This is a genomic window from Natrinema pallidum DSM 3751 (assembly GCF_000337615.1).
Lineage (GTDB): Archaea > Halobacteriota > Halobacteria > Halobacteriales > Natrialbaceae > Natrinema > Natrinema pallidum.
This window is the reverse complement of the sequence record NZ_AOII01000022.1, coordinates 1-47,757: the sequence shown is the minus strand read 5'-3', so window position 1 is coordinate 47,757 and position 47,757 is coordinate 1. Positions and strand designations below refer to the sequence as shown.

The window sequence follows — 47,757 nt, the reverse complement described above, 5'->3', positions numbered from 1 at the left end:
CCACAGAGGAGGCCGACCCCGAGTATCGAGAAGACGAAGTGATAGGACACGTCGAGGGTCGGCGGCGTTACCGCGAGCGCGGCCACGCCGTAGGCGACGCCGACCCCCGCCCGCCGATCGACGGCCGCGAGAAGCGAGCGGTCGGTAAGTCGGCAGCCAACCGCGAGCGCGAGCCAGATCGTCGCGAGTTCGATCCCGAACGCGCCGAGCAGGTTGAGCGTCGGGTCCGAGTGGAGGACGAGACGCGACTCGAGAACGGGGGCTCCGAACGGGAACAGCCAGTCGGGCGGCGATCCGGTGAGGAGGTCACCCCACGGGTGCGACCAGAGTCCCCAGAGGGCGGCGAGGGCGACCGTCGCCGGCGAGAGCGTCGATGCTCGAGCGACGCCGCGGGCGACGAGGAGGCCACTCGCTGCGAAGAGGCACATGACGAGCGCCGCGATCGGCCCGTCCTGGAGGGCGGCGATGACGACGAGTCCCACGAGAACGGCGATCGCAGCGGCCCGGGCGATGCGAGCGCGAGCGGAACTGCTGCGGGCGGCGAACAGCCCGAACGCCGGTGCAGCGATCGCACCGACCACCAGCGAGTGGGTCACGGACCGGTGGACACCGCGGCTCGCGTCCCAGAAGGCCGTCGATGCCCCGAGGGCACCGTCGGACACCTGCCACTCGAGGAGGCCGACGAGCGCGTAGGCGACATCGATGTCCGGAATCGTCGCGAACGCGCCGGCGACGGCACCGAGGAAGAGGGCCCGCCGAGGCTCCCAACCCCGCCAGTCGGCGACGCACGCAGCGACGGCAAACGCGAGGAGTCCGTGACCGATAAACACGATAGTTCCGTTATGTGTCGCGAAGCCTTAAGCGGCTCGCAGCAACGATAACTGGTAGCAGGAGGCACGAAACGGCTCGTTGGGAAGCACTGTTACTGACGGGCGATACCGAGCGCATGGTGGTCCAGTCGGCCGGTCGCGGCTTGTAATTCGCCGGTGCCGGTAGGCCTTTGCGAGTGGCCGGCGAGCACACGCCCATGTCTCAGGACGCGGCGAACGAGGCGACTCGCGCGCCAGCCGTCGGCGAACTCACACCACCGGATCGGACCCTGATGGGGCCCGGCCCGAGCGACGTGCACCCGCGCGTCCTCCGGGCGATGAGCACGCCGCTGGTCGGCCACCTCGACCCCTCCTTCGTCGAGATCATGGACGAGGTCCAGGAACTGCTTCGGTACGCGTTCCGGACGGACAATCAGTGGACCATTCCGGTGTCGGGGACCGGGTCCGCGGCGATGGAGGCCGCGATCGGTAACGTCGTCGAGCCCGGGGACACGATGCTCGTCCCGATGAACGGCTACTTCGGCGGCCGAATGGCTTCGATGGCCCGGCGGGCGGGCGGCGAGGTCGTTGCGGTCGACGCGCCGTGGGGCGAACCGCTCGCCCCCGAGGACGTCGCGGACGCGCTGGCCGAACACGATCCCGATGTCTTCGGGTTCGTCCACGCCGAGACGAGTACGGGCGTCCTCCAGCCCGATGTCCCGAAGCTCACCGCTGCGGCCCACGACCACGACGCCCTGGTCGTCGCCGACACCGTCACCTCGTTGGGCGGGGTCGAGTTGCGAATCGACGAGTGGGACATCGACGTGGCGTACTCGGGTCCGCAGAAGTGTCTCTCCTGTCCGCCGGGCGCGAGCCCGCTAACCCTCTCGGATGAGGCCATGGAGAAAGTCCTCTCGCGCGACGAGGACCCTCGCTCGTGGTACCTCGACCTCTCGCTGCTCGAGGGTTACTGGGGCGAGGACCGCGCGTATCACCACACCGCACCGATCACGAACGTCTACGCGATCCGGGAGGCCCTGCGGCTCGTCGCCGAAGAGGGCATCGAAGGGCGCTGGGCACGCCACGAACGGCTGGCCGGCGCGCTGAAAGCCGGCGTCGAGGCGATGGGGCTCGAGATGAACGCCCCCGACGAGTACTGGCTGCCGAGTCTCAACGCCGTCCGCGTTCCCGACGGGATCGACGACGGCGCGGTCTGCGACGCCCTGCTCGAGCAGTACGACCTCGAGATCGCCGGCGGGCTGGGCGATCTCGCCGGGGAGATATTCCGGATCGGCTGTATGGGTCACTCCGCGCGCCCGGAGAACGTGATCTACGTCGTGACGGCACTGGGCGACGTTTTGGAGTCGATGGGTGCGGACGTCGATCCGGGTGCAGGTGTGACTGCGACGCGTCACGCGCTCGAAAAAGAAGGGACGTACCGCGACGACTGATTTCGAACCGTCGGTTTTACGCCGTTACTCGCGGTCCTGGTGGCGCTCGTTCGACCTGATAGTCGTCCCCGTCGACGACGATAATCGCCCACTCGTAATTCGGATTCGTCCGCTCGAGTCGCGCCTCGAGATCGTCGGCGTCCTCGGGTTCGGCGACGAAACAGTGAAACTGCCCCGACGCGGGCGACGGGAGCTGTCCCGTCTCGAGGACGGCGTTTACGTGAACCACTTTCCATGCTCGTTCGGCGCGGAACTCGGGACCGTTGCCTTCGACGGTGTAGCCCAGTTCAGCGAAGATCGACCTGGCCTGCTCGACGAGTCGCATGTTAACAGGACCCATTCACTACCGTCTATGTCGCCATCCACCATAAATGTTAGTACGTGACAAGACGGAGCGGGCGGGGCTGGTCGAATCGAGTCCCGCCTCGAAAGGAAGATTCGCCAGTGTTGGCGCGGAGCCGACGTGCGGTCAGTAATCAGTCTTTACCGGCTGTTCTCCGGATTTTCACGGCCGCAGAAGCGGTCTCACGTGGACTCGAGCGTGTGGCAAACCGATCACTCGTGGGCGGCGTCCCACTCGGTGGGTTTGCGGAAGTTCCCACACCGGTTGCACTTGATCCGGCCCATCGAATCCATCGCGTTGTCGAGGCTCTCGCAGTTCGTACAGAACCAGCCATACCGATGGGTCGTGTCTGGCGATTCGTAGGCGACGAGGAACGCCCCTTTCGATCCCCTATCGCCGTCCGTCTCCGAAACGTAGACGGTGTCGCCGTCGTCGGTCGACCTGCTTTGCATGCCCGCTCGTACGCTTGCACCCGGTAAATGGCTGTCTTTCCGGGTCGAATTCGCCGCCGAGAGCGGGTCACCGGATCCGGAGTGCAATTCATGACACAACCTGCCACATGGGACACATACTCATTCCTGATAGTCCGTACTGAAAGGTTTACCCGCTCGGAAGGCGTCCGGATGTCTAATGTCGCTGGTCGTGGTTCCCGTTCGGTATCCGTTGTCGAAACACTCGCGGCGAACGCTCGAGCAGGCGATCGAGATCGCTCGCGAGCGCGACGCAGCGCTGACGATACTCCACGTTGACCTGTACCAGAACGGGAAGAAAACAACGCGAATGGATCTGAAAAGTGCCGTCGAGCGGACCTTCGGACGGCTCGAGAACGCACGGTACGTCGTCCGAACCGGCTTCCTCGTCGAGGAGAGCATTCTCGACGAGGTCGGGGCGGAGGGTGCCGATGCCGTCGTCATCGGGACTAAACAGGCAAGTCGGCTGCGACGGCTCTTCCAACGCCTGACGGATAACCCGGATATCGACCGCTATCTCCGGGCCCACCTCGACTGCGAGGTCATCACGGTCGACAGCGCACACGCGTGACCGCGGTCGAAAGCTGGCCGCTCACTCGTCGCTGCCGGCGTTTCGCACGACGAACACCGGAATCGAGGCGTTGTCGACGACCCGCTCCGAGACGCTCCCCAACGACGCTACTTTTTCCCGTGGGCTCTTGCCGCGCGTCCCGATCACGATCAGGTCGATCCCTACCTCGTCGGCGTACTCGAGGATCGTCTTCGCGGGCGTCCCGTGGCGGACTTCGCTGACGGTCTCGAGGTCCGCCGCCGCTGCCCGTTCCTCGACGTCAGCGACCGCGTCCCGTCCCTCGTCCTCGAGCGAGCGCTCGAGGTCGGCACCGGTCTCGTCGTCGGCCGCGGCGGTGACGCGGCTATCGACGACGTACAGCGAGTGGACCGTCGCATCGTTGTCCGCGGCGAGTGGCAGTCCGTGGGCGAGCGTCTCGGGAACGGTATCGCTTCCGTCCGTCGGAATGAGAACATCGTCGTACATCTGTCGACTGACTGCGCATTGAACCGGAGACAGCATAAATCACCCCCACAATACCGAGCGAGCGGAAGCGCCGGCCGCCGTCACTGATCCGTCGGGTCCGCGGGACGCTCGCCCGCCGGCCCCGGCGATCGGGACGCGTTCGCGTGCGGTCGCTCGAAACCGGAGTCGTCGACGGACACGCGGGCGACGCCGCTGCTTCCGTCGAAGACGTGGTGACGACGCGGGTAGGCGAACTCCGCATCGATATCGGCGAAACGCTCGTTGATCGCGTCCTGAACCGCCGATCGGACGACGATCTGCTTGTAGGGGTGGTTCATCCAGAAGAACAGTTCGAGGGCGATCCCGTGATCCCCGTACTCGGCGATGTAACAGGAGGGGGCGGCGGCGTAGCGGGCGCTGCCGATCCGGATGTCGGGGCCGCCCGAGATAACCGCATCGACGCTCCTGGCTGCTCGTTCCGCGGCCTGCCGTGCCGCCTCGAGATCGCTGTCGTAGGTGATCTCGAGCCTGATGGAGATTCGTGTTCGTTCGTCTTCCGCGGAGAAGTTGACGACGTCGCGCGCGTGGATTTCGGAGTTGGGGATGACGATGAAGGTGTTCTGGAGCGTGAAGATCTTGGTGTAGCGGATCGTGATGTCCTCGACGAATCCGCGGTGGCCGGCGTCGGTGACCTCGATCATGTCGCCGATCTCGTAGGGACGATCCGCGAGGATGTAGAGGCCGTTGATCAGACTCCCGACCAGCGGCGCGAGCACGATCGCGATCACGGCCGAGATGACGGTCACCGAGAGGAGGATCTGCGTGTCGCCGACGCCGAGGATGCCGGCCGCGATGCCGATCGCCCAGAGCAACACGGCGAGTCTGACGCCCCGGAGCACGGTCCGTGTGACGCTCGGTCGTTCGATCCTGCGAGCGACCGTGCGACCGGCGACCCGAACGGCGAGTTTCGAGAGGTACCAGCCGACGACGAGGACGAGGAGGGCCAGCGCGATTTCGACCGCGAGTTCGGGCGTCCCGCTCGGCAGCACAGCCTGAGCCGCCTCGACTACCGAACTCGCATCTCTCCGGAGGACCTCGCGCATACCAAGACGCTCAGGCCCGTTGTGGTTAAGCGTTCTGACCGTCAGCTTTGGTGGACCGAAATCGACAACCCGATTTCGAAAACGCGTGCTACTCGAAGTATAATAAATCATTTAGCGGTCGGGGTCGTAGCGTCCGATATGGCACCAGACGAACTTCGCTCGACCGTCGAGCGCGTCGGGGACCGCTTTAACCTCGGCGAGTACGAGATCGACGCCTACCTCACCGTCCTCGAGCAGGGCCAACTCACGGCGAGCGAGATCGCGGACCGAACGGAGATTCCCCAGCCCCGCGTCTACGACACCGTCCGCAGCCTCAGCGACCGCGGGCTGGTCGAGCTGCGGGAGTCCCGTCCGATGAAGGTCGTCGCGATCGATCCCGGAGAGGCCTTCGACGATGTCCAGACGTCCTTCGAACAGATGATCTCGGAACTCGAGGCCCGCTACACCGCGCCGGCCCGCGATACGGAGGCCGTCTCCCTCGTGAAATCGCGATCGACGATCCTGCGCTATCTCGAGGAGGTCATCGACGCCGCGGAGTACGAACTCTCCCTGTCGCTGACGCCGGACCTGTTGACGCGGTTCGAGGCGGAGTTGCGGACGGCGATCGAGGCCGGCGTGAGCGTCGACCTGATCGTGACGCCCGCGAGCGAAGCGCCCGATCCCGCGGAGTTCGAATACGGCGCGGTCGCATCGACCGCCCGCGCTCGCCGGGGAATCACGACGCCGGTCGTCGCCGTCGCCGATGGCAACTACTCGGTCTATGCCACCCAGGACGCCCTGCGCGACGACCAGGATCGATACGGCGTCATCTTCAACCGCTCCGCGCTCGGCTTCCTCATCTCCGGGTTCTTCGGGACGGTCCTCTGGACGACCGCCGAGCGAGTGCTCGGCGAGGACGGAACCGACCGAACGTACCCCCGGAAGTACGCCTCGATCCGCCGGTGTGTAAAGGACCTTATCGAGGAGGGCGGGGAGTTCTACGCAACCGTCGAGGGACGGGACGTCGAGGTCGGCGGCCAGCGGATCGTCCGCGGTCGCGTCCGCGACATTTCCTTCGAGGTCAGCGAAGAGGTCGCCAGTCTCACGATCGAAACCGACGACGGCGACGTCTCCGTCGGTGGCCGCGTCGCCGCTCTCGAGGACGTCGAGGCCCACGAGATCCACATCGGTCGGGACGAACCGCCGACGCTCGATGACCGCTGATCCCGCCACTGGGACCGACCGCGCCGGGAGCCGACGTTCGCCGCGCCGAACCGGGCGATGAATTTGCCGCGTTCCGTACGGCGAACAGCCATGTAGGCCGTCGGCCGGCATCTGCCGACCGCTGTCGGCCAATCGGTGATTAGCGTTCTCGAGGTGGGTCCGGTCGGTAGCGGGCCGACGTCCGTGCCGCTGGCGCTCGACAGATCGAAACCGTAATCGAAACGAGATCCGAACACTCAGACCGTATTACAATATTTATAGCTAACAATTAAGGTGGAGAACGTAGTCCGTTGCCGCGCATGGGACGCGATACCACTGGACAGTATAACCGCGCCCGTCTGAGGCGGCGGTCGTTCCTGGCGGCTGCATCGGCATCGACGGCGGGAGCGGTCGCCGTCACCGGCTGTCTCGGCCGGGGTCGCAGCCCCAATACCGTGGTGATGACTGCCGACTCGGGTGTTGCGGGGATCATACACAGCGACGGCGACGAGCCCTCGGTTCAGCAGGCACTCTGGGACGCCGGTCTCGACGAAGACATCCGTGTCGAGATCCAGACCGTCGTCAGCGACTCCGCCTCGCGGATGCAGACGGCTCAGTCGGCGCTCGAGGCGGGTCGCGCTCCGCCCGATATCCACATGATGGACAGCGGCTGGACGGTTCCCTTCATCCTCCGGAACCAGACGGTCAACCTGACCGACGAGTTCCCGAACGACGTCCTCGAGCGAGTCAACAGTCAGTACCTCGATGCAATCCTCAGAACGGCGCGTGACCCGCTGGGTGGAGACCTTCACGCACTGCCGTTCTTTCCGGATCTCGGGTTCACGCTGTACCGCGAGGACCTGATCGAAGATGCCGGCTACGACACCAGTAACTGGCCGTCGGAGCCGCCCCACTGGGAGGAGTTCTCGGCAGCGGTCCGCGACGCGCGGGATCAGGCCGGCCTCAATTACGGGTTCACGACGCAGGCGGCCGCCTACGAGGGGCTGTCCTGCTGTACGTTCAACGAAGTCATGACGTCCTGGGGCGGGGCGTACTTCGGCGGGGTGAACAACCTCTTCACCGCGGGCGACCGGCCGATCACCGTCGACGAGGAACGGTGTATCGACGCGATCCGGATGATGCGCTCGTTCATCGAGGGCGAGACGGAAAACACCATGGACGGCTACGCCCAGATCTGTCCGTCGGCCATCGTTCAGTGGACCGAACAGCAGTCGCTCAACCCGTTCGCCAACGGCGAGGCCGTCTCGAACCGCAACTGGTCGTACGCGATCGCGGAGACGGGCGGGGAAGACGCCTTCGGCGAGAACCTCGGGGTCACGACGCGACCGTACGCGGTCTCTCGGCAGGAAGCCGAGTACGACGGCACCGGCGGGACCGTCGCCGCACTGGGTGGCTGGAACCTCGCCGTGAGCCCGTTTTCCGAGCGGCAGGGGCAAGCGCTGCAGGTCCTCGAAGCGTTCGCCACCGAGGAGGTCATGCTCACGGTCTTCGAACTCGGGGGCTACTTACCGCCGAACCTCGACCTGGTCGCGGAGGCGAGTCCGGACGAGGTCGGTCCCGTCGCTCGCTACGGCGACGTGGTCCAGCGGGCCAGCGAGAACGCGGTCCCGCGGCCAGCGACCGACCTCTGGCCGGAACAGTCCGCGCTGATCTATCAATCGATCAACGCGGCGTATCGTGGCGAACAATCCCCCGAGGTCGCGATGAGCGACCTCGCTGCCGAACTCGAGCAGAGCGAAGCCGAGGTGGAAACGAATGGCAACTGACACGGATACGGACGGGGTGATCGGCAGCGAGTCCGGACGGGAACGAGACCGTGAACGGACCGGTAACGCCGTCGTCAACTGGATGGAGGGGCTGAGCGAGGCGGCATACGCGTACCTGCTGTTGCTGCCTGCGTTCGCGTTACTGACGCTGATCGCGTTCTATCCGATGCTCCGAACGTTCGTCATGTCGCTTCGTGCCAACCAGACGCGGGGACTCGACCCCCTCAGCGGCTTCGTCGGCATCGAGAACTACGTCGACATCCTCACCGGGAACGCGCGACTGGCCCGGCAGTTCCTCGACGTCGGACTGACCTCGTCGTTTCCGTTTATCGAACTCGGCACCCCGTTCTTCCAGCAGGCGCTGTTCGTCACGCTCGCCTTCGCGGTCATCAGCGTCATCTTCGAGACGGTGATCGGGTTTGGTCAGGCTTACGTGCTCGACCAGGAGTTCACGGGGCGTCGCTGGGTCCGCGTGGCGATCATCCTCCCGTGGGCGGTGCCGATCGTCATTCAGGGAATGATTTTCTTCCTGCTGTTCCAGCCGACGGTCGGGTTCGGCTCCGATCTCATGCAGAGCATCGGCATCTTCAGCGGGACGCCACTGGCCAACAGCCGGGACGCGTTCATCATCATCCTCGTGGCGGACATCTGGAAGTCGTCGGCGTTCATGGCCCTGCTAATCCTCGCGGGACTCCAGAGCGTCGATCGGAGCCTCTACGACGTCGCCCGCGTGGCCGGGGCCTCGCCGTGGCAGCGATTCAAGCTGATCACGCTGCCGCTCGTGATGCCGGCACTGCTGGTCGCGATGCTGTTCCGAACCATGGACGCGATGCGCGTCTTCGGGCTGATCGAGTCGACTGCCGGCTGTACGACCGTGCCCTCGCTGAGTTGTCTCGTCGTCGAAGCGATGTTCGGCGGGACTCGCATCTACGCGACGGCCGCCGCCGTGGCCTTCGCCACGGCACTCGCGATTGGCCTGATCATCGGCGGCTACGTACTCCTCTTCCGTGACACCGACGGAGGGATGTACTGATGACCGATCCAACGGCACCCACCGATCCGAACGACACCGGAGGCATCGACGACGCCGGCGGCGGACCGCCGCGAGACCCGACTCTCCGCCGACCCGACGGCGGCACGACGGCTCTCGAGGACGACCGCGACGCCGAACTCGACCGCGGCCCGTTCCAGCGGTGGGTGGCGAACTCCATCTCCCACCCCGAGCGGGTGTACCGGGCGATGTTCTACGTCGCAGCGATCTTCTTCCTCGTGACGACGCTGTTCCCGTTCTACTGGCTGCTCATGGTGGCACTGACGCCGGAAGGACAACTTCAGGACATCGTCTTTACGCCCAACGGCTTCAATCCGAGCGCGTTCGTCGAGGTCTTCGAGGTCATCCCCTTCCACGTCTACATGTTCAACAGCTTCGTGATCGCGCTCGCCTCGACGGTCGTCGTCCTCGTCATCGCCAGCCTCGCCGGCTACGCCTTCGGCCGCCTCGAGTTCCCCGGCCGGACCCCGCTCATGCTGCTCGTGCTGGTTATTTCCTTCTTCCCGCCGGCCGCGTTCTTCATCCCGCTGAACGACCTCTTCAACACCTCGTTCGTGTTCCTCGAGCCGATCACCGGCGATGGGACGCTCTACAACACGCCGTTTGCCCTCGTAACCCCGCTGTCGGCGATCTTCATGCCGCTCGCGATCTTTATTCTCACGACGTTCTACGGACAGATCCCGGACGGCCTGGAGGACGCGGCTCGCGTCGAAGGGACGACTCGGCTCGGTGCATTGTTTCGGGTCATCATCCCGCTGTCGGCACCGGGCGTCGCGACGGCCGGCGTGTTGACCTTCATCGCCGTCTACAACGAGTTCTTCTTCTCGTTCCTGATGACGGACGGCCAGCCGGAAAACTGGGCACCCATTCTCGACGGAATTCTCGCGTATCAGGGGCAGTACGAAGTTCTGTACAATCTCATGGCGGCCGCGAGCATCCTCGGGGTCATCCCCGTCGCGATTCTCGTGGTGATCGCACAGGAAAAAATCGTTAGCGGGCTGACTGCGGGCGCACTCAAAGAGTAAGACAATGTCACGAGTCCGACTCGAGAACATCATGAAACGGTACGGAGACGAAACGGCAGTCGACGACATCAGCCTCGAAGTCCAGGACGGCGAGTTCGTTACCTTCGTTGGCCCCTCGGGCTGTGGGAAGTCGACGACGATGGAGACGGTCGCGGGGTTGACCCAGCCGACCGCTGGGCGAGTCTACATCGGCGACGACGACGTTACCGATCTCGCCCCGAAGGATCGGGGCGTCGCGATGGTCTTCCAAAACATCGCGCTGTTCCCGCACATGGATGTCTACGAGAACATCTCGTTCGGGCTGCGGCTCCGAAAGTACGACGACGAGGAGGTCCGGCAGCGCGTCGAAGAGGCCGCCGACATCGTCCAACTCGAGGGTATGCTCGATCGGATGCCAAAGGAGATGTCCGGCGGCCAGCAACAGCGGGTCGGGATCGCTCGCGCGATCGTTCGCAATCCCGACGTGTTCCTGATGGACGAGCCGCTGGCCAACCTCGACGCGAAGTTGCGGGTCCACATGCGGACCGAACTCCAGCGGCTCCAGCGGGAGCTGGATGCGACGGTGATCTACGTCACCCACGACCAGGCCGAGGCGATGACGATGTCAAACCGGATCGCCGTGCTGAACGACGGCCGGCTCCAGCAGATCGCCCCGCCGCTGGTCTGTTACAACGAACCAACGAACCTGTTCGTCGCCGGCTTCATCGGTTCGCCGTCGATGAACTTCGTCGAGGGGACGCTCGTCGAGGGCGGCCTCGAGATGACCAACTTCACCGTCGCCCTCGATCCGTCGCGGCTGCCGGACGCGGCGGTCGGCGACGCCGTCACGCTCGGGATCAGACCCGAGGACGTCCATCTGTCGTCGTACGCGGAGTCGCTCGCATCGTCGACGGACCGGATCGACGCCCGAACCGACGTCTTGGAACCGATGGGCGACGAGGTCTTCGTCTACCTGCTTCTCTCCGAGGCCGCCACGGGCTCGATGGAGCAAGACCCCGCGGCGTCACCGAACCAGTTGCTGATGAGCGTCACGCCCGACACGGAGATCGAGGCGGGCCAGGACGTCGATGTCGTCCTGGATCGGTCGAAGATCCATCTCTTCGATACCGCGACCGGTGACGCGCTGGTTCACGGCATCACCGACCTCCCCGACCGAGAGCCCGGGACGACGCCGACCGAAGCCGACAGCTGACCCCCGTCGGTACGCTCGAGCGGGCGGTCCCTGTCGCCGATCGCTCGGCGTTTGGCGACGGACGGAAGTTCCTCGAGCCGAAGGATTCTATATAGCGGATATAGGTGTATCGGTCCGAACGGAGACGAACGCTGGCAGTGCCAGAACATCAGGGATATGATAGAAGATCGATCGGAAATCGAAACCGGGATCGTCGGCCTCGGCAACATCGGCCAGTATCACGCCGAACGACTCGTCGACCTCGGCGTAACGCTCGCTGGGGGCATGGATGTCGCCGCCGAGGCGCGAACGCGCTTTGCACGGCGGTACAACGTGGACGTCTACGACAACCACCACGAACTGTACGATACCGTCGACGCGGTCATCATCACGACGCCGAACAAGTACCACGAGGAGTACGCCATCGACGCCTTCGAGCGGGACCTCCACGTCCTGTTGGAAAAGCCCCTCGGCCACTCGACGGAAAGCGCCGAGCGAATCGCCACTGCGGCAGCAGCGTCGGACGGCTACGCGATGGTGGGGTTCAATAACCGCTTTGCCAACACGGTCCGAATCGTGAAAAACCGGATCGATCGGGGCGAACTCGGCGACGTGTCCCACGTCGAAGCGAACTACGTCCGGCGGCGCGGCATCCCGGGCCGGGGCTCGTGGTTCACCCGGCGACAGATCGCCGGTGGCGGCGCGCTGATCGATCTCGGCGTCCACGCCGTCGACCTCGCCCTCTTCCTGCTCGGCTATCCCGAAGTCGAGGAAGTAAGCGGCATCGCCCGCAGCGAGTTCGGCTCCCGCGAGGAGTACGCCTACCTCGACATGTGGGCCGACGACGCGGGTCCCGAAGGGTTCGATGTCGACGACTCCGCCAGCGCCTTCATCCGCTGTGCGGGGAATCGAACGATCTCGCTCGAGGTCGCGTGGGCAACCAACCGGCCGGCGACCCACGAATTCGTCGCCCGCGGGACCGAATCCGCGGCCCGCTTCGATCTCCTCGACGGCGATCTCACGTTCCATTCGGCGAGTAAGGTCGGACCGGACCATCTCGAGGACACGACCATCGAGACGCGCCAGAACGATACCCACTCCGACGAACAACGGGAGTTCTTCGATCGGATCGTCGGCGGGGACATGCGCGGGAACAGTATCGAAGAGGCCCTCACGGTCCAGCGGGTCATCAACGGCATCTACCGCTCGAGCGACGCCGGCCACACGGTGCCCATCGAGGAGTGAAACGCGGGCGACCGGTCGACACCACCGAGTGACTGCCAGCCCTCGTTTTATCTGTCCAGTCGTGCTGGCACGTCTCATGGAGATCGGCGTGCATACCCCACCGCTGGCGGACGAACCGCTCGAGAGCGCGCTGTCCTATCTCGACGGACTCGGCGTCGGGGCGATCGAACCGGGTGTTGGCGGGCATCCGGGACAGGACCACCTCGAGCGGGCCGCATACCTCGACGACGAGAACGAACAGGCGGAACTCCACGATCTCCTCGAAGAGTACGACATGCGGATCAGCGCGCTCGCGACCCACAACAACCCGCTCCATCCCGACGACCAGCGGGCCGAGGAGGCTGACACCGAACTCCGCGAGGCGATCCGACTGGCGGCCCAACTCGAGGTCGGGACCGTCACCTGCTTCTCGGGACTCCCGGCCGGCGGGCCGAGCGACGAGGTGCCAAACTGGATCACAGCCCCGTGGCCGCCCGAACACGCTGACGCGCTCGAGTACCAGTGGGAGCGGGCCGTCGATTACTGGGGAGAGCTCGCGGCTCTAGCCGCCGATCACGAGGTCGATATCGCGATCGAGATGCATCCGAACATGCTGGTCTACGAGCCACACGGGCTGGCGCGACTGCGCGATGAGACCGGCGAGCGAATCGGCGCGAACGTCGACCCCTCGCATCTCTACTGGCAGGGAATCACGATCACCGATGCGATCCGCTATCTGGGTGCGCGCGACGCGATCCATCACGTCCACGCCAAGGATACCAAAATCTACGACGCACAGGCCCGCGAAAAGGGAGTTTTGGACACGACCGCCTACGACGACGAACCCAACCGCTCGTGGCTCTTCCGGTCCGTCGGCTACGGCCACGGCGAGGCCCACTGGAAGGACATCGTCTCGACGCTCCGACTGGTCGACTACGACGGCACCCTGAGCATCGAACACGAGGATTCCCTGACCAGTTCGCGGGAAGGCCTCGAAAAGGCGATCGACCTCCTCGAGCGGGCGATCTTCGAGACCCAGCCCGAAGACGCCTACTGGGCGTAGGTCGACCTCGGCGGCTATTCGCCGACCGACTCCGTCGACGGTTCGTCCCGGGAGGACAGACTAGCGCATAGCATAGTCCGGCGGATAAGGATGATGGCGGATCTAATCGACCGACAGCCCCGGAGTAGCCGATCCGCCGATGGCGTTCCGACCCATCCCCGAACGACGAGGCGGCGCGGTCCTACTCCGACGCCTCGCCGCGCGCCCGTTCGAAGAGTTCGATGGCTCGGTCCCGCCGGTCGGCGTGGTCGACGATCGGTCCCGGATAGTCGGGAGCGATCCGCTCGCGCTCGGCCGGCTCGAGGTCGTGCCAGCCGTGGATTTCCGCGGCGGTCGCGGCCGCGAGTTCGGGGACGTACTCGCGGATGTACTCGGCGTCGGGATCGTACTCGCGGCCCTGTTTCATCGGGTTGAACACCCGGAAGTACGGCTGCGCGTCGGTCCCGGTCGATCCCGCCCACTGCCACCCGCCGACATCGTTTGCGGTGTCGTGGTCCGCCAGTTTCTCCCGGAACCAGGCGTAGCCCGCGCGCCAGTCGGTCAGGAGATCCTTCGTCAGGAAGGAGGCGACGAGCATCCGCACGCGGTTGTGCATCCACCCGTCCGCACGGAGTTGGCGCATCCCCGCGTCGACGATCGGATACCCCGTCGTGCCGGCTTTCCAGGCCTCGAGTGCGTCGGGATCGTCGCGCCAGTCGATCTCGTTCTCGTAGCCGCTGAAGTTCTCGGTGACCGTGTTCGGGTTGAAGGCGAGGACGTGGGCGTAGAACTCCCGCCAGGCGAGTTGGCGCTGGAACTCGCGGACGCTCTCGCGATCGGCGTCGCGCTCGGCTCGGTCGGCGGCGCGCTCGGTGGCGGCGTACAGCTCCCGCGGCCCGATCGTTCCCCACTTGAGGTGTGGCGAGAGTCGAGAAGTCCCGCTTTCGGCGGGATAGTCGCGCATCGCGGCGTACTCGTAGATCGGCCCCGAACAGAAGTCGGCCACTCGCTCCCGGGCCGCCGCCGTCGTCACCGTCGGGGGCGTCGCCTCGGGTTCGTCGACGCCGAGATCCGCGAGCGTCGGAATCGAATCGCCCGAGACGGCCGCGAGATCGCCCGCCTCGGGTTCGTCGGCCGGCGCTCGCTTGTCGCGGTCGCGCCACTTCTTCCAGAAGTACGAAAAGACCGAGTAGTGTTCGCCCTGATTCGGCGTAATCGATCCCGGTTCGTGGTGGATCGCATCGTGGACCGACTCGGCCGTGATCCCCTCGTCCGCGAGTGCCGTCCGGACGGCCTGGTCGCGTTCCCGGGCGAGCCCGCTATAGTCCTCGTTCCAGACGACCGTCGCGGCGTCGTGTGTCGTCGCGACCCGGGGCACGACCGTGCTCGCCTCGCCCCGCACCACGAGCAGGTCACTCCCGTGTGCCCTGTACCACGAGCGAAGGCTCTCGAGGGCCTCGAGCAGACATGCGACCCGGACCGGCGAGGCGTGTTCGAGGACGGACGGATCGAGCACGAACAGCGGGACGACCGGCTCGTCGGCCGAGGCAGCGCGTGCGAGCCCGCGATTATCACCCGGACGGAGGTCCCGACGGTGCCAGTGAACGATCATACCCGAACCTGACGGGCGGAGAACGGAAAATGTGGGGGTATCGGCGCACCACGAGCGACGGCCCGCTCGGGGTGTGACCGCACCGCCACGTCGTCGATGACTCGGCCCATGCGGAAGGTGCTAGCGCTCGATGAGAGTCAGGATTGACAGAGAGTAATGAGTTCGTGAGAGTATTTTCTTCGATTATACGCGGTTCATAACAATGCCTTCGTCCGCGGAGACACAGGACGTGGAACCCGTTCCGGTCCCGGTCGATCCGTCCGGCGACGCTGTCCGGTCGCGGTCGCGCCGGGGAACGGCCACGTCAGACAGCTATGAAACTCGCACTCATCGGCTTCGGCCAGGCAGGCGGGAAGGTCGTCGACGAGTTCCTCGCGTTCGACGACGCGATCGACGGCGGCTTCGTCGAATCGGCGATCGCGATCAACTCGGCGACGACGGACCTCAAAGGCCTCGACCGCGTCTCCGTGGAGAACCGAGTCCTCATCGGACAGGCACGCGTGAAAGGCCACGGCGTCGGCGCTGACAACGAACTCGGCGCGGAAATCGCCGAGGCGAACATCGACGAACTACAGGGCGCGATCGATCGGATTCCGGTCCACGAGATCGACGCGTTCCTCGTCGTTGCAGGCATGGGCGGCGGGACCGGGAGCGGCGGCGCGCCGGTCCTCGCGAAGCATCTCCAGCGGGTCTACACACAACCCGTCTACGGGCTGGGTATCCTCCCCGGCACGGACGAGGGTGGTATCTACACGCTCAACGCGGCCCGCTCGTTCCGGACGTTCGTCGACCAGGTCGACAACCTGCTGGTCTTCGACAACGACGCCTGGCGCAGCGCCGGCGAGTCCGTCGAAGGCGGCTACGACCGCATCAACCGCGAAATCGTCGAGCGGTTCGGCCTCCTCTTCGCCGCCGGCGAGGTCCGAGAGGGCGATCACGTCGCCGAGAGCGTCGTCGACTCGAGCGAGATCATCAACACGCTCTCGAACAGCGGCGTCTCCACGGTCGGCTACGCCAGCGAGACGGTCGAGATCGACGACGGCCTCCTGTCCTCGCTGACCGCCGACGACGAGTTCGACGAAGGATCGGCGACGAACCGACTGACCAGTCTCGTCCGCAAGGCAACTCTCGGCCGCCTCACGCTCCCCTGTGACGTCGCCAGCGCCGACCGTGGCCTGGTCGTCGCGAGCGGCCCGCCGAGCTACCTCAATCGCAAGGGCGTCGAACGCGGCCGCCAGTGGCTCGAGGACGAGACCGGCAGCATGGAGATCCGCGGCGCGGATTACCCGATCACGGTTCGGGACGAGGTCGGGACGATCGTCCTGCTGTCGGGTGTGACCGACGTGCCGCGGATCGATCAACTACAGGAGGTCGCGATCGAGGCACAGGAGACGACCGCGGACGTACGGGCGACCGCCGACGAGGACTTCGCGTCGCTGATGGACACCGGCGACGAACTCGACGCGCTGTTTTAACACCCACGGGTCCGATCATATCGTTCCCGTTCGGGACAACCACGTCGGTCGAACCACGGGAGCAGTCGTGCAGACGGTGTTAGGAGCAGGTTACCACGCGACGGAGTGAACGGCGTTCAGTATATCGATACAATAACGAACGGTGATATTCCCGACGGACCATTCATGAGGGGACAGGAGAACGAGCCCGCGATGCGATCGATGCTGCGAAGCGCACTCGAGGCGGCGTTGCTCCCGGGAGACGACGGAACTGTCATCGAGGAGTGTCGTCGGTGTGGGACGACGCTCGAGTCGACGCTTACGAACTGTCCGTCCTGTGGGTGTCGCGATATCGCCGAGTATCGGATTCAGTGAGCGGCGGCCAGTGACGGAAGTCGAGACCGGCGTCGGCGGCGTCGGTCACGGCGGGAGTCGGTAGCTGGAATCGAATCGAGGGTCGACGAGCCTCGTTATGGGATCGGAAGCGCGGTCGTTTCGATGGCGTCCCGTCGGCCGTCGAGTACCGCGAACTGCTCGTCGCGGCGCGCCTCGAGCCAGAAGAGGAGGCGCTCGGCCCACTCGAGTTTGCGTGCTTTCGGCGGGTCGACCGTGGGATCGTCGAAGTCCCAGCCGACGAAGACGAGGCGAGCGGCACCGATGTGATCGGCGAGAAAGGCGGCCCGGTCGCCGTCGGTAAAGCCGCCGAAGTTCCGGACCGAGCCGCGCGGTGCGGCCTGTGTGGTCGGCAGGACGTAGTCGTGGTTGCAGTCCGGAACGACCGTCCGGATCGCGTCGAGATTATCGCCGTGACCGTGAACCGCGACCGGGACGCCCCGCGCGGTGAGTCGCTTGACTGTCGCCGGGTTCTTGTCGAGATCCGTCACCATGCAGTCGGTGGCAATATCGTGGCTCGCGAGCGTCTCGACGGCCGTCGACGCGGCGACGATGACATCGGCCTCGCGCGCCCGCTCGAGGGCTCGGTCGGTCTCGAGGGACGGCCCTGCCCCCGCCACGGCGACGGTCGTTTCGGGGCCGATCGGTAGTTCGGCAGGGTCGAACGACGTCTCGAGAAGGGACGCGAGGCGATCGCGCCCTCGCTCGTCGCCGGCGCGATCGTAGCCGAAATCGCGGCGGATCGCCTCGTAGACCGGTTCCCAATCGTCGAACTCCATGTGCCCGTCTTCGACGCCCTACCCGTTTGTGTGTTCGGTCTCGGGAGACGGATCGCGGGGGAGGATAGCAGCAGGAATCGCCGCACTCAGAAGTGACGGAGAGACTCGATGATGCTGTGTCTGGCCCCAGTTCGCACTGGGCAACGTAGTAGCGCAATAATTCCGTGTTATGGGCCGGGGGTCGCCTCCAAAGTACCCCTACCCGGGAGGCTACCTCGGCGTCCACTCTCTCCTTTTGAAGCATACGGCATAAGCTTTCTCTTAACGCAGCAGCCTTGACAGCTTCTCTCCGAGGGCCGCGATGTCGTCGCTTTTTCCGGCGAGACGACCTGAAACATCGGAAACTGCCGTCGCCGATCCCATGAGAAGGAGGTCGCCGTCGGACGACGGCTGGACGACCGCACCGTGTTCCGCTGCGATCGACATCAGCCGCTCGCTCGCGTCGTCGTCGAGACCCTCGATCTCGAGCAGTTGGGTCCCCCAGTCGTCCGCGAACGCGGGATCGATCCCGCGCTCTCTGAGATGGGTCCGAACCGTGCGGGTCGAGTCCACGTCCAGTTGCGAGATGGAGACCCCGTCGATACTGGCACTTGTACGCTCGGTAAAGGCCTTCCCGATCAGCGCCGCGTCCCGCGTTTCGGCCACGTCGTGGGTCCGGATCACGTGTGCCCCACGTTCGACGGCCATCGAAGTCGCCGCCAGGCTCACCGGTAATCGCTCGTCGGTCTCGCGGTCCGCGAGCTCGCCGAGGAAGTTCTTCCGATTGATCGAGACCAGCATCGGCCGGTCGAGCGCACGGAACTCGCGGAGTCGGCGGAAGGCATCGCGGTCGTCGGCGAGCGTCTGGGCCTCGCTCCACCCGCCGAACGCGGGGTCGACGATCGTCTTGTCGGTCAGTCCGTTCTGTTTCAGCGCCTCGTATATCTGCTCGACGTAGTCGGCGTTCGCCGCCCAGTCCGGGGACTTCCGTGCCGCCCAGTCGGTCTCCTCGACAGCACCCGGCCGCTCGAGGTCGGGCGGACTCGCCATCTTGGCGACGGCGACGTCGTACTCCTCACAGACGGTCGGCATCTCGGGGTCGGCGAAGCCGCAGATGTCGTTGACCATGTCGAACCCCTTCGAGAGAGCCTCGTCGGCCACCTCGGCGTACCGCGTCTCGATCGAGAAGATCGCGTCCCCGGAAACGCTCTCGATCGTCTCGAGCGCGACGTACAGCCGCTCGAGTTCCTCCTCGGCCGAGAGCACGTCGAAGCGTTTGTTCGCCGACTCGAGGCCGATGTCGACGATGTCGGCCCCCTCGTCGATCAGTTCCTCGTCGACGTAACGGGCCGCCTCGCCGGAATCATCGAAGACGCTCGGATCGTACGGCGATTCCTCGCTGACGTTCAACACGCCCATGATTCGAGGCGGATACTCGTCACCGATCCCGAGGCCGGCGGCGTCGACGCTGTCCATACTCGGTCTGTGGAAGCGAGGCAAAAAGGCATCGTGGTTCCGGCGAACCGTATCGCCTCCCCGCATGGCTTCCTCTGACGGGGGAGGGGTGCCGAATCGGTCCCGAGGACGACCGCGTCGGGCAGTGGGCTGCCGGAACGCCGGACCTGATCCAGCGGACCCCATCGATCGCCACAGTCCAATACCGTCGCCTCCGGAGACGACATCGCTGTCGATATAGAACCCCCGTGGAACGGTGTCTCAGTCGGACGCTCGGCCGAGTCGTCACTCGCCGTCCTCGAGGACGGCGAGTCGCGAATCCCGCAGGAGGACCTTCTTGACGATCGAGGGGTTCTCGAGCAGGCGGTGTTTCGCGTGTGCGCCGCGGCCGCGACCCCGGCCCTCGCGTTCGGACTGGATCACGTTAAGGAAGTTCTGTTCCTGGAGGATTTCCTGGACGCGGCGTTCCGAGAGCACGTCGAAGTCGAGTCGACGTGCGACCTCCTTGTACTGGTTGTAGATGATCTTCGTCGGGAACTCCTTCTCCGAACTGTTCTCGGTCAGCAACGTCAACGAGTAGAGGATCGCCTTCGCCTGCTGGGGCGAGCCCTCGATCAGTTCGTTGAACCGGTCGGCCTCGGTCTTCTCCTTGGCGTCGCGGACGTGATCGGCGGTGACCCGCGTGTCGTTTTGCTTCTTCGCGATCCGACCCGCGTTCCGGAGGATGTCGATCGCCTTTCGCGCGTCGCCGTGTTCCTGGGCGGCCAGCGCGGCGGTCAACGGAATCACGTCGTCGGAGAGCACCCCGTCGTGGAAGGCGTCGCGCCGTTTCTCGAGGATCTCGACGAGTTGGTTGGCATCGTACGGCGAGAAAACGAGTTCGTCCCGCGAGAGGCTCGATTTGACGCGTTCGGAGAGGTGATCGGGGAAGTCGATCTTGTTCGAGATGCCGATGATCCCGATACTCGAGTCCGAAATGCGGCGGTTTTCGCCGGCCCGGGAGAGTTTGCGCAGTACTTCGTCGTCCTCGAGCATGTCGATCTCGTCCAGGATGACGATGGTCACGTCGGTACAATGATCGATGGCCTGCCAGAGGCGCTTGTAGTAGTCGCCGGTACCAAGCCCGCGGTCGGGGATGGTGACCCCGCTCGCGTCGGGTTCGTTGACGATCTGGGCGATCGTTTTGACGATGGAAGCTTCCGTGTTCTGTTCGCCACAGTCGATGAATGCGTACTTGACCGTGATATCGTCGTGCTCGGCCTCGGTGATCACGCGCTGGGTGACCGACCGCGAGATGAGCGATTTACCGGTTCCGGTCTTGCCGAAGATAAACAGGTGGTTGGGTTCGCTCCCGAAGATAGCCGGGTTCAGGGCGTCCGCAACCCGTTGCATCTGCTCGTCACGACCGACGATCCGATCCGGACCGGGCAGGTGCGTGATCTCGAGCAGGCGCTCGTCGGCGAAGACCGGATCGTCGTACCGAAAGAGCGGGTCTCGATCGTCGTTGGCGGACATTGCGATATCCAGCCCCTTCCAACTGGATTGAAATAAAGGTATGGAGATCGATCGCGGATGTAAATAACCTGCGTGAGTGGTACGAATCGGGAGATAACAGCGGTATATCGGAACTGCTGTCCCAGGGCCACCCTCGCGCTTCTAACGAAGCGCGACGGGACCGTAGGCGGACACCCCCATCGCGGATGTAAGGCTCGCACGAACGAGTCGGTGTGAGCGTCAGTCGATCCGATTCGGGGAATCCGATCGGGTTCTTTTCACGAGGACAGAAAGACAGTAAACCCACCGGAAACGGCCCGGAAAGACCGTAAACGAACAGTTAGCTAGTTCCAGTCGGGGGACACACCCCCCTCGCGTTTGTAACGGCAACAGCGGAGGGGTGAAACAACTGATCCCGAAATATCCGGGTTTTGACCCCGAATTCGAGCCAAATTTACATCCGCGGAGAAGGTGTGTTCCGAAACAGGGACCCCACACGGAATTCCCGTTACAAACGCGAGGGGGGTGTGTCCCTCTCCCACTGTGTATGATGTCAGGCTCTCCTTCGAAAACGCACACGTATGCGGCGTCAAACGCGTCCCTCTTGCTTTCCCGTAACAACTAGTTACTAGACTAGTTTAACTAGAATCGAGAAAGAGGAGAAGAAAGGGGAACGCGGACTGCGAGGACGTAAACTGCGAGGGGCATGGACACTCGAGCGTGCATGAACTGATCAAACAAGACACACGTAAGAGACCCGCACGAAACGACGAACGCGTTTCTTTTTGCGTTCCCGTTCGGTACTCCAGGTATGCACACGCTCATCGCGACGACGGGACCGTCGGACACGCTTACGTCCCATCGTCTCCGAACTGGTACGGTCACCCATCGTCTCGAGTCCATCGCACTGACGACCCAATGAGTGACGACGCACCCACCCGGACGGACGTGGATCGGACGCCGCCGGCCGTCGCCGTGGTCGACGCACAGTCGCCGGGGAACGTCGGAACGATCGCTCGTGCGATGAAGAACTTCGGCTTCGACGACCTCCTGCTGGTCGATCCGCCCGAACTGGACCCCGACGGCGAGGCTTATGGCTTCGCGGGGCACGCTCGCGAGGACGTCCTTCCCGACGCCGACGAGATCACGTTCGACCACCTCGCCGAGAACTACCACACCATCGGCTGTACGGCAGTGACGAACGAGGACGACCGTAGCCACACGCGGTTTCCCTACTCGACGCCGGCGGCGTTGGCAGAGCGATTGCCGACCGTCGAGGGACCGACCGCGCTCGTCTTCGGCCGCGAGCGCGTCGGCCTGACGAACGAGGAACTCGCCCGGATCGACGAGATCTGTTCGATCCCAGCGAGCGCCGAGTACCCCGTGCTCAATCTCGGGCAGGCCGCCACGGTAACCCTCTACGAACTCCGCTCGCTTACGCTCGAGGACACGCAGTTGCCCGATCTCGAGCGCGTCCGCGCGCCAGAGCAGACGATCGATCGACTCTACGACCAGTGGGCGGCGCTGCTCGAGGAGATCAACCACCCGGCGGAGAAACGCGACAAGACGATGCGGATGCTCCGCCGGGTGTACGGACGGGCCGACCTGACCGAACGCGAGGCAACCACGCTAGTGGGCCTCCTCCGGCGGGCGACCGACCGGCCGGCCGAGAACTGACTCTCGGGCGGCAGGTGTCGACTCGTCTGGCGGAGGAAGGTGTCAGTCCATCAGCCGGAAGGTGTCAAATCGATCAACACAGCCGCTCTCGATGGCCATTACAGTAATACGTTCCCGGTAACCACGACTACTGGATGACCGACTTACGTCGACGGAACGCGTTGCAGTTGCTCGGCGGTGGCATGGCGTTTCTGGCCGGTTGCTCGGAGACATCCGACGGAAACGGTACCGAGAGCGACGACACCGACGACACTGACTCGAACGATTCGAACGGCGCGACCGATGCCATCGAGGGCGACCTCCCGTCGTACGCCTCGGTGCTCCCGACGACCGAGCGCTCGGCGTACTTCTACGGTGCGATCGACGTCGAGACGATGAGCACCCTGCTCGAGGACGAGGGTGCCGAAGCCGGCGCGGAACCGACGGACCCGCTCGTCGGCAACCCGGTCGTCGTCGCACTCCTCTGTTCGTTCGGCCTGCAACAACTGGGGTCCTCTGCCGGACGCGATGCGTACACCGACCACAACGAGACGGCCGACGGCGAGGAGCAGTTCGTCTACGCCGACGGCGTCTACGCCCTCGTCGGTTCGTACGATCGCGACGGCCTCGCGACGGCGCTCGAGGCGGCGGGCTACACCGCCGAACGCGAGGCGGACGCCTACACCGTCTATACCGACGCCGAGAGCGACGAGGTCGTCGGAATCTCGGCGGGCGTGTACGCGTACTCGTATCCCAATGGCAGCGAGTCCGCGTTCGATCCGATCGCCGCGGTCGAGCGGACGGTCGCGACGGCAGCCGGTGACCGACCGCCGAAACACGAGGTCGACGACGGCTTCGAACGACTGCTTCGAGCCGGCGAGAACGGCGGGATCACGAGCTGTCTGTACACCGACGCCGACGAGTTCGACGCGGCGTCCCTCTCGAGCGATCGGGCAACCGACGAGGACAGCCTGCAGTTCGCATTCAACGCCTTCGAGGGGGCAAACGGCGTCTCCCAGCACCTCGCGGTGGCCGACACCGATGCGGCCGCGACCGCGACCGCCGTCGTCACCTATCGCAGCGAAGACCACGTCGACGAGGGCCGCCTCGAGTCGGCGCTGGGAACGGAAGCGGAGACCGTCGAGTTCGCCACCATCGGTTCGCGGGTCGAAATCGACGCCGAGTACGGTGGGGAGTTCGCCCGCGAGTAGCCGCTCCGTCGGCCGCCGACTCGAGCCCGACGGGAAAGACAGTTCCTCGAGCCCGGTCCCAGTCTCCCGGATCGCTACTGCGGTTCGACGACCGACGGCTCCCCTTCCCGTGTCGATCGAGTCGGCTGCGACTCGCGGCGGCCGGATTCGGAGACGGTCCCGATCCAGCCACAGTCGCTACACGCGAACAGCCCTTGGCCGTCGATCAGCGACCCGCCACAGTCGGGGCACGTATCCCCCGTCGCCGACGCGAGACGTTCGTCCGGATCGGCGACCGACCCGAGCGGCGTCGGGAGCCCGCCGGTTCGAAGCGTCGCGATCGCCTCGTCGGTGGTATAGGTGTCCGTGGTCGCCTCGTCGGAGTGTGGGAAAACGCCGAGCAGTTCGTCGCCGGCGTAGAGTTCCAGACATAACAGCGGCGTCACGAGTCGCTCCCGGGTCTCGCCGGTTACCTGTGACGTCGTCGTGCGCTTTCGGAACGGCGGCCGGATCGTCACGTCTCGCTCGTCGGCCCACGCCGAGAACCGGTCGTAGCTCTCGAGGACTTCTTGGTGGGGGCTCTCCTCGGACAGTGCGATCTCCTTGGGCCAGCACCGAAGCAATAGGTCGTCGATCGCGCCTTCCGACTCGCAGGCCTGTATCGTCTCGATCTGCTCGTCCACCGGCTCGAGCAGCAACGGCGCTCGGACGTGACACACCACGGTCAGTGCCGGACGGTCTGGGTCTCTCGTCGGAGTCATCAGTCAGGTGGTCGGGCAACGTGTGTGCTAATAAATGTTTTCGACGGGGCGGATATGGCCCGCTTGCCGGATCGGCCGGCGCGGGCGGGAATTGCCGTGATCGGACGCGACGGGCCCGATCACGGCGTCGTGGTGGTGGCACCGTCGACGGCCGAGCGAAGCAGGGACCGCAGCGCCTCGCGTTTGATCATGACGAAGCCGGCGAGGATCGTCACCAGACCGATGAGCGTGAGCGAATCGACGATGTATCCCAGCGTGACCCAACTCACGCCCATCGCGACCACCGGCTCGGCGTAGCTGACGAGGATAACCTGCGTCGCTCCGCTTCGCTCGAGCAGGTGGAAGTAGAGGAAGAACGCGAACACGCCGGAGACGACCGTCAGGTAGACAAACGAGAGCACCATCCCCGACGTCAGTTCGATCGCCGCAATCGACTCCCCGCGCAGGAACGCCCAGCCGAGCAACACGCCGGCCCCGATGAGCATCGCCCACGCCTGGAGCGTCTCGATCGGAAGCGCCGAGTCGATCGGGCGGACGAGGACGCCCCCGAGTGCGAACGCGACGGCCGCACCGAACACGAGCGTCGCGCCGACCGTGACATCGCTGCCGAGTGCGGCTGACGACGGCTGGACGACGGCGATTACGCCCACCAGTCCAAGCACGAAGCCCGCAACTCCGGCGGGTGCCAGCCGCTCTTCTGGAAGCACCACTCCGGCGAACGCTGCCGTTAGGATCGGTGCCGTGCTGACGATGGTCGCCGCTACCGCGCCCGACACGTACAGTTCGCCGAGATACAACAGGCCGTGATAGAACGCGATGACGAACGTGCCGGCGACGGCAACGGCCGCCCATTCGCCCCGACCCGCCGGCCGAATCCGATCGTTCGTCACGGCCGCGTATCCGAAGACGATCGCGCCCGCGATCGCGTACCGAAAGCCGGCGAACAGAAGCGGCGGGACGTACTCGAGTCCGATCTCGATCGCGACGAACGAACTCCCCCAACACAGTGCGAGTATCGAAAAGAGCACCGCTTCGCGGTACCCATCTGGAACCGAATCGATTGATCTCATATTCCATTCGGAAATCGCGGACGTATTTAGATCCTTCTACAAGCACGCCGCGTTTTGAGAACCAAAGACCACACATATGAACGTATTTCGAATCACCCATCACTGAACAGGCCATTCTTGTAGAGAACTCCAATCACCTCGGTCGGAAAACACATGTCGGTTGGGGCCGAACGCTGCCCATGGACGAACGCGACGTGCGCCTCCTCAAGGCGATCGCCGAACTCGAGACCGGGAGCCCCGAACGGCTCCACGAAGCGACCGACATCCCGATCTCGACGATCCACTATCGGCTCAACAACCTCCGGGACGAGGGCGTCATCGAGAACGACCGCTACGATATCGATCTCGAGGAACTCGGCCTGGGCGTCACCGTGTTGATCGAGGTTCACGCGGACTATCAGGGCTCCTACGAGACGTTCGCGGATCGGCTCCTGACCGTCGAGGGGGTTACGAACGTCTACTTCACGATGGGCGAGACGGACTTCATCGTCGTCGCGCGCCTGAGCGATAGCGGCATGGTCGAACGCCTGATCGCCGAGTTCGAACAACTCGAGGGCGTCGAACGGACCGACTCGACGTTCGTCATTTCGGCGATCGAAGAACGGGACGCGCTTCAGAGCTACAGCCTCGAGACGCTGCTCGAGGAACTCGTCGGCGAGTGAGACCGGTGGGAAAACGGGACGCCGGTAGCGGGCTACGTTCGCTTCTGAATCTCCTCGCGGAGGAGTTCGCTGACGAGGTCGCCGTCGGCCTTCCCGCGGAGCGCACCCATACACTCGCCCATGAGTCCCGAGAAGGCCTGCATGCCCTCTTCTTCGACCTGGTCGCCGTTTCGGTCGACGACCTCGACGATCGCCTCGCGAACCTCAGCCTCGTCGGCCCCGCCGAGTCCGGCGTCGTCGGCCGCCGCCGCGGCCGTTCGGTCCGGGTCCTCGGCCAGCGCCTCGAGCAGATCCGGCACGCCCTCGTTGGGCAGGTCGCCGTCCTCGACCATGCTGAGGACACTCTCGAGGTGGCTCCGAGTCAACGTCTCGACGGGTACGTCGTCACGCCGGAGTTCCGTCAGCGTCGACTCGAGCGTCGTCGCGGCCAGCGTCGGATCGATCCCGTCGGCTACGACAGTCTCAAACAGGGGCATGTGCTCGCCGTAGGCGACCTGCTCGGCCAGCCCCTCGCCGAGGTCGTACTCGTCCTGGTAGCGGTCGACCTTCTCGGTCAGGAGTTCGGGTTCGGGGACGTCACTCGGATCGGGTTCGACCGGCGGCACGTCCGTTTCGGGATACATCCGCGCCGCGCCCGGCAGGGGACGGAGATAGCGGGTCGTCCCGTCGTCGTTCGCGCCCCGCGTTTCTTCGGGCACGCCCTCGAGCGCGGTCTCGGCGCGTTCGGCGGCGGCCTCGATGGCGGCCTCGGCCACGTCCGTCTCCGCGGCGACGATCGCGACGGCGTCCTCGGGACCGGCACCGACCGCCTCGCGCAGGGCCGTGACCTCGTCCTCCGTGACCCCGTACGCAGGCAGTTCGTCGGTGTGGAAGATCCCGCCCGCGCCGTGGCGCTTCGCGTGATCCGAGAGTTCGGTCCCGAGCCGGCGGTCGGGGGCGATCTCACGACCCACGATCCCGTCGAAGCCATACAGCGGGACCGCCGTGACGGACCCGCCGGAGCTCAGTGCCCCCGCGATGACGCCGCTGTCGGTGTCCTCGAAGACCGCGGTCACGTCCTGTCCGTCACCGACCGACGCGTCGCGATCCGCGAGTTCGTCCCGGATCTCGACCAGTTCGGCCTGTCGGGCGACCTCGTTGCGGACGATGTCATCGATGTCGTCGAGGCTCTGGACGCCCTTGATCTCGACGCGAGCGCCCTCCTCGATGGAGACGTTGACGTCCTGGCGGATCGTCCCCAGTCCGCGTTTGACCTTGCCCGTCGAGCGCAGCAGCATGCCGATCCGCTCGGCCGCCTCGAGCGCCTGCTCGGGGCTCGAAATGTCCGGCCTCGTCCCGATCTCGACCAGCGGAATGCCGAGTCGATCGAGGCTGTAGCGCACCCCGTCGCCGGTTTCCTCGACGCGCTGGGCGCTCTCCTCCTCGAGCAGCATGTCCTCGATCCCGACGGTACCCTCGCTGGTCTCGATCTCGCCGTCGGTGGCGATCAGCGACGAGCGCTGAAAGCCCGTCGTGTTCGAGCCGTCGACGACGATCTTGCGCATGACGTGGGCCTGATCGACCGGGCTCATATCCATCAGCTGGGCGACCTCGAGGGTCGTCTCGAGGGCCTCCGCGTCGAGTTCGTGGGGTGGTTCGTCGTCCTCTTCGACGAGACAGGTCGTGTCGTAGGCGAGGTACTCGAACTCGCGCTCGACCTTGCTCTCCTCGACGGCGGCGTCGTCGAGTTCGCCCAGTTCGCTCCGGGTAGGATGGAGATAGCGCGTGAAACTGCGCGTCGACTCCGCGGGCTCGCGGCGGTCGGTCGGACACTGGCAGAACAGCTTCGTCGCCGTGTCGAGTTGCTGGTGGATCTCCAGCCCGGCGACGAGTCCGAGGGCCTCGTAATCGTACTCGGTCATTGGCAGGCACTCGGTGGCGGAGGGGTAAAAAACCGTTCAGTTCCGCCGTGCGCGATGAACGCCCGCGTTCGTGGGTCCGCCGCTGTACACGGACCCTGACAGTCGACGGGCAGGTGCTGGTCATCACCGAGTGCTGGGCCTGGGTGGGGAGTCCTACGCGCTCTCGAGGCAGTACGCGGACCTCGAGTCGATCGTCCGGGACGCCGTCGAGACGTCCGTCTCGGAGGTCAAGAACGGGACGTTCCTGCGGCAGAGAACGTCTCCGATCCGCTCACGGAGTGAGTCTCGTCGTACTCGTTTTTCCGCTCGAGAACCCCCGGCTACTGCGAATCGATCCTCCACGCCCGCCGGTTCGCTCACAGGCGTCGTTCTTGGCTCATTCCCGAGGTAGGTACTCCAAGTCCGTACCCCGGGCTTCGAGCAGCCGGCTCCGATCGTTCGGCTCCCGACGTTCGATCGGCCACGGACCGCCGCCCGAACGCCATGCAGCGAGGGACCCGTTTCCGGAACGCCCGCAGTCCCTCAGTAGCCGCTCTCGTCGTTGCCGTTGCTCTCGGTCCCGGTCGCTGCGCCGGTCTCCGCGTCGTCCCCGCCCGTCGACAGATCGAAGCCATCGTTGAACTCGACATCGCCGCGCATCGACTCCGGATGGAACTCGCAGTAGTATTCGGCCGCGTCCTCGTTCGCTTCGAACGTCATCGATACCGTCTCACCCGCCTCTTCCGACGAGTCGGACGCTTCGAGCTCCTGGCCATCCTCGGTCTCGACGATTAGTTCGTGCTCCGCCCCGTCGGCGTTGATCCAGACGAGTTCGTACACCTCTCCGTCCTCGAGGTCCAGCGTCGGGTTCTCTTCACCCTCGATCTCCACGGGTGCGATACCGTACCAGTATTCGATTCGCCCAGCGAGGATAATCGGCTGCCGGTCGGTCTCCTCGTCCTCGCTACCGTTTTCCTGGGCTGTCACAGCGCCCGTTAGAGCGGTCCCCGCAGCCGCCGCACCGATGAGTTCGAGTGCGGTTCGCCGCGTCTGTTCGAAGCTGGTCATACACGGGCTCGATCCCGTCGCGGATAAAAAGACGGACGCCCGTTTCTCGAAACAGCGTGTAATTTGACGGTGGAACCGGGTATTGATTCTCCCACCAACCAACGAAACGGACACCGATCAGTGCTTCCAGTGGGGGTCGCTTCCAGCCGATATACGGGTGCTGCTCTCGACCGGATTACCGGCTTCGGAACTCGTTCCGATCACGTACTGGTCGCTTGCTCACGGCTTACTCTCACCGTCGACAGTCGTTACCCGTCGGTCGAATCGGCCGACGCCGCCGGGTTGGACTGTGACTTCTCGAAAACCATCGTGACCGCATCGAGCACACGACGCTGCGGGACCTCGAGTGCTCGCTCCCGATAGCTCTCGTATCGGTTTCGGGCAGCACCGCTACCGGCGTTCCGCTCCTCGAACGGCCCCGTTTCGATTCGGACGAGCGATTCGGACTCGTCGAGTACGGGGAGAAGCGTTCGGGTACCGGTTCCCACCACGAAATCCGCGAGTACCGTTACGTCGGCATCACGAACCAGCCGCCCAGCGCTGTCTACCTCTTCGGAGGAGAGCCGCGTGAACGGCTCGGTCTCGAGGGGGTCGATGCCGATCGACCGCGCCGCTTCGGCTGCTGCGTCCCCGCTCGAGACCGGTCCGAGCGTCACTTCGATTCCCGCGGCTTCCAGTCGAGCGACGACGCCGCCAGCGGCGGTTCCACTCCCCAACACGTGGACGCGCTCCGGGAGTGAGTCCTCGTCGCAGTCGGCCCTGAAGGCGGTCACCGTTTCGGTTCCCGTCACCGGATTCGGCGTGACGACCGCGGTGGCGTCGAACGACGCTGCGAGCACATCGCTCGTCACCACCGCGGACGGCGCGCCGTCCCGGGCGACCCCTCCGTCGGCGAGCACCACGAGCCGATCGCAGTACCGTGCGGCCAGATCCAGGTCGTGAATCGCCGCGACCACGGTCCGACCCTCGTCGACCAGGTTGCGGACCAACTCGAGCGTCTCGACCTGGTGAGTGATGTCGAGACTCGCCGTCGGCTCGTCGAGCAGCATGACCGGCGTCTCCTGTGCGATCGCTCGCGCGAGTACGACCCGCTGGCGCTGCCCGCCGCTGATCTCGTCGATCGGCCGGTCGGCCAGGTCGGCCGTGCGCGTCCGCTCGAGGGCGCGTTCGACCGCCTCGTGATCCGCAGGCGTCGGCGACGAGAACCGCGACCGATGCGGATGACGGCCCATCTCGACGACGTCGCGAACCGGGAAGGAAAACGAGAGCGTCGTGTCCTGGGGGACGACGGAGACGAGGCGGCTCGAGGCCCGCGAGGAGAGGTCGTGAACGTCGACGCCGTCGATCGTGACCGACCCGATATCGGGCGTGAGCGCGCCGCTGATGAGCCGCAGCAGCGTCGTTTTCCCGGCCCCGTTCGGGCCGACGAAGCCGACGAACTCGCCCGGCTCGATCGTGAGTGAGACGTCCTCGAGTACCGAGAGATCGCCGAACGCGAGCGAACAGCCGTCGGCGGAGACGGTCACCGGCTCGGGTCCGACTTCGGATTCCCGTGTGTCTTCGCGGCGATCGGCGTCGGTCATACCGAATGCACCTCCCGACGAGTGAGCAGAAACAGGAAGAACGGTGCGCCGAGCGCCGCCGTAATGATTCCGACGGGGACGACGGCGGGACCGACCCGGGCGATCGTGTCGGTCACGACCAGGAACGACGCGCCGGCGACCGCACTGGTCGGCAACAGGATTCGGTGATCGGGGCCGACGACGAGCCGCATGATGTGTGGGACGACGAGCCCGACGAAGCCGATGATGCCCGCGACCGCGACGCCGGCGGCGGTAATAATGCTCGCGAGCACGAGCAAGAGCAGTTTGGTGCGTTCGACCTCGATGCCGAGGTGGTGAGCGTCCTCCTCACCGAGCAGGAGAACGTTCAGTTCCCGTCTGAACGCACACAAAACGAGGACGCCGGCCAGCGTGATCGGGAACGCGAACGCCACGTCGCTCCACTGGCTGTTGTTGAGATGCCCCATCATCCAGAAGACGGCTTCGCGCAGCGAGTCGCCGCTGTGGACGAGCATGTACGAAATCATCGCGCCGAGGAACGCCTGGACCGCGACGCCGGCGAGCAACAGCGTCGCGACCGGCGTCCGCCCCCCGTCGGTCGCGATCGCGTAGACCAGAAACGCCGTCGCGAGCGCGCCGACGAACGCCGAGAGGTGAAGCCCCCCGAACGGGACCAGCGCCGGAAACGCGATGGCGGCGACCGCCCCCGCGGCGGCACCGGAAGACACGCCGATGATCGACGGATCGGCCAGCGGGTTTCGGAAGAACCCCTGCATTACGGTTCCCGCAGCGGCGAGCGCGAGCCCGACCGTCGCCGCGAGCGCGATGCGGGGCAACCGAATGTCCGCGACGATGATCTGGCGCGTCGCCGGAACGTCGAACGAAAAGACCGCGGCATACTCGAGCCCTGGAGCCGGAACCGAGATGCCGAGGACGGGAACCGAGGCGCTGCCGACGGTTACGCCCGCAGGAACGACGATTGCGTTCAGCGTCGCCATCGCAACCGTCACGGGGTCGATTCTGACCGGTCCGAGTGCGGCGCTGGCCAGGACGACGGCGATGAGCAGTACGACGAGTCCAGCCGACCACGCCGCTGTTCGGGCCGGTCGGTACATATGACATCCAAACTTTCAGTGGGCAAATATTTGTTGAAGTAGGGTGGAGGGTGATGCAATGCAACGATACCTATCCGTGTTTCTGGCCGTCCTGATCGCCGTTTCGGCGTTCGCACCCGTTACGGCCGGGCAGTCACACGGCGAGACCGCTTCAACCGTCGACTGCGAGTTCCCGCTCGAGGTGACCGACGCAACGGGCGAGACGATTTCGCTCGAGGACGCGCCCGACTCGGTCGTGGCGCTCCAGCCGAGCGACGCTCAGACAGTGTTCGAGATCGGTGCCGAAGACCGCCTCGACGGGTTGCCCTACAGTCAGGCGACCGCCGGCCTCGATCGCGGTGATCGGACGAACGTCGGCAACGGCTTCTCGATCAATCACGAGCGCGTGGCCGATCTCGATCCGGACCTCGTCCTGGCCGCCAATATCACGAGCGAGGAGGACATCGATCAGCTTCGAAACGCCGGATTCACCGTCTATCACTTCCGTGAAGCGGGATCACTCGACGACGTTCGCGACAATGTGATCACCACCGGCGAACTCACCGGGGAGTGCGACGGTGCCGAAGAGACCGTCGACTGGATGGACGAGCAACTCGAGATCGTCGACCGGGCGCTCGAGGGCGAAGACCGGCCACTCGTGTACTACGCGATGGGCGACGATGGAACGACGGCCGGGACTGAAACGTTCATTCACGAAGCCCTGACGACCGGTGGCGTCGAAAACATCGCGGAAAGGGCGGACATCGGATGGTACGAACAGATAAACAGCGAGATCGTCATCAGCGAGGACCCCGAGTGGATCATCCATCCCGACGACAGGGACGAACCGCCGATCCCCGACTCGGTCGAGGCCACGACGGCCTATCAAGACGATCACGTCTTCGCAGTGAACGCGAACCACATCAGTCAACCCGCACCGCAGGTCGTCTACGCAATCGTCGACATCGTGGAAACCGTCCATCCCGAGGCCTACGAAGCGGCCAGTGAGGAACTCGAGACGGCGAACGAAAGCGATAACGAGGCCGACGAGAGCACTGATGAGAGCGGTGAGAGCGGTGAGAGCGCCATCCCCGGCTTCGGTATGCCCGCCGCACTGATCGCGTTGCTGGCCGCTGCCGGAGTCGTCGTCCGCCGACGATAACCCGCCGTCTCCGTTTCGTCCCGTTTCCGCCGCCGCCGTTCGCCGACGTATCGTTTTGAAAAGGGTTTACTCGCCGGACCTCCCAGGGATGCGCATGGTCGAGAACGTCATCTGGCCCGCCTATCTCGATGCGTCCCTCTCGCGGGCCGAGGGACGGCGCGTATCCCAGGATCTGGCAGTCGAGGAGCCGACGGTCGACGAGATCGCGAAGGCCGTCCAGCAGATCGGGTACGACGCCACGATCGAGCGGGACAAAGCCTACTCTCGAGAACACTGGGCCGAACGGGGCCGCGTCGTCGTCCGCGGGGCCGACGACTCGACGAAAAACGACCTCGTGCAGGCCGTCGCGGCGTACGTCGTCGCGATGCGTGAGTAACATGCATCGGGTTGGCACGGTCGTCCGTACTGCACAGGGGCTCGCAATCCTGCGGGCGGACGAGGCCGACGGCGGCCAGCGCGCCACCGATATCGACGGCTATCGCGACGATATCGGGACGATGGTCATTAATGACGACCTCGAGACCGTCGGCCGCGTCGTCGATGTCTTCGGCCCGGTTTCGCGGCCCTATCTGGCGGTGACTCCCGACGACGGGGTCCACCTGCCGTCGCTGGTCGGATCGACGCTGTACGCCCGGTAACGGCCCGACCCGACGGCGCTCGGGCCGGCGTCGCTCGCTCTTTTTTCGGCGGCCTCGAAGTGGAAAGGCCAATAGGAGCGGGGTGCAAACGCCGCGCCATGAACGACCGCACTCGGGTCCTCGCCGCCGTCGGCGCGACGGTTTGCCTGTTTCTCGGCGTCCAACTCGGCGCGCTGGCGCTGGTCGACCCGTTCACCGAATCGGGCCGACAGGCCGTCGAGAACCCCGACGATCCCACCAACAGCATCCTCTACGTCGGCGTCATGCTCGTCGCGACGGGGCTCATGCTCGCCGCGTTCAAGTACGACCTCGACCGCCTCATTCGACTCCTGCTCGTCGGCGTGAGCGTGATGATCTCGTGGTACGTCTTCGCCGAACTCGTCCCCGCGATCGTCGGCCCGTTCGTCTCCGAAGGGGTCGCAAGCGGGCTCACGATCGTCGCTTCCTTGGCCGTCGGCGGTGCACTCCTGTGGTATCCGGAGTGGTACGTCATCGACGGCGCGGGAGTGGTGATGGGAGCCGGTGCTGCCGCCCTGTTCGGGATCAGCTTCGGTCTCCTACCCGCACTGCTGTTGCTCTCGGCGCTCGCGATCTACGACGCCATCAGCGTCTACGGCACCGAACACATGCTCGACCTCGCCGAGGGCGTGATGGACCTCAAGATTCCCGTCGTACTCGTCGTCCCGCTGACCCTCTCGTACTCCTACCGCGCGGCCGGCAGCACCGACGACGTTCTCGAGGACGGCGGCACCGAGCCTGCGGCACCCGACGACCCCGCCGGTGACGCGCCCGGCGGCGACGCCACGGACGGCGATGCAGCCGACCCCGACGATACCGACGCGGCCGCCGACGACGGACCGGACGCGGACGGCGCGCTCGACCGGGACGCGCTGTTCATCGGCCTCGGCGACGCCGTCATTCCGACGGTTCTCGTGGCCAGTGCGGCGGCGTTCCTCGACGTCAGCACCCTCGCCGTTCCCGTCCTCGCGGTGAACCTGCCGGCACTCGGCGCGGCGGTCGGCACGATCGCCGGCCTGCTCGTGCTCATGTACATGGTTCTCGAGGGGCGGGCTCACGCCGGACTGCCGCTGCTCAACGGCGGCGCGATCGGCGGCTACCTGCTCGGCGCGCTCGCAAGCGGGCTCTCGGTCGCCACCGCGATCGGCCTCTGAACGCGTTCACGGTCGCCGATCATGCCGTCCCCCGTGGCGACTTCCGTCCCGTCGAGTCGGCTCGACTCACCCCTCGCCGCCGTCCGCACCGTTTTCGACGAGATCGACCTCGATATCGTCGTAGTGCTCGAGACCGCGAACCAGCGTATCGATCCGCGCGGTCTCGCCCGGCACGACGTCGGCGGCGGGGTAAACGGCGGCCACGACGATGTGATCGTCCTCGTGGTCGCGCTGGACGATGTCGAGAACGATATCGGCCTCGTACTCGTCCTGCAGCGTTGCCGTGCCCGCGTACGTCTGGAATGAAAAGCGCTCCCCCAGCGCCTCGAGCGCGCGACCGCCAACGGCCCGTTCGATCTCGAGGCCCGCGTAGTGGCCCTGAATGCGGTCGGCGATCTCCCTGTTCGAGAGGTCGCTCACCGGGTTGAAATCCTCGTTGCCGACGCGAACCTGTGGCGTCGTGAGCACGCCGAACACGCCGGATCGAACCGGATCGTCGCCGAACTGCTCGGCCGGCAAGTCGATCGCTCGATCGTACGTGCTGACGTAACTCGTCGCTTCGATGTCTTCGCCGCCGACGCGTTCCTCGTCGACCCGTCGTCTCGTCCCCCGGTACTCGTAGCCGGCTTCCGCAGCCGCGTCTTCCGAGACGCGCGCCGGCGCTGCTGCAAACGTCGTCATGTCGTTGATGCCGCTGAGGCAGCCGGCCGCCGCCCCGACCACGCCGGCACCGAGCGCGCCGATGAACTGCCGTCGATCCATGTCACTCACTCCGACCAGCGTCGAACGGATAAACGACGCGGCGATCTGCACGGCGTGATGACCATGCGGCCGGCGTTGCCCCCACCTACGAGCCGAGGACGGAGACGCCGCGCACTTCGAATCTGGCACCGCCGTCACGGCCCGTCGTGACCGAAACCGACCAGCCGTGTGCATCGACGACGTGTCCGACGATCGCGAGCCCGAACCCCGATCCACCGGCGTTCGAATAGCCGGATTCGAACACCTGCTCGCGCTGTGCGGCCGGGATCCCCGGCCCGTCGTCTTCGACGTAGAAGCCGTCGAACGCGCCCGCCTCGCCTGCCCAGTCCGCAGCCTCCGCTTCTTCGCGGCGATCCTCGTCGACCGCCGGTTCGCTTCGCTCGTCGGTTCCTGCCACCGGCTCGAGCGCCCCGATTTCGATGCGCGGAGCGTCGCCCGCGTGTTCCACGGCGTTTCTGAACAGGTTCTCGAACAGGTGACTCACGAGCGAGGCGTTCGCACGGATCACGATGTCGTCGCGGACCGAGACCGTCGCCGACCCCGTTCGGACGTTGGCCCACGCGGTTTCGACCGCGGTCGCGAGCGACAGCGGGTTGGCCTCCTCGACTTCGTCGACAGTCACGAGCACCAGCGCGTCGTCGATGATCGCTTCCATGCGCTCGAGCGCCGAGCGCAGCGCGCTCCGATCCCCGTCGCCGGCTTCGAGAGCAGTGCCGTCGTCCAACTCGAGCATCTCCGCGTGGGCCAGCGCGACCGATAACGGATTGCGAAGGTCGTGCGAGAGCAGTTTCGCGAACGACTCCATCCGGTCGGCTTGGTCTCTGGTCCGTTGCTCGAGCAGCCGTCGCTCGGTGATATCGATGTGCATGACGAGAACGTACGCTTCGCCGTCGTGTTCGTACGGCGTTGCCTGCAGCATGTACCAGCCGTCCTCCTCAGGGCCGTGACAGGGGTACTCGAGGGAAAACGTGTCTCGATCGCCAGCCGCGACGGCGCGGATGCCCCGTGCCGTCGCCGTCGCGTCGGGGTCGTCGCTGGCTTCGCAGACCGCGAGGTAGTTGCTCCCGACCCCACCCGCGTCGTCGCCCAGTCCCCGCGCGTCGCCAAACGAGTGCCACGACTCGTTCGTGTAGACGATCTCACCCGCCTCATCCAGGATGGCGATGCGCGCGGGAAGCGCGTCGAACCCGGCCGCGACGAACGAGCCAGAACGTCTCATTGTCCCTCATTCGAACGCGACCTACTTGAGGCATATTGCCGCTGGACCGTCATACGACTCCTGGCCGACCACGGCGGGACCGGCGAGCACCGGATCGAACCCAGCTCACTCCTCGGACGGCAGCCGATACGTCGACCCGTCGTCCGTATCCTGCACCTCGATCCCGAGCGCCGCGAGTTCGTCGCGTAACTCGTCGGCGCGCTCGTAGTTGCCGGCCTCGCGCTCCCGCTCGCGGACCTCGAGAACGAGGTCGACGACGTCGCCCGCGAGGTCCGCGGAGCCGGTCGTCTCGCCGGTAAAGGAGAGGCCGAGCACGCCGCCCAGTTCCGCGAGCGTTTCCACGGCCCGCCGAAGGCCGCGGTAGTCGTACGCGGGCCCGGCATCGCGGTCGGTATCGCCGCGTGCAGCCTCGAGATGTCGGTTGATTGCCGTTGCGATCGACAGCAGCGCCGACTGGGCCTCCCGCGTGTTGAAGTCGTCGTTCATCGCGGCCGTAAACGTCTCGCGCGCGCCGTCGATCGCATCGCGCAACGCCCCGTCTTCGACTTTCGAACTCGCTGCCGGGGAGTCAAGCGCCTCGACGGCCGCCTCGTAGCCCCGCTCGAGTTGCGCCCAGCGCTGCTCGGCCTCGGCGATCGTCTCGTCGGAGTAGAGCTGTTTGCTGTTGTAGGAGCCGGCGGTCAGGAACGTCCGCACGACGTTCGTTCCCCAGCGGTCGATCGCGTCGTCGACCGTGACGAAGTTGCCCAGACTCGAGGACATCTTTTCGTCGTCCATCTGGAACAGTTCGCAGTGGAGCCAGTAGTTGGCGAACTGTTGGTCCGTCGCGGCTTCGGACTGCGCGATTTCGTTTTCGTGGTGGGGAAAGACGAGGTCCCGGCCGCCGACGTGGATATCCAGGGTCTCGTCTAGGTGAGTCATGCTCATCGCCGAGCACTCGATGTGCCAGCCCGGACGGCCCTCGCCCCACGGCGAGTCCCAGGTCAACCCCTCGGGCGGGTCGCCGCCGTGGTCGACACCCTCGTGGCGGTGCTCTTCGACGGCGTCGGGATCGACGCCGCCCGCTTTCCAGAGCGCGAAATCCGCCGGATTACGCTTCTCGGAGCGCTCGTCGGGTTCGCCCTGGGATTCGATCTCGTCGAGGTCCTGATTCGAGAGTTTGCCGTACTCGTCGAACCCGGTCACGTCGAAGTAGACCGAGCCGTTGGACTCGTAGGCGTAGCCCTTCTCGATCAGGGTCTCGACGAGGTCGATGATCTCGGGCACGTGTTCGGACACGCGGGGATAGACCTCCGCACGCAGGAGGTTCAGCGAGCGCATGTCGTCGATCGTCCGCTGGATGTAGGTCTCCGCGACCGCGGCCTCGCTCCCGCCGAGGTCGTCCTCCCCGACGCGGGCAACGATCTTCTCGTTGACGTCGGTGAAGTTCTCGACGTGACGGACGTCGTAGCCGAGGAACTCGAGCCAGCGGTGCATGACGTCGACGTGGACCCACGACCGCGCGTGGCCCAGATGCGGCGGGTCGGAGACCGTCAGGCCACAGTAATACAGGAGTACGTCCTCGGGGTCCCGTGGCTCGAACGGTTCGCTCTCGCCCGTCAGCGTGTTCGTCACGTGCAGCGTCATGACGCGCATTTCCCCCGGACGAAAGTTAAACGGTGTGATGACACCCGGGTGCGCCACGCGCCGGTCAGCGGGACGAGCGCGTTCCGGGCGCGACCGAAACCGGTCGGACACGAGGTGCCCGACGCAGGGGCCGATATAGTCGCAACTGAAACGATTGACACACTGATCGCAACGCCGTCGTGTGATCAGGTGTGCAATGACGTTCAGTTGCTACTATAGCACGTCCGGTGTCACTCGAGCGCCTCGAGGTCGCCGAACCGCTCCCGGTTCATCGTCGTGACGACGAATCGGCGCACCGTATCGATCAGGTCCGCCTCCGTATCGTACGTTTCGATCCGGAGGTCCCAGCGGGTTCGCGCCGACCGGATCATCTCGCTCGTCACGTTCGCCTCGTGGACGAAGACGATCCTATCCTCGTGCGTTTTCGCGACGTTCTCCAGGATACTTCCCGCTTCCTCGCCGACACCGAAGTTGTGTCCGAGAAAGGGGACGACGAAGACAGTCGCGTTCGCGTGGCGAGCGTACTCGATGCTCTGTGTCACCGCATCGATCTCGTCCGTATCGATATCGACGTCGACGGCGAGGAACGCGTTGACGCCCGGGTCGGCCCGAAGCGTTCCCTGTACCCGCCGGAGCAGTGCTTTCGCCTCGTCGATCGCGTCCTCGTTCTGGAAGAGCGTTCTGAGCGGGCCGGGAAGAGCGTCGATGTCCACGTCCCGTACCTCCTCGTCGGACAGGACGTAGTTCAGATTGAAGGATTTGTACGGTCCCATCAGGTAGAGGAGGAACCGATCGTACGTGACCGCGCCGAGCCGATCGGCGATGCGATCTCGCGTGATATCCCGGGCCATGCCCCGACCAACTCGTCGGGTTGTTATAAAGACAGATGTTTTCAGCAGATGCTGGCTTGACAAGGACTAAGAGACGAGAGCGAGTAGTTCGCGCCACGATGGGGACGAAACACACGCGGGTCGCCGACGACCCGGACGATCCGGACGATCTGCTCCCGGCGGAAAGCGTGCTCTCCCTCGAGGAGTACCTCGAGATGCAGGCCGCGATCGGCAACCGGACCCGTTTCGAGATCGTCTACCGACTCTCCCGGACCGACGAACTGACCCCCACGGAACTCGAGTCGATGATGGAGATCGACGATAGCACTCTCCACTACCATCTCAACGAACTCCGGGACGTGGGCCTTATCGAAAAACGCGTTCGGACCGAACGTGACAGCGAAGGGCTGTATACGTACTACAGGGCGACGATCCTCGGTGATGTCATCCTCGAGCACGGCGTCGAGGAACTCCTCCGTCGCGAATGGGCGTTCAGCGAGGCGTACGATAGCAGCGAGCACTGAGCACGGGCATCTCGATCACTCTTCTGGCGCTCGAATCCGTCTCCCCGTTTCTCACGCCGTGTCAGCGTCCGCTCGCTCGAGCGCGTCTTCGACCGCCCGCAGCGCGTCGGCTCCCTCGAGGCGGTCGACCGTGACCACCATCGTTCCGTCGGCGACGCCCGCCGCAGTCGCTGCCAGTCCGTCGGCCGAAAGTCGCGCTAGGACGTCGGCGAGTGCGGCGGCATCGATATCCCCCGTCGCGACGATCGCGGTGCGATCACCGCCGGAGGGACCGATCGCCACACCGCCGACGCTAACGAGCGGTGTGGTGGATTCGCCGTCCACGTCGGCTCCGTCGGCATCGGCCTCGAGTGGACCGATCCCGCGTTCCATCCGGACGCGAACGGCTCGCGATTCGGTCTCGTACGCCGGTAGTTCGTCGGCGTATCGCCGTAGCGCCGTCGCAATGGCGTCGGTCTCGCCGTCGACCGGGAGAAAGCGAGCCGCGGCGGTGTAGTTGACGACGCCGGCCCGCAGGGCGGTCCGGAGGAACGGCCGCCGGTCGACCGCCCGACGGGTGTCGGCTGCCAGTGACATATCGAGGACGGCGTCTCGCGTCGGCATAAAGTCGCCGCCATCGTGTCGGACGGCTCGCAGTCGCGCCGTCGCCGCCGTCGGGGGAGCGTTCGCCCGACAGTATATATCGCTCCAGTGCCTCGTCTTCCTCATGAGCGAGTCCGACACGGAGCAGTCCCCCGAGGACGCGGTCCACGACGACGTGTCGCTGTTCCTCCGACGAAACTTCCCCCAGATCGAGATGCACGGCGGCGACTCGTCGATCACCGAGATCGACCTGGACGAGCGCCGCGTCTCGATCAACCTGAGCGGTGCCTGCAGCGGCTGTGGCGTCAGCCCGATGACGACGCAGGCGATTCGTCGGCGTCTCCCGTCCGAAATCGACGCGATCGACCACGTATCGGTCAGTACCGGTCTCGAGGGGCTCGCCGACGAGGCGTCCTCGGGTCGCGACGTGCCGCCCGACACCCCGTTCTGAAACCCCGACCCACGGTCTCGGGTCCCGCACTCGATCCGGTTCCGGGCCGAACGGGACCCGCGACGACTGTTTCGATCGCGGCGAACTGACGGCAGCCCCCGTCGCACGACACCGACGACGACCTGTTGGCCGTTGGCCGCGACCGCGGTACTTTTGCCACGAGCGATGCATGCCCTTCGTATGGAACCAGCAGCCGTCGAGGACGTCATCGAATCGAATCTCGAGGACAGCGAGGCGACGGTCACGCACGCACGCGACGAACACGACGATGACCACCTCGCTGCGACGGTCGTCTCGCCGGTCTTCGATGGGCTCTCGCTCGTCCAGCAACACGAACGGGTCTACGACGCGCTCGGCGATCACATGACGACCGACATCCACGCCCTGGAACTCTCGACGTACACGCCCGCGGAGTACGCCGACCTCGACGAGCAGTAGTGCGGATCGGTTTCGCGCCGTCCTCGAGACGGCGCTCGTCGGTAACGTGACCGATGATGACACCGTCCGACCGCTCGGAACCGTAGCTTTATCCACGTGGATTGACAGGATATGGGCATGGAGTCGCTTCATCCCCGCATCCGGTTGCTCTGGATCGCTCGCGGCGGTCGTCCTCGCCGTCGCACTGGTCGTCCTCGACCAGTGGCGGCTCACCGTCCCCACGGTCGCGATCGGGATCGTCGTCGCGCTCACGCTCGCCCTCGTCGTCGCCTACGCCGTTCGCCGCTATCAGGGCTGGCGGTTCGAACTCCAGGACGACGCCCTCTACCTCGAGCGGGGCGTCGTCACCGTCGTCGAGACCGCGGTCCCGTTCGTCCGTGTCCAGCACGTCGACACGCAGTTCGGGCCGATCGAGCGTGTCCTCGGGCTCTCGAGCGTCGTGGTCTATACGGCCGGCTCCCGGAACGCCGACGTTCGGATTCCGGGCTTGACGCCGGATCGGGCCCGAAGCTTGCAGGAAACTCTCCGTGAACTGGCGATCGAGAGCGAGGCCGAGGACGCCGTCTAACATGAAGCGCTTACACCCACTGAGTGGAGTGATGCTGGCTCTCCAGCGCGGCGTTACCGGTTTCTCCATGCCGTTTTTCTTCGTCATGATCTCGGCGAGCGTCGTCGATTTCGTCGCTATCGGCTGGGTGTTCTGGCTGGCCCCGATCGGCTTCGTCGCCGGCGCGGGGTACGGCCTCGCCCACTACTACCGATTTGGCTACGCAGTGACGGCCGATACCGTCGACGTCTCCTCGGGGGTGTTCTCTCGCCGATCCCGGGAGATCCCCTATCGGCGGATTCAGAACGTCGACGTCTCGCAGGGTCTCCTCCAGCGGGTGCTCGGTGTCGCCGTCGTCTCGATCGAGACCGCCGGCGGCGGTGACACCGAGGCGACGCTCCGCTTCGTCAGCGATGACGAGGCCGACTGGATTCGAGCGGAGATTCGCCGACTGACGGCCGCGACAGCGGAGTCGACCGCCGATTCCGACGCCGACCGACCGGCATCCGCCGCCGAGTCGGTTCCCGCTTCCCCCGCCGCATCCACCCGCCGCGACCGGTCGGAAGACGGGACCGCACCGACCCAGTTGTTCGAACTCGAGGCCGGGGAACTGCTGCTCTACGCCCTCTCGTCGTTTCGGTGGGGGGCGGCGGTCTTCCCGCTCGTACTGGTGTTGTTCCTGACCGACGCCGATTCGGGGACGAACCTCGTGCCCGCATTCGTGTTCGACGCCGCGCGCCCCTTCGGCGGTCCGGCGACGCTCGAGGGAGCGGCAGTCGGGCCGCTGCTCGTATTGATCGCGGTCTCGCTCGTCCAGTGGTCGGTTTTCACGTACGTCTCGAGCGCGGTCTATACGATCGCGAGCTATTACGGGTTCCGTCTCGGACGCGCGGGTGACGACTTCGTCTACGAGCGCGGGCTGCTTCAGCGATACAGCGGCTCCATTCCCGCGGACAAGGTCCAGTCGGTCACGATCGCCGAGAACCCGCTCCAGCGACTGCTCGGTTACGCCGGCCTCTGGGTCGAGACGGCGGGTTACGGACCCGACAGCGGTGACGGCAGCCAGGCGACGGTTCCGATGGCTCGACGCGATCGCGTCTCTCGGTTCGCGGAGAACCTTACCGGTGCCAAGCCGTCGCGATTCCAAAGCCCGCCACCGCTTGCGCGGCGACGGTACCTCGTCCGCTATGCCCTGATCGGATGCGTCGTCGTCGCCGCCGCGTTCGGGCTTGCACGGGTCTCGGCCCTCGAGCGCTGGTATCTCGCGGCGGTCGTCTTCGTCGCAGTGCCGCCCGCGGCCCACCTGCGGTACGCCAACCTGGGCTACGTCGTGGGTGACGACCACCTCGTGATCCGGACCGGCTTCTGGAAGCGCCGGACGACCGTGATTCCCTACTACCGGATTCAAACGGTCGCGACGCGGCGATCCGTCTTCCAGCGGCGGCTCGAGCTGGCGTCGCTGACCGTCGATACCGCCAGTTCGCGGACCTTCGTTTGGGGAACGCCGACGATCTACGACATCGACCTCGAGACGGCCCGCGAGATCCACGGCACGGGCCGAGAACGGCTTCAGTCAGCGCTGCGCGACCGCGCTCGGACGGACGATATCGGGCTTTCGGTGGATTTTACGTGACCGGCCCCGAGGCTCCGCGTATGGCAGACGGAGACGATTACCGACTCGAGGAGGACAGCCTCGGCGAGATGCAGGTCCCGGCCGACGCCTACTGGGGAGCACAGACCCAACGTGCGATCCAGAACTTCCCCATCTCGGGGATCACGTTCAGCCGGCGGTTCGTCCGCGGACTGGGCGTCGTCAAGAAGGCCGCCGCGCAGGCCAACCGCGACCTCGGGCTCGTCGACGACGACGTCGCCGAGGCCATCATCGAGGCCGCCGACGAGGTCATCGCCGGCAAGCACGACGACCAGTTCCCGGTCGATATCTTCCAGACCGGTTCGGGGACCTCCTCGAACATGAACGCCAACGAGGTCATCGCCAACCGCGCCGCCGAACTCATGGGCTCGGAGATCGGCGACCGCGTCGTCCACCCCAACGACCACGTCAACTACGGCCAGTCGTCCAACGACGTCATCCCGACCGCGATGCACGTCGCCTCGCTCGAAGCGGTGGAGAAAGACGTCATTCCGGCGCTCGACACGCTCCGCGAGGCCTTAGAGGCGAAAGAGGAGGAGTTCGACGACGTCGTCAAGACCGGCCGCACGCACCTGCAGGACGCGACCCCGGTTACGCTGGGCCAGGAGTTCAGCGGCTACCGCACGCAGGTCGAGAAGGGGCTGGCCCGCGTCGACCAGGTACGTGACCACCTCGGCGAACTCGCGCTGGGCGGGACCGCGACTGGGACCGGTCTCAATACACACGAGGAGTTCCCCGGCCGCGCCGCCGAGTACATCACGAAGGAGACCGGCGTCCAGTTCCGCGAGGCCGACAACCACTTCGAGGCCCAGGCCGCCCACGACGCGATGAGCGAGGCCCACGGCGCGCTCCGAACGGTGGCGGGCTCGCTGAACAAGATCGCAAACGACCTCCGACTGCTGGCCTCCGGTCCGCGCAACGGCCTCGGCGAGATCGAACAGCCCGAGAACCAGCCCGGCTCCTCGATCATGCCCGGCAAGATCAACCCGGTCGTCGCCGAGGCGGTCAACCAGGTCCACAAACAGGTCGTCGGCAACGACGCCGCCGTCTCCGCCGGCGCGGCCGAGGGCCAGATCGACCTCAACCTCTACAAACCCGTGCTCGCGCACAACTTCCTCGAGTCGGCCGAACTGATCTCGAACGCGAGTCAGGTCTTCGCCGAGCGGTTCGTCCGCGAACTCGAGGCCAACGTGGAGTATTGCGAAGAGCGCGTCGAGCAGTCGATGGCGATGGCCACCTCGCTGAACGTCCACATCGGCTACGACAAGGCAAGCGAGGTCGCAAAGACCGCGCTCAAGGAGGACAAGACCGTTCGGGAAGTGGTCCTCGAGAAGGGCTATCTCGACGAGGCGGAGGCCGACGAGGTCCTCGATCCCCGCAAGATGGCCGAGCGCGGTATCCTCGGACAGGACGACTGAGACGGCCACGGGTTCGGTGTTGATCCGTCGAGACCGACGCGTCGGTCAGCGATCGACGGGTTCGAGTTGTGCGCCGTCGAGTGGGTCCTCGATGTCGCCCATCACCGCCTCGAGCAGGTCGGTCACGGTGACGAGGCCGACGACGGTGCCATCCTCGATCACCAAGGCGAGTTCCTGCTTTTCGGTCTGGAACTGGTCGACCGCGTCGCTGACGTCCGTGTCGGGCGAGAGCGTCATCGGCGGTGCCGCCAACTCCTCGAAGTCGACGGTGCCGTCGGCCAACTCCTGGCGGTGTCTGACGAGGACCGGCGTGTAGAGGATGCCACGGAAGTCCGTCAGTTCGCCGCCGACCAGCGGATAGCGGGTCTGGGGGCGCTCCTCCATCTTCCGGACGTTCTCCTCGGGGTCGGCGTCGGTCGAGAGCGCGACGATCTCCTCGGAGGGCACCATCAGTTCGCTGATGGACTGTTCTCCGATCTGGAACGCGTTCATCACCTCTTCGCGACGTTCCTCGGAGAGATCGCCCTCTTCGAGGATCGAGCCAAGCCGGTTCCGCAGGTCGGCGCGGGACTCGATGACGTCCTCCTCGGTCTCGAGCCACGCGCCGGTCATTTCGATCCCGAAGAGCTTGAGGGTCAGTTTCGCGATGCCGTCGCCGAGCGCGATGACCGGCGAGATGAGCCGGTAGAACCAGTACAGGGGCGTCGCGCCGTACCGACAGACCAGCCGCGACCGCTCGACGCCGAGATACGTCGGCGTTTGCTCGCCGTGGGTCAAGTGGACGAGGTTGATGATGAGGAAGGCGAGGATCGCGCCGCTGCCGATCGTCGCCAGTACCGTGTTCTCGAACAGCGGTTCGAAGATCGCGGCCAGCGCGGGTTCGGCGACGATCCCGACGGCGATGCTCGAGGCAGTGATCCCGACCTGGCACGTGGTCAGATAGAGTTCGAGGTCGTCGGTCATCGCCCACGCCCGCTCGAGTTTCGGGTTGTCACCGACGAACTCCGCCTCGGAGAACTGCCGAGCGCGCGTCAGCGCGAACTCGATTGCGACGAAGAAGGCGTTCGCCAGAATGAGCACTATGCCCGCGAACAGCCGTCCACCGATGACAAGCGAGTTCATCATTCGGCCATTGAACCGGTGAACATAAATCAGTCAGGGGAAATCGGTCCCGTCAGAAGCGACCGGCTGACGGCCGACCTACTAGCTACCTGACAATCAATCGGGCGGTGGTGTTCCGAGCCCGCCGTTCGGCTGATCTCCCAGCACACGGAATACTCGAGGCCGAGTAAACACTCCGTTCGGGCTGTCTTTTTTCCCGACCCGTCGTCGGCAAATCCGGACAGAGCCGCCGAATCAGCCCGAAATCGAGCGGAATAAAAGAACCCAAGCAGTTTTGGCGAATGCTCGCGTCAGACGAACTATGCACACCTGTCGTAACTGCAACCAGTCGTTCCAGACCGAACTCGCCCTCGAATTACACCGGGATACGTGTACAAACGGACAACTCCTCTGTGAGGTATGCGGGGAGCGATTCCAGGAAGGCGCGGCGACCGAGGATGGCTGGCACTACGAGTGTCCGAACGACGACTGCGACGGGGATGGACTCGAGAAGGACCTCTATCGCGTCGGAGCCGTTCGCACCGCAACCCAGTAGCCCCAGGGCGTTCCGTTTCGTCCCCTGGCCCGGCCGACGATAGCGGATCGACTATCGGGGCCGGCACGCCGAGACGGAAGCCGGATCGACGGGCGCGTCATCGGCCGTCGGACGCCGCCTCGAGATAGGCGACCAGATCGCCGACGAGTCTCGGGTCATACGTCCAGAAGCCGTAGTACTGCCCTGGGTCGCGTTCTTCGGCGACCAACGCACAGCGGTGTTGATCGGTCCCGCCGCCGTCGAACACCACGAACCAGAACGCGTCGAAGTCGCCATTGGCGTCCGTGACGACCGTTACGTCGTCGGTAAGCACCCCTTCGTACTCCCCGTCGAGGAACACGATCACGGCGAGCGAGTCGTGCTCGCCGAACCGCTTGTACACGTCAGTCTGTGCACGGAGCGCTGCCGGCCGCTGGAAGCCGGCGTACAGCCGCCCCGTTCCGACGCGCCACGCCCGTTCTTCGATCTCCCGTGACGTGGCCACCATCTGCCGGCGATCGTACGACGAAAACAGCGTGTTCTCGAGGAAACTGAACAGGGTCGCGCTATCGAGGTCCCGCTCGGCGAGTTCCCACGGCGGATGGATGTCGGGCGAGAGGATCGCCTCGAACTGATCGAGACCCAGCGCACCCCGGAACTCCCCGTCGCCATCCCGGACGATCACGAACCCCATCTCGTCGATCGTCCCCAGTGACCGGTGGGTCACGTCGACGTTCCGCGTCTCGAACTGCTGTCGGAGTTCCGCGATGACCGACTCCTCGTCGGTGTAGATCTCGAGCGTCTTCCGTCGTCGGTCGACGCTCTCGAAAGCGTCTCGAAGCGAGTGCATGTCGGTCAGTCGTCGACCCGCAACGCGGCGGTGACCGCGTCCGGAATCGATGTCTCGGTCACGGTGTTCGTTTCGCTGTCGAACGTGATGAACCCCAGATCGGCGAGTCGCGGGAGGATCGAGTGGTAGAGCCGGATTCGAATCCGGTCGCGGTCCGATGGCGTCGCGATCGTCTCGTCGTTAGTCGCCGCTGTGGCCGCGAGTACGTCGGCGAGTTCGTCGACCGTCACCGTCGAGTGATCGGAGAGATAGACGATCGCGTTTCGAGCGTGAAACCGCCCGAGAAGACGGAGTACGTCGTCAATCGGGACGTCATCGGCCGCCGTCCGGAGGGCGAACAAATCGGGGGTGGTGTGATGATTTTCCATTACATATATCGTATGTGTTTACCCCCAGAAATCGCAGGAGGACAGTAGGTTCAAAATCGGGGAATTGTATGTGTTTACCCCCAGAAATCGCAGGAGGACAG

The 47,757-nt window shown here is 65.4% G+C and carries 46 protein-coding genes and 2 pseudogenes; 25 read left to right on the top strand and 23 right to left on the bottom strand.

The features are described from left to right. On the bottom strand, window positions 1–830 hold an 830-nt coding region (locus tag C487_RS02755; RefSeq protein ID WP_006184150.1), incomplete at its 3' end, for a metal-dependent hydrolase. Window positions 831–1,027: 197 nt separating this feature from the next. Between C487_RS02755 and C487_RS02750 the strand changes: the two genes are divergently transcribed. Beyond that, complete coding sequence (locus tag C487_RS02750; RefSeq protein ID WP_006184149.1) at window positions 1,028–2,260, top strand: pyridoxal-phosphate-dependent aminotransferase family protein; 1,233 nt, start codon at window positions 1,028–1,030, stop codon at window positions 2,258–2,260. A gap of 16 nt (window positions 2,261–2,276) precedes the next feature. Here the strand turns inward: C487_RS02750 and C487_RS02745 are convergent, their stop codons facing one another. Then, on the bottom strand, window positions 2,277–2,585 hold the full coding sequence (locus C487_RS02745; protein WP_006184148.1) for a DUF7116 family protein: 309 nt from the start codon (window positions 2,583–2,585) through the stop codon (window positions 2,277–2,279). A gap of 230 nt (window positions 2,586–2,815) precedes the next feature. Next, window positions 2,816–3,055, bottom strand: coding sequence for a DUF5816 domain-containing protein (locus C487_RS02740; RefSeq protein WP_006184147.1), 240 nt, complete (start codon window positions 3,053–3,055; stop codon window positions 2,816–2,818). Window positions 3,056–3,233: 178 nt separating this feature from the next. Between C487_RS02740 and C487_RS02735 the strand changes: the two genes are divergently transcribed. Further along, complete coding sequence (locus C487_RS02735) at window positions 3,234–3,644, top strand: universal stress protein (protein WP_006184146.1); 411 nt, start codon at window positions 3,234–3,236, stop codon at window positions 3,642–3,644. A gap of 21 nt (window positions 3,645–3,665) precedes the next feature. On the opposite strand, the gene C487_RS02730 is transcribed toward C487_RS02735, so the two are convergent. Both C487_RS02730 and C487_RS02725 read right to left on the bottom strand, forming a co-directional pair. After that, the gene (locus C487_RS02730) at window positions 3,666–4,109 is read right to left on the bottom strand and encodes a universal stress protein (RefSeq protein ID WP_006184145.1); all 444 of its coding nucleotides are present in this window, start codon (window positions 4,107–4,109) and stop codon (window positions 3,666–3,668) included. Window positions 4,110–4,189: 80 nt separating this feature from the next. After that, on the bottom strand, window positions 4,190–5,191 hold the full coding sequence (locus C487_RS02725) for a mechanosensitive ion channel family protein (RefSeq protein ID WP_006184144.1): 1,002 nt from the start codon (window positions 5,189–5,191) through the stop codon (window positions 4,190–4,192). Between the two features lie 138 nt (window positions 5,192–5,329). Between C487_RS02725 and trmB the strand changes: the two genes are divergently transcribed. From trmB to C487_RS02690, 7 genes are all read left to right on the top strand, one after another. Beyond that, window positions 5,330–6,394, top strand: a complete 1,065-nt coding sequence (trmB, locus tag C487_RS02720) for an HTH-type sugar sensing transcriptional regulator TrmB (RefSeq protein ID WP_006184143.1) — start codon at window positions 5,330–5,332, stop codon at window positions 6,392–6,394. Between the two features lie 299 nt (window positions 6,395–6,693). Further along, window positions 6,694–8,160: an extracellular solute-binding protein gene (locus tag C487_RS02715; protein WP_049907834.1), complete on the top strand. Its 1,467-nt coding sequence runs from the start codon at window positions 6,694–6,696 to the stop codon at window positions 8,158–8,160. Then, window positions 8,150–9,193, top strand: coding sequence for a carbohydrate ABC transporter permease (locus tag C487_RS02710; protein WP_006184141.1), 1,044 nt, complete (start codon window positions 8,150–8,152; stop codon window positions 9,191–9,193). Before C487_RS02715 ends, C487_RS02710 begins: the two co-directional genes overlap by 11 nt. Next, entirely contained in the window at window positions 9,193–10,236 is a 1,044-nt protein-coding gene (locus C487_RS02705; RefSeq protein ID WP_006184140.1) for a carbohydrate ABC transporter permease, read from the top strand. The genes C487_RS02710 and C487_RS02705 overlap by 1 nt, the downstream gene beginning before the upstream one ends. Window positions 10,237–10,240: 4 nt before the next feature. After that, window positions 10,241–11,428, top strand: coding sequence for an ABC transporter ATP-binding protein (locus C487_RS02700; protein ID WP_006184139.1), 1,188 nt, complete (start codon window positions 10,241–10,243; stop codon window positions 11,426–11,428). A gap of 108 nt (window positions 11,429–11,536) precedes the next feature. After that, window positions 11,537–12,652, top strand: a complete 1,116-nt coding sequence (locus C487_RS02695) for a Gfo/Idh/MocA family protein (RefSeq protein ID WP_275039926.1) — start codon at window positions 11,537–11,539, stop codon at window positions 12,650–12,652. 76 nt (window positions 12,653–12,728) lie between these two features. Further along, a complete protein-coding gene (locus C487_RS02690; protein WP_006184137.1) occupies window positions 12,729–13,694 on the top strand; it encodes a sugar phosphate isomerase/epimerase family protein in 966 nt (321 codons plus the stop codon). 181 nt (window positions 13,695–13,875) lie between these two features. Here C487_RS02690 and C487_RS02685 read toward each other — a convergent pair whose 3' ends face one another. Continuing rightward, window positions 13,876–15,285, bottom strand: a complete 1,410-nt coding sequence (locus tag C487_RS02685; RefSeq protein WP_006184136.1) for a cryptochrome/photolyase family protein — start codon at window positions 15,283–15,285, stop codon at window positions 13,876–13,878. A 314-nt stretch (window positions 15,286–15,599) separates the two neighbouring features. On the opposite strand from C487_RS02685, the gene C487_RS02680 reads away from it, so the two are divergent. After that, on the top strand, window positions 15,600–16,760 hold the full coding sequence (locus tag C487_RS02680; RefSeq protein WP_006184135.1) for a tubulin/FtsZ family protein: 1,161 nt from the start codon (window positions 15,600–15,602) through the stop codon (window positions 16,758–16,760). A gap of 165 nt (window positions 16,761–16,925) precedes the next feature. Continuing rightward, window positions 16,926–17,114: a hypothetical protein gene (locus tag C487_RS02675; RefSeq protein ID WP_006184134.1), complete on the top strand. Its 189-nt coding sequence runs from the start codon at window positions 16,926–16,928 to the stop codon at window positions 17,112–17,114. A gap of 95 nt (window positions 17,115–17,209) precedes the next feature. On the opposite strand, the gene C487_RS02670 is transcribed toward C487_RS02675, so the two are convergent. The 3 genes from C487_RS02670 to C487_RS02660 form a co-directional block, all read right to left on the bottom strand. Beyond that, the gene (locus tag C487_RS02670; RefSeq protein ID WP_006184133.1) at window positions 17,210–17,911 is read right to left on the bottom strand and encodes a 6-hydroxymethylpterin diphosphokinase MptE-like protein; all 702 of its coding nucleotides are present in this window, start codon (window positions 17,909–17,911) and stop codon (window positions 17,210–17,212) included. Between the two features lie 261 nt (window positions 17,912–18,172). Continuing rightward, window positions 18,173–19,366 carry a dihydropteroate synthase gene (gene folP / locus C487_RS02665; protein WP_006184132.1) on the bottom strand — a complete coding sequence of 398 codons (1,194 nt, stop codon included), beginning with the start codon at window positions 19,364–19,366 and terminating at the stop codon, window positions 18,173–18,175. A 264-nt stretch (window positions 19,367–19,630) separates the two neighbouring features. Then, window positions 19,631–20,860 carry a Cdc6/Cdc18 family protein gene (locus C487_RS02660; RefSeq protein WP_006184131.1) on the bottom strand — a complete coding sequence of 410 codons (1,230 nt, stop codon included), beginning with the start codon at window positions 20,858–20,860 and terminating at the stop codon, window positions 19,631–19,633. An 897-nt stretch (window positions 20,861–21,757) separates the two neighbouring features. Between C487_RS02660 and C487_RS02655 the strand changes: the two genes are divergently transcribed. Both C487_RS02655 and C487_RS02650 read left to right on the top strand, forming a co-directional pair. Then, window positions 21,758–22,516: an RNA methyltransferase gene (locus tag C487_RS02655; protein ID WP_006184129.1), complete on the top strand. Its 759-nt coding sequence runs from the start codon at window positions 21,758–21,760 to the stop codon at window positions 22,514–22,516. 134 nt (window positions 22,517–22,650) lie between these two features. Beyond that, entirely contained in the window at window positions 22,651–23,706 is a 1,056-nt protein-coding gene (locus C487_RS02650; RefSeq protein WP_006184128.1) for a hypothetical protein, read from the top strand. Between the two features lie 74 nt (window positions 23,707–23,780). Here the strand turns inward: C487_RS02650 and C487_RS02645 are convergent, their stop codons facing one another. Together C487_RS02645 and C487_RS02640 are read right to left on the bottom strand one after the other, a co-directional pair. Continuing rightward, window positions 23,781–24,446, bottom strand: a complete 666-nt coding sequence (locus C487_RS02645; protein WP_006184127.1) for an HTH domain-containing protein — start codon at window positions 24,444–24,446, stop codon at window positions 23,781–23,783. A gap of 119 nt (window positions 24,447–24,565) precedes the next feature. Beyond that, window positions 24,566–25,516, bottom strand: coding sequence for a DMT family transporter (locus tag C487_RS02640; protein WP_006184126.1), 951 nt, complete (start codon window positions 25,514–25,516; stop codon window positions 24,566–24,568). 179 nt (window positions 25,517–25,695) lie between these two features. Here C487_RS02640 and C487_RS02635 point away from each other — a divergent pair, with 179 nt between their 5' ends. Next, the gene (locus C487_RS02635) at window positions 25,696–26,178 is read left to right on the top strand and encodes an Lrp/AsnC family transcriptional regulator (RefSeq protein ID WP_006184125.1); all 483 of its coding nucleotides are present in this window, start codon (window positions 25,696–25,698) and stop codon (window positions 26,176–26,178) included. A gap of 32 nt (window positions 26,179–26,210) precedes the next feature. Here the strand turns inward: C487_RS02635 and gatE are convergent, their stop codons facing one another. From gatE to btuC, 4 genes and pseudogenes are all read right to left on the bottom strand, one after another. Beyond that, window positions 26,211–28,079 carry a Glu-tRNA(Gln) amidotransferase subunit GatE gene (gene gatE / locus C487_RS02630; RefSeq protein WP_006184124.1) on the bottom strand — a complete coding sequence of 623 codons (1,869 nt, stop codon included), beginning with the start codon at window positions 28,077–28,079 and terminating at the stop codon, window positions 26,211–26,213. A 522-nt stretch (window positions 28,080–28,601) separates the two neighbouring features. Continuing rightward, the gene (locus tag C487_RS02620) at window positions 28,602–29,126 is read right to left on the bottom strand and encodes a cupredoxin domain-containing protein (protein ID WP_006184122.1); all 525 of its coding nucleotides are present in this window, start codon (window positions 29,124–29,126) and stop codon (window positions 28,602–28,604) included. 248 nt (window positions 29,127–29,374) lie between these two features. After that, a pseudogene (locus C487_RS02615) lies at window positions 29,375–30,589 on the bottom strand (ATP-binding cassette domain-containing protein); the annotation flags it as partial. A gap of 116 nt (window positions 30,590–30,705) precedes the next feature. Beyond that, the gene (gene btuC, locus C487_RS02610; RefSeq protein ID WP_006184120.1) at window positions 30,706–31,803 is read right to left on the bottom strand and encodes a vitamin B12 ABC transporter permease BtuC; all 1,098 of its coding nucleotides are present in this window, start codon (window positions 31,801–31,803) and stop codon (window positions 30,706–30,708) included. 58 nt (window positions 31,804–31,861) lie between these two features. On the opposite strand from btuC, the gene C487_RS02605 reads away from it, so the two are divergent. From C487_RS02605 to C487_RS02590, 4 genes are all read left to right on the top strand, one after another. After that, window positions 31,862–32,944 carry a PGF-CTERM-anchored ABC transporter substrate-binding protein gene (locus C487_RS02605; RefSeq protein WP_049907831.1) on the top strand — a complete coding sequence of 361 codons (1,083 nt, stop codon included), beginning with the start codon at window positions 31,862–31,864 and terminating at the stop codon, window positions 32,942–32,944. 94 nt (window positions 32,945–33,038) lie between these two features. Beyond that, on the top strand, window positions 33,039–33,320 hold the full coding sequence (srp19, locus tag C487_RS02600; protein WP_006184118.1) for a signal recognition particle subunit SRP19: 282 nt from the start codon (window positions 33,039–33,041) through the stop codon (window positions 33,318–33,320). A 1-nt stretch (window position 33,321) separates the two neighbouring features. Then, a complete protein-coding gene (locus C487_RS02595; RefSeq protein ID WP_006184117.1) occupies window positions 33,322–33,582 on the top strand; it encodes an H/ACA ribonucleoprotein complex subunit GAR1 in 261 nt (86 codons plus the stop codon). 98 nt (window positions 33,583–33,680) lie between these two features. Beyond that, window positions 33,681–34,754, top strand: coding sequence for a presenilin family intramembrane aspartyl protease PSH (locus C487_RS02590; RefSeq protein WP_006184116.1), 1,074 nt, complete (start codon window positions 33,681–33,683; stop codon window positions 34,752–34,754). Window positions 34,755–34,820: 66 nt separating this feature from the next. On the opposite strand, the gene C487_RS02585 is transcribed toward C487_RS02590, so the two are convergent. The 4 genes from C487_RS02585 to C487_RS02570 all read right to left on the bottom strand — a co-directional run bounded on the left by C487_RS02585 (window position 34,821) and on the right by C487_RS02570 (window position 39,212). Beyond that, window positions 34,821–35,516, bottom strand: coding sequence for a DUF6517 family protein (locus C487_RS02585; RefSeq protein ID WP_006184115.1), 696 nt, complete (start codon window positions 35,514–35,516; stop codon window positions 34,821–34,823). A gap of 85 nt (window positions 35,517–35,601) precedes the next feature. Beyond that, complete coding sequence (locus C487_RS02580) at window positions 35,602–36,735, bottom strand: sensor histidine kinase (RefSeq protein WP_006184114.1); 1,134 nt, start codon at window positions 36,733–36,735, stop codon at window positions 35,602–35,604. Window positions 36,736–36,840: 105 nt separating this feature from the next. Next, on the bottom strand, window positions 36,841–38,361 hold the full coding sequence (cysS, locus tag C487_RS02575) for a cysteine--tRNA ligase (RefSeq protein ID WP_006184113.1): 1,521 nt from the start codon (window positions 38,359–38,361) through the stop codon (window positions 36,841–36,843). Between the two features lie 230 nt (window positions 38,362–38,591). After that, on the bottom strand, window positions 38,592–39,212 hold the full coding sequence (locus tag C487_RS02570; protein ID WP_006184112.1) for a DUF7509 family protein: 621 nt from the start codon (window positions 39,210–39,212) through the stop codon (window positions 38,592–38,594). Window positions 39,213–39,310: 98 nt separating this feature from the next. Here C487_RS02570 and C487_RS02565 point away from each other — a divergent pair, with 98 nt between their 5' ends. Further along, a complete protein-coding gene (locus C487_RS02565; protein WP_006184111.1) occupies window positions 39,311–39,715 on the top strand; it encodes a winged helix-turn-helix domain-containing protein in 405 nt (134 codons plus the stop codon). Window positions 39,716–39,766: 51 nt separating this feature from the next. On the opposite strand, the gene C487_RS02560 is transcribed toward C487_RS02565, so the two are convergent. After that, entirely contained in the window at window positions 39,767–40,318 is a 552-nt protein-coding gene (locus C487_RS02560; protein WP_049907837.1) for a DUF7523 family protein, read from the bottom strand. 103 nt (window positions 40,319–40,421) lie between these two features. Between C487_RS02560 and C487_RS02555 the strand changes: the two genes are divergently transcribed. From C487_RS02555 to C487_RS02535, 5 genes and pseudogenes are all read left to right on the top strand, one after another. After that, window positions 40,422–40,748 (top strand): NifU family protein, encoded by a 327-nt coding sequence (locus C487_RS02555; protein WP_006184109.1) that lies wholly within the window; start codon window positions 40,422–40,424, stop codon window positions 40,746–40,748. 180 nt (window positions 40,749–40,928) lie between these two features. Then, window positions 40,929–41,186 (top strand): BolA family protein, encoded by a 258-nt coding sequence (locus C487_RS02550; RefSeq protein ID WP_006184108.1) that lies wholly within the window; start codon window positions 40,929–40,931, stop codon window positions 41,184–41,186. 117 nt (window positions 41,187–41,303) lie between these two features. Continuing rightward, window positions 41,304–41,754 (top strand): annotated as a pseudogene (locus tag C487_RS02545) (PH domain-containing protein). Window positions 41,755–41,785: 31 nt separating this feature from the next. Continuing rightward, window positions 41,786–43,366 (top strand): PH domain-containing protein, encoded by a 1,581-nt coding sequence (locus tag C487_RS02540; protein ID WP_049907829.1) that lies wholly within the window; start codon window positions 41,786–41,788, stop codon window positions 43,364–43,366. Between the two features lie 20 nt (window positions 43,367–43,386). Next, a complete protein-coding gene (locus tag C487_RS02535; RefSeq protein WP_006184104.1) occupies window positions 43,387–44,802 on the top strand; it encodes a class II fumarate hydratase in 1,416 nt (471 codons plus the stop codon). A 45-nt stretch (window positions 44,803–44,847) separates the two neighbouring features. Here C487_RS02535 and C487_RS02530 read toward each other — a convergent pair whose 3' ends face one another. After that, the gene (locus tag C487_RS02530; RefSeq protein WP_049907836.1) at window positions 44,848–45,924 is read right to left on the bottom strand and encodes a hemolysin family protein; all 1,077 of its coding nucleotides are present in this window, start codon (window positions 45,922–45,924) and stop codon (window positions 44,848–44,850) included. Window positions 45,925–46,225: 301 nt separating this feature from the next. Here C487_RS02530 and C487_RS02525 point away from each other — a divergent pair, with 301 nt between their 5' ends. After that, window positions 46,226–46,459, top strand: coding sequence for an HVO_2901 family zinc finger protein (locus tag C487_RS02525; RefSeq protein WP_006184102.1), 234 nt, complete (start codon window positions 46,226–46,228; stop codon window positions 46,457–46,459). Between the two features lie 97 nt (window positions 46,460–46,556). Here the strand turns inward: C487_RS02525 and C487_RS02520 are convergent, their stop codons facing one another. Together C487_RS02520 and C487_RS02515 are read right to left on the bottom strand one after the other, a co-directional pair. Continuing rightward, window positions 46,557–47,288: a DICT sensory domain-containing protein gene (locus tag C487_RS02520; RefSeq protein WP_006184101.1), complete on the bottom strand. Its 732-nt coding sequence runs from the start codon at window positions 47,286–47,288 to the stop codon at window positions 46,557–46,559. A gap of 5 nt (window positions 47,289–47,293) precedes the next feature. Then, window positions 47,294–47,656 carry a DUF7344 domain-containing protein gene (locus tag C487_RS02515; protein ID WP_006184100.1) on the bottom strand — a complete coding sequence of 121 codons (363 nt, stop codon included), beginning with the start codon at window positions 47,654–47,656 and terminating at the stop codon, window positions 47,294–47,296. Window positions 47,657–47,757: the final 101 nt, after the last annotated feature.

Bases quoted from the DNA above. Each gene is read 5' to 3' on its own strand.
- C487_RS02750 (WP_006184149.1), top strand. From the start codon at position 1,028: ATGTCTCAGGACGCGGCGAACGAGGCGACTCGCGCGCCAGCCGTCGGC.
- C487_RS02745 (WP_006184148.1), bottom strand. From the start codon at position 2,585: ATGCGACTCGTCGAGCAGGCCAGGTCGATCTTCGCTGAACTGGGCTAC.
- C487_RS02740 (WP_006184147.1), bottom strand. From the start codon at position 3,055: ATGCAAAGCAGGTCGACCGACGACGGCGACACCGTCTACGTTTCGGAG.
- C487_RS02735 (WP_006184146.1), top strand. From the start codon at position 3,234: ATGTCGCTGGTCGTGGTTCCCGTTCGGTATCCGTTGTCGAAACACTCG.
- C487_RS02730 (WP_006184145.1), bottom strand. From the start codon at position 4,109: ATGTACGACGATGTTCTCATTCCGACGGACGGAAGCGATACCGTTCCC.
- C487_RS02725 (WP_006184144.1), bottom strand. From the start codon at position 5,191: ATGCGCGAGGTCCTCCGGAGAGATGCGAGTTCGGTAGTCGAGGCGGCT.
- trmB (WP_006184143.1), top strand. From the start codon at position 5,330: ATGGCACCAGACGAACTTCGCTCGACCGTCGAGCGCGTCGGGGACCGC.
- C487_RS02715 (WP_049907834.1), top strand. From the start codon at position 6,694: ATGGGACGCGATACCACTGGACAGTATAACCGCGCCCGTCTGAGGCGG.
- C487_RS02710 (WP_006184141.1), top strand. From the start codon at position 8,150: ATGGCAACTGACACGGATACGGACGGGGTGATCGGCAGCGAGTCCGGA.
- C487_RS02705 (WP_006184140.1), top strand. From the start codon at position 9,193: ATGACCGATCCAACGGCACCCACCGATCCGAACGACACCGGAGGCATC.
- C487_RS02700 (WP_006184139.1), top strand. From the start codon at position 10,241: ATGTCACGAGTCCGACTCGAGAACATCATGAAACGGTACGGAGACGAA.
- C487_RS02690 (WP_006184137.1), top strand. From the start codon at position 12,729: ATGGAGATCGGCGTGCATACCCCACCGCTGGCGGACGAACCGCTCGAG.
- C487_RS02685 (WP_006184136.1), bottom strand. From the start codon at position 15,285: ATGATCGTTCACTGGCACCGTCGGGACCTCCGTCCGGGTGATAATCGC.
- C487_RS02680 (WP_006184135.1), top strand. From the start codon at position 15,600: ATGAAACTCGCACTCATCGGCTTCGGCCAGGCAGGCGGGAAGGTCGTC.
- C487_RS02675 (WP_006184134.1), top strand. From the start codon at position 16,926: ATGAGGGGACAGGAGAACGAGCCCGCGATGCGATCGATGCTGCGAAGC.
- C487_RS02670 (WP_006184133.1), bottom strand. From the start codon at position 17,911: ATGGAGTTCGACGATTGGGAACCGGTCTACGAGGCGATCCGCCGCGAT.
- folP (WP_006184132.1), bottom strand. From the start codon at position 19,366: ATGGACAGCGTCGACGCCGCCGGCCTCGGGATCGGTGACGAGTATCCG.
- C487_RS02660 (WP_006184131.1), bottom strand. From the start codon at position 20,860: ATGTCCGCCAACGACGATCGAGACCCGCTCTTTCGGTACGACGATCCG.
- C487_RS02655 (WP_006184129.1), top strand. From the start codon at position 21,758: ATGAGTGACGACGCACCCACCCGGACGGACGTGGATCGGACGCCGCCG.
- C487_RS02650 (WP_006184128.1), top strand. From the start codon at position 22,651: ATGACCGACTTACGTCGACGGAACGCGTTGCAGTTGCTCGGCGGTGGC.
- C487_RS02645 (WP_006184127.1), bottom strand. From the start codon at position 24,446: ATGACTCCGACGAGAGACCCAGACCGTCCGGCACTGACCGTGGTGTGT.
- C487_RS02640 (WP_006184126.1), bottom strand. From the start codon at position 25,516: ATGAGATCAATCGATTCGGTTCCAGATGGGTACCGCGAAGCGGTGCTC.
- C487_RS02635 (WP_006184125.1), top strand. From the start codon at position 25,696: ATGGACGAACGCGACGTGCGCCTCCTCAAGGCGATCGCCGAACTCGAG.
- gatE (WP_006184124.1), bottom strand. From the start codon at position 28,079: ATGACCGAGTACGATTACGAGGCCCTCGGACTCGTCGCCGGGCTGGAG.
- C487_RS02620 (WP_006184122.1), bottom strand. From the start codon at position 29,126: ATGACCAGCTTCGAACAGACGCGGCGAACCGCACTCGAACTCATCGGT.
- btuC (WP_006184120.1), bottom strand. From the start codon at position 31,803: ATGTACCGACCGGCCCGAACAGCGGCGTGGTCGGCTGGACTCGTCGTA.
- C487_RS02605 (WP_049907831.1), top strand. From the start codon at position 31,862: ATGCAACGATACCTATCCGTGTTTCTGGCCGTCCTGATCGCCGTTTCG.
- srp19 (WP_006184118.1), top strand. From the start codon at position 33,039: ATGGTCGAGAACGTCATCTGGCCCGCCTATCTCGATGCGTCCCTCTCG.
- C487_RS02595 (WP_006184117.1), top strand. From the start codon at position 33,322: ATGCATCGGGTTGGCACGGTCGTCCGTACTGCACAGGGGCTCGCAATC.
- C487_RS02590 (WP_006184116.1), top strand. From the start codon at position 33,681: ATGAACGACCGCACTCGGGTCCTCGCCGCCGTCGGCGCGACGGTTTGC.
- C487_RS02585 (WP_006184115.1), bottom strand. From the start codon at position 35,516: ATGGATCGACGGCAGTTCATCGGCGCGCTCGGTGCCGGCGTGGTCGGG.
- C487_RS02580 (WP_006184114.1), bottom strand. From the start codon at position 36,735: ATGAGACGTTCTGGCTCGTTCGTCGCGGCCGGGTTCGACGCGCTTCCC.
- cysS (WP_006184113.1), bottom strand. From the start codon at position 38,361: ATGACGCTGCACGTGACGAACACGCTGACGGGCGAGAGCGAACCGTTC.
- C487_RS02570 (WP_006184112.1), bottom strand. From the start codon at position 39,212: ATGGCCCGGGATATCACGCGAGATCGCATCGCCGATCGGCTCGGCGCG.
- C487_RS02565 (WP_006184111.1), top strand. From the start codon at position 39,311: ATGGGGACGAAACACACGCGGGTCGCCGACGACCCGGACGATCCGGAC.
- C487_RS02560 (WP_049907837.1), bottom strand. From the start codon at position 40,318: ATGCCGACGCGAGACGCCGTCCTCGATATGTCACTGGCAGCCGACACC.
- C487_RS02555 (WP_006184109.1), top strand. From the start codon at position 40,422: ATGAGCGAGTCCGACACGGAGCAGTCCCCCGAGGACGCGGTCCACGAC.
- C487_RS02550 (WP_006184108.1), top strand. From the start codon at position 40,929: ATGGAACCAGCAGCCGTCGAGGACGTCATCGAATCGAATCTCGAGGAC.
- C487_RS02540 (WP_049907829.1), top strand. From the start codon at position 41,786: ATGCTGGCTCTCCAGCGCGGCGTTACCGGTTTCTCCATGCCGTTTTTC.
- C487_RS02535 (WP_006184104.1), top strand. From the start codon at position 43,387: ATGGCAGACGGAGACGATTACCGACTCGAGGAGGACAGCCTCGGCGAG.
- C487_RS02530 (WP_049907836.1), bottom strand. From the start codon at position 45,924: ATGAACTCGCTTGTCATCGGTGGACGGCTGTTCGCGGGCATAGTGCTC.
- C487_RS02525 (WP_006184102.1), top strand. From the start codon at position 46,226: ATGCACACCTGTCGTAACTGCAACCAGTCGTTCCAGACCGAACTCGCC.
- C487_RS02520 (WP_006184101.1), bottom strand. From the start codon at position 47,288: ATGCACTCGCTTCGAGACGCTTTCGAGAGCGTCGACCGACGACGGAAG.
- C487_RS02515 (WP_006184100.1), bottom strand. From the start codon at position 47,656: ATGGAAAATCATCACACCACCCCCGATTTGTTCGCCCTCCGGACGGCG.